The sequence below is a fragment of the Desulfosalsimonas sp. genome, assembly GCF_046483245.1.
Taxonomy (GTDB): domain Bacteria; phylum Desulfobacterota; class Desulfobacteria; order Desulfobacterales; family Desulfosalsimonadaceae; genus Desulfosalsimonas.
The window spans coordinates 1-55,888 of sequence record NZ_JAWODO010000087.1; the positions used below are offsets into that span (position 1 = coordinate 1).

A 55,888-nucleotide genomic window follows, 5' to 3' on the forward strand; every position below is an offset into this window, starting at 1 on the left:
GATGTGTCAGCCGCCCTGATCAGCAAGCTGTTTGCCCTGGGTGCGGACGTGCATGTGGCGCTTCCGGATTACCGGGGCATTTTCCACAAGCACATCGGCCCGCTCTGGGATATTTACCAAAAAGAGCTGGACACCTACCGCAAATACCTGCCCGAAGACCGGCTGCACCTGGCCGAGGACCGGGCCTTTTATTACGTGCACCACGTGTATTCCAATCTTTCCCAGGAAAACATGAAAATCGCTCTGGCATTCCAGCGGGAGGTGATCAACAATATCCTGCCGCGGGTCCGGCCGGATCTGATTCATTGCAATGACTGGATGACCGGGCTGGTGCCGGGATATTCCCGCATGGTCGGGATTCCCTGTCTGTTTACCATCCATAACATTCACACGGTCAAAGCCGCCCTGGCTGAGATCGAGGACCGGGGCATTGATGCGGCCGCCTTCTGGCAGAATCTGTATTACGATCACATGGCGGTCAATTATGAACAGAGCCGGGGTGGGAATCCTGTGGATTTTCTTGTTTCCGGGGTTTTCGGTTCCCATTTCGTCAATACGGTGAGTCCCACGTTTTTAAATGAAATTGTTTCCGGCCGGCACGGGTTTATCTCGGATGCCCTCCGCCGGGAGCTGACCAACAAGGTGGAGGCCGACTGCGGCTACGGGATTTTAAACGCCCCGGATCCGAGCTATGATCCGGCCACGGATCCCGAGTTGTTCCGCAATTATACGCCCTCTGATGCATCCGAGGGCAAGCGGGCCAACAAGCGCTATCTGCAAAAGCACCTGGGCCTGATCCAGAATCCCGAGGCACCGCTTTTTTTCTGGCCGTCCCGGCTGGATCCGGTACAGAAGGGCTGCCAGGTGCTGGCTGATATCCTGTACGAAATGGTGTCCGGGTATCATGATGAGCAGATCCAGGTGGTGTTTGTGGCAAACGGGGTTTTTCAGCCCTATTTTATTGACATTGTGCATTTCCACGGCCTGGAGGAACAAGTGGCGGTCTGCAGCTTCAGTGATCCCCTTTCGCGGCTGGCCTATGCATCTGCGGATTTTCTGTTCATGCCGTCGAGTTTCGAGCCCTGCGGCCTGCCCCAGATGATCGGGCCCAAGTACGGCACCCTGCCTGTTGCCCATGATACGGGCGGAATCCATGACACTGTGAAGCATCTGGATGTGGCAAACAACCGCGGAAACGGGTTTTTGTTCGAGGTCCTGGATTCGCCGGGACTCATGTGGGCCGTGGACCAGGCCATGGCCTTTTACCGCCAGCCCCTTGCGGTAAAGCAGCCGCAGATCCGGCGGATCATGGAACAGAGCGCGGCGCGTTTCAACCACGAGGTCACGGCCCGGCAATACATTGATTTGTATGAAAAAATGCTTCACCGGCCCCTGGTCTCCCATTCCTCTGACATCGCCTGATATAAGGAAACACCATGGAACCCTGGCAGCAGCTTGTCGCACTTGATTCGTATCTGGAGCCCTATGCGGAGACCCTTCGCAGACGGGCTGCATACATCAGTGCCCTGGAGGACCGCCTGACCGGCGGCAATGCGTCTTTGTCGGATTTTGCTTCCGGTCACGAGTATTTCGGCCTGCATTTGCGAAACAATCAATGGGTGTTCCGGGAGTGGGCGCCCAATGCCGAGACGGTTTATCTCATTGGCGACATGACCGGGTGGAAGGAGGACCGGGACTTTGCCCTGACGCCCGCAGACACCCCGGGCGTATGGGAAATCCACATGCCCGCCGACCGGCTGGGGCACAAGGATCTTTACAGGCTGCGGATCCACTGGCCCGGGGGCTCCGGTGACAGGATTCCCGCATGGGCCCGCCGGGTGGTTCAGGATCCGGATACACTGATTTTCAATGCCCAGGTATGGCTGCCGGATTCGCCCTATGTGTGGCGCCATCCCGGATTTGTCTGCCCGGACCGGCCGCCGCTGATCTATGAGGTGCACGTGGGCATGGCTCAGCAGGAAAAGAAGGTGGGCACCTATCGCGAGTTTGTGGACCTGGTGCTGCCGCGTATTGCTGCTGCCGGATACAATACCATCCAGCTCATGGCCGTACAGGAACATCCCTATTACGCCTCTTTTGGCTACCAGGTGTCAAACTTTTTTGCGGCCTCGTCGCGCTTTGGCACCCCGGAGCAGCTCAAGGAGCTGGTGGATGCCGCCCATGAGGCGGGTCTTTGCGTGCTCATGGATCTTGTGCACTCCCATGCCGTGGCAAACGAGGCAGAGGGTTTAAGCCGGTTTGATGGTACGGATTATCAATATTTTCATTCAGGAGACCGGGGCCATCATCCCGCTTGGGATTCCCGGCTGTTTGATTACGGCAAAATAGAGGTCCTGCACTTTCTGCTTTCCAATTGCCGGTTCTGGCTTGATGAATACGGGTTTGACGGATTTCGCTTCGACGGCATCACCAGCATGCTCTATACCCATCACGGGCTGGGAAAAGCCTTTGTCTCCTATGATGATTATTTTGATCACAGCGTGGATGAAGATGCCCTGTCCTATCTGTGCCTGGCCAACAAGCTGATCCATGAGATCCGCGAAGATGCCGTCACCATTGCCGAGGATGTCTCGGGAATGCCCGGGCTTGCCCTGGAAAACAAATCTGGAGGTGTTGGTTTTGATTACCGGTTTGCCATGGGCATTGCTGATTATTGGATCCGGGTGATCAAGGAATATAGCGACGAGCACTGGCCCCTGGGGACGATCTGGCACGAGCTGACCAACCGGCGGGCAGAGGAGCGGACCATCAGCTATGCCGAATCCCACGACCAGGCCCTGGTGGGCGATCAGGCCCTTATTTTCCGGCTGATCGGCAAAGACATCTATGCGCACATGCACAAAGACGATCCCAGGATGACAGTGGACCGGGGCGTGGCCCTGCACAAAATGATCCGGCTGATCACCCTGGCCACGGCCGGCCACGGGTATCTCAATTTCATGGGAAACGAGTTCGGCCATCCGGAGTGGATCGATTTTCCCAGGGCTGAAAACAATTGGTCCTACGCTTATGCCAGAAGACAATGGCACCTGGCCGATGCTCCGGATCTGAAATTCAAGTGTCTGGGCCATTTTGACCTGGACATGATTGAAACCGCCAAAAAATGTGAAATTCTGTCAAAGACAGAGCCCGCCCTGCTGTGCCATCATGAATCCGACAAGGTCCTGGCATTTGAGCGAAACGGGTGCGTGTTTGCATTCAACTTTCATCCCGTGCAGTCCTATACCGATTACCGGATTTCAGCCCCGGCCGGCGCCTACACCACCATCCTGGACTCGGATGCGCAATCATACGGCGGCCACGGCCGCCTTTATTCCGGCCAGCGGCATTTGACCCTTCATGAAGACGCCCATAAGGGACCCCGGGATTTTCTGCAGCTTTATCTGCCCACCCGCACGGCCTTGGTGCTTTTTCCGGAACTCGGCAAGAGCTGATTTCTTTTCTTATTGGTTGACAAAGGAAAAGCGGGGCTGGGCGTTGATCAAAGCGCGGGTGTAGTCGGATCCGGGGTTGTTGATCACCTGCTCGGCCGGGCCGGACTCCACGATCTGTCCCTCGCTTAGCTGGTGGGGGTAGCTGGCAAAAAAATCCGCTGCCGGACTCAGGCCCGCGGCATCAAGAGTCAGGGCCGCTTTTTGCCTGCGGGCTTCGCTCCTTCCCAACAGGGGAGGATCGGGCAAACAGGGACCGGTGCTCGCTGTAGGTTTTTTTGAGTCCCTGGATTTGCACCAAGGGTTCAGCTGCGCTGTTTGGCAAGGACCAGATATTGCCGATTCCCTCCACCATGGAAACCCAGCCGCTAAAGGTTCTGGTGTCCACGGCTTCGGCCTTTTCCACGAACTCCCATTTCGAGTGATATTTTGGCACGTTAAAGGATTTGATGGTATTGACCGTAAACACCACGTCTTCTGCGGTCACAGGGGAGCCGTCCGACCATTTGGCCTCCCTGAGTTCCATGGTGTAGGTGTTTGTTTCTTTGTCCCAGACGGGCATGGCCTTTGCCAGCCACGGGGTGAGTTCCAGGGTTTCCGGGTGTTCGGTGTAAAGGGGCTGATAGATCAGAGATAAAATTTTGTTGGAATTGGCATCGGTTGCCATCCAGACATTGAGGGTTCGCGGCTCTTCGGCAATGCCCACGCGCAGGGTACTTCCTGAGGCCTGAGCAGTAGTGTCGGGCAGGAAAAAAACATGGCTGCTGCCGTCAGGATCAGGGACCAAACAATAAATCTTGAAAAAAGTGCATGTGCGGTTCCTTTTCATAGAAGTGCTGCCTGCCGGGATTGTCTCTTGGCAAGGGCCATTTTTTCCACAAAGTCGATGACTCGGGTTTCAATCCGGATATTTTCCACCCGGTTGATCCGGGGGATGCCCCCGGGGCTGACGCAGTTGACCTCGATTAATTTTTCATCTATCAGATCCAGGCCCACAAAATAAAGGCCGTCGGCAATGAGCCGGGGCCGGATTTCTTCGCATATCTGTCGCTCCCTTGGGGTGACGGCATGGGCAAAGGCCTTGCCCCCGGCGTGAATGTTGGTCCGGAAACTGCCGTCCGGGGGTTTTCTGCACATGGCCCCCAGAATTTCTCCGTTTAACATCAAAATGCGGACATCCCCTTTTTCTTTGACCGCCTTTAAGTATTCCTGGACCATGATTTGCTCGCGGTCTGCATAGGGCTTGTGGGCGCCCACGTAATAGTGGATCAGGGAGTTAAGGTTTTCCGGCTCCCGGGTGCTGACCTTGATAATGCCCTGGCCCCCGAACCGGCCAAGGGGCTTGATAACCATGTCGCCGCCGAAATTGTCGATGATTTTTCTAAGACGGAACGGATCACGGGAAATATGGGTTTCCGGGATCAGGTCCGGAAAATTCAGGGTATAGAGCTTGCTGTTGCCCAGAACCATGCCGCACGGATCATTGATCATAAATACCTGGTTACGGATCGGAGCCAGAAATTCAACAGAATTGTAGTTTAGGGGCGGGTCCTTGCGAAGAAAAACGGCGTCGAGTTCCGTGAGTTCCTCGAAACTCAGCGATTCCTTCTGCTGCTGGGCAATGATCTGGTCCCAGTACTGCTTGATGGAAAGATCGCGGGCCACTGTGATTTCTTTCATCCGGGCCACGATGTGCTGTCTGCGCACATAGATGTCATGGGGTTCGAGAAAAAACACCGAATGTCCCCGCTGATTGCATTCATACATCAGGGCGGTGGTGGTTTCAAACACCGGGTCGATGGTTTCCAGCCGATCCATGACAAAAGCTATTTGCATGGCGCATCCTTTTGTGACCCGGTTCTTGCCTCAGCGTCTGCCACCATTGATTGCAGATGGCGCAGGCGCTGGCTCAATGCCGTGCAGATCTGCAGGGCGATACCCGGATACTCGCGCACCAGTTCGTTGAATTCAGGCTTGTCAAGAAGCAGAAACCGCGCGGGTTTCAGAGTGCGAATGGTGGCGGACCGCTTGGTCTCCTTGAAAAGGGCCATTTCTTTAAAATAATCTCCCGGACCCATGGTGTCGAGGCGGATCTGCTTTATGCCGGCATATCCTTTTTCTCCTGTCCGGCCCGCGGCAATCACGCCTGCCTTTCGTTGATCGATTTCCCTGGAATAAAGCCAGGTGTCGATTTTGGGTTTGAGCTTCCCCGGGGTTTTCATGTACAGGCATCCTGCCGCGTTTCCCCGAACCTCGGGGTGGGGGTGCTGGGTCAGGGTTTTGAGCCGGTCGCGGATGGCCGGATTGCCCGAGCCGGTCCTGTGGATGGTGCGGATGACCGCAACCGTGAGCTCCGGCTCATTGCTGGCAAAAAGAATCCTTTGCAGCATCTCTGCGGTCCCGGGCCCGGGGTTGTCTGAAAGCATTTCCAGCAGCCGGATCCGGGTGGCCGGATTCTGCTGTTCCATGCTTTTTTTATCCAGCATGTTTCTGGAAATCAGGTCCATGAGAATAGCGGCATATTTGCGCTTGAGCACAAACTGGGCCACCAGCCAGACCAGCACAAAGGGCAGGGCCACCAGGGAAAGATAGCGCGGGTGAAACAGGTTGGCTGAGGCCAGAATCAGCCCCGAGCCGACAAACAGGGCGACCCGGACCACAGTGCCGCGCAGAAAGGCGATAAATGCAATGATGTAGTTAAATGTGTGAAACATCAGGGCCACGGGCAGGCTGAAGCGGCCATAGAGCCGGCCCACAAACAGCAGCAGCACCGGGCTGATGATATTGAGCACGCCCCGGAAATAAGAAAAAAAGCCAAGCAGGCCGGATTCGCTGGCAAAATAGGCATCTGCGGCAAAATTGAATTGATAGTTCATGATGGTGATCACCACATTGGGCATGAACGTGAGCACCAGCACGATTTTGACCAGGGTCGACTGCCGTAAGGGCAACACCTGCTGGAACTGCTCGCGCATGGGCGGCTGGTGCTTCACTCTTTTGGCCTTTTTATCCCCTCCCAGACATTGCCGTGCATGTCGTAAAGGCCCCAGTCATTGGGTTCATAGCTTTTTACCGCCGCCGGCCCGGCACGCGTATTCCCACTCGGTTTCTGTGGGCAGGCGGTAGGTTTGACCGGTGCGGCGGTTTAGCTCCTTTATGAATCTTTTGCGTCATGCCATGAAACGCCGGTCACAGGCAGGTTTTTGGGCCCTTTTCTGGGGAAAAGCCATTTTTTGCCCATCACTGCCTGCCATTGGCCGATGGTCACCTCAGTGGTCTGCATAAAAAAAGGCTCTGAAACAGCCGCCTCGTGGGGTTTTTTACTTTCACCCCGAAGGGGCGCATCCGGGAGGCTGCCCATCATGAACAGACCCGGTTCGATTCTGACAAATTCCATGCCCAGGCGGTTTTTATAAACTTTTTCCGCTGCCCGGACCGCCGGGGGCAAAGTCAGCAATGCAAAGACCGCGGCCAGGGAAATGAGAAAATAGAGGTTTCGCATGATACATATCCTTGATATATAGAAGATACATAAAAGCTTTTAGCGACGCCAGAGCAGGAAGGAAGTTCTGCGGTCGGAGTCAGTTTTTTCGCTCCTGAACGTTTTTACGAATTCATCAAATGCCTTCGCTGAAATTTCAAAAACTCGGCCTGTCGGCCTCAAACAGTTTGAAATTTTTTTGCTTCGGCATTTGCCGAATTTTTTCGTAAAAACGTTCAATGTCGCTACAAAAACTGATCCCGACCTTGGACTTCCTTGGATGCCGTTTGGCGTTTCCGGGTCTTGGTTAAACGTATCAAACATATTGTTTTTTAGATATTTTAAGGGGTTTTTGAGAAACTGTCAAATTCAACTGCATTGCCGGAGGGCGAAAAATTGACGGAAACAGAAACCATAGAAGACATTGTTTATTATTTTGCCCCGCCGGATGAATTGGCAGAACAAGATCTGGAGCGCATCATTGCCCTGGTGGAGGCCGGCGGCTCGGTGGACCCGGGCCGGGTGCGGGAAAACTTGTCCCATGCTTTTTTAATCGGGTATGAGAGAGATGACAGCGGCCAAATCGTGGCCTGCTCCAGTCTCAAGAATCCCCGGCCCGAATTTACGCAAATGGTTCGGGAGCAGACCGGCCTGGATTTGTCGGGTTTTCTGGAACGGGGCTATACATCGGTTCTGCCGGAATTCCGGGGCAAAAAAATGGCCAGCAATCTGCTGGCGGGCCTGACGGCCCGGGTGGGCGACCGGAAGCTTTATTCCGTGATCGGCGAGGACAACATCGGGGGGCAGAAGATTGCCATCAACAACAACACCCGGAAAATGGCTGTTTATAAAAGCCCGAAAACCGGGAAAAAAATGGGGATCTGGATCCCGGAATGAATGATTTGAAAAATAAAAACCCAAGTAGGGAGCATCAGATAATGCACCGGGAAGATCAAAACGGGATATGGGACAGCCGGTTCGCCGGCCTTTTGCTGGAAACCATGGGCGAAGGGGTTTTCACCCTGGATTCCGAAGGACGCATTACATCCTGGAATCCGGCCATGGAAAGGCTTTCCGGCTACCGGGCTGAAGAAGCCATTGGCTGTTTCTGTTCATTGCTGGCGTTTAGCCGGTGTTTCGGCCGGGATTGCCCGGCAAATATCCATGAGTGCGAGATTTATAAAAAAGGTCGGGTCCAGCCGTCTGAATGCCAGTTAAAACACAAAGACGGCCACAGGGTCTCGGTAATCAAAAACGCCCGGGTTCTTAAAGACGAGGAAAACCGGATTATCGGGGTGGTTGAGACCCTGACGGATTTAACCGAGCTGACCGCTGCACGGAGAAAAGCCGAGGAAGCCCAGCAAAAGCTGCTCGAGAAACACCAATTCCACAATATTATCGGCAAAAGCCATGCCATGCGGGAGGTTTTCCAGGCCCTTCGCATGGCGGCCAAAAGTGATGCCTCGGTGCTGCTGCAGGGTGAAAGCGGCACAGGCAAGGAACTTGCGGCCGGGGCGATTCATTACAACAGTGACCGGAGCAAGGGGCCCCTGGTGGTGGTCAATTGCAGCGCCCTTTCCGAGTCGCTTCTGGAAAGCGAACTATTCGGCCATGTCCGCGGCGCTTTTACCGGCGCCCACCGGGACCGGGTGGGGCGATTTGAGGAAGCCCACGGGGGAACCATCCTGCTTGATGAAATCGGAGAAGTCAGCCCCTTGATCCAGCTCAAGCTGCTGCGGGTGCTTCAGGAGCGCCAGATCGAACGGGTCGGGGAGACCAGTGCCCGGCATCTGGATATCCGGGTGATTGCCGCCACTCACAAGGACCTCTACAGCCTGGTGCGCGAGGGCAATTTCCGGGAAGATCTGTTTTACCGGCTCAAGGTGTTTCCGGTGTTTCTGCCGCCGCTTCGCAGCCGCAGGGAGGATATTCCGCTGCTGGTGCGCCATTTTATCGATAGTTTCAACACCAAAACCGGCAAGGGCATTTCCGGTCTGAGCCATGATGCCATGCAGTTGATGATGGACTATAACTGGCCCGGCAATGTCCGGGAGCTGGAAAACGCCATTGAGCATGCCTTTGTCCTTTGCGAGAACGAATGGATCGATGTGTTTGACCTGCCGGTGGAAATCCGTCAGATGGAATTGGATTCCCTGTCTGCCGAACTTTTTCATAGCGGCGCTGTCCATAAGCATAAAAAATTGACCCGGGAGACTTTGATGGCACTGCTGCAGGAATGTGGGTGGAATAAGGCAGAGGTGGCCCGGCGGGTGGGAAAGAGCCGGACGTCTATTTGGAAGTACATGAAGAAATTTGATATTCCTCTGGAGCCGCCTGAAGCCGTCTGATCGAAATTTGTTCTAAGTCACATCAAACTTAAACTGAGCGATTTTCAAGTTTTTAAAGCTAAAACGGATCTAAATCATTTAAAATAATAGAGAAATAAAAATTTTAAAAATTTGAAACGATCAGTTTAGAATCAAAAAAGTTGCTGTTAATGTTTAGTTTTATGATTTTCGCATGATTTTTTCCTGGCAAACATCAAGCGATGTGAGAAGTTTTTTACAGGGTGTCAATACGCTATGTCTTTGATCAAACGGATTGTGGCGAAAATAACGTTACTTCAGCGTTACAATAAACAAGGATGTGTTGCCGGACAAACACAGAAAACCTTTACCCCAAGTGGCGCAAATTTTTTGTTGCCGAATAATTATTTGAATTTATAATTTTTTATGAATGCGCCCGGAAGGGTAAAAAAGATGGCACAATTATTGATTGATGAGCTCGTAAAAAGCTTTTTACCGCGTTCGATGTTTTTGTAGGAAGGAAGCCCTGCGGCCGGGGTCAGTTTTTTTGCTCCGGACCGTTTACGGATTCAGCCAATGCCTTTGCTTAAAATTTCAAAAACTCGGCCTGTCGGCCTCAAACAGTTTGAAATTTTTTAGCTTCGGCATTTGCTGAATTTTTCCGTAAACGCTCAATGTCGCTTCAAAAACCGACCCCGCCCTTGGGCTTCCTTGGAAGTCTTTTTTCAGATGGCGTCGTAAAAAGTTCAAGATCAAGGCTTGCGTGATTCCGAGGAATGCAGAGTAGTTAGCCGTACGTGAAATTCTGAGGAATCGCGCATAACGCAGATATTGGACTTTTACGGCGCCATTCATCGATTGGGTTATGAAAAAAACAAAGGGAGGCGCATTCATGGAGCCAGAAAAGCTGGAAAGCAGTGAGGATTTCCGTCAGGCTACGCAAAAGGGAGTCTGCCTGGTGGATTTCAATGCACCGTGGTGCGGGCCGTGCAAGGCCCAGGCACCCATTGTCGATCAGATTGCAGACGATTTTGCCGGCCGTGCCCGGATCCTTGAAGTAAATGTATCTGAAAACCGGGAAGTGGCAAACCAGTTCGGCATCCATAGCATCCCCACTCTGGTTGTGTTTAAAAACGGCCGGGAATTGGAGCGATTTGTGGGGATGCAGCCCAGGGAGATCCTGGTGGGCGCCATTGAAAATGCCGCGGAAAAAGGAGAGTAAAACATGAAAAAATGGGTTTTAGGGGTCCTGGCAGCGGCCATATTATCGGGGCCGGCCATGGCTGTGGATCACAGCAATTATATCCATGACGATTTTGAATCCGGCCCGGAGGTCACTGAAACCTGTCTGCACTGCCATGCCGAGGAGGGCAAGGAAGTGCTGGAATCCGCTCACTGGTTGTGGAAAGGGCCTTCCCCCCATGTGGTGGGGCTTGAAAAAGGCGTGGAACTGGGCAAAAGGGATCTGATGAACAATTACTGAGTCAGCATAGAGTCCAATTGGTGCAGGTGCACCAAATGTCACGCCGGGTACGGAAAAGAAGATGACACTTTTGATTTCATGGATGATGCGGCCGTGGACTGCCTGGTCTGTCACGATCAGACCGGCAAGTATGCCGGCAGCAAGGGGGAATGTGGTTACACGGATGGTTCCGTGAATCTGCTCGAAGTCGCCCAAAGCGTGGGCAAGCCCACCCGTTCCAATTGCGGTTCCTGTCATTGGTACGGCGGCGGGGGAAACAATGTGAAGCACGGGGACATGGATGCGGCCCTGGCCGATCCCTCACGGGAGCATGATGTGCACATGGGCGGCATGGATTTTCAGTGCCAGGACTGTCACACCACAGAGAATCATAAGATTGCCGGCAGAAGCACCACATCATCTGTCAGCGAAGGACCGGTGGCGTGCACGGACTGCCATGACAGCCGGCCCCATGACAAGTCCTCGGCAATGCTTTCCAAGTTAAACGATCACACCCATACCGTGTCCTGCGAGGCCTGCCATATTCCCGAATACGCAAAGGATGCGCCCACCACCACGCTCTGGGACTGGTCCCAGAGCGGCAGGGAGGATAAGGTCCTGGAAAACAAAGGGAAAAAGAAAAGAATTTTGAGCAAGAAAAAAGGGCTGTTGATCCGGGAAAAAAATCTGACCCCCGAATATGAGTGGTACAACGGCACCCACAAGCGGTACCTCAAGGGAGATCCCATCAACCGGGAGGCCGGCACCCAGATCAATCCGCCCCAGGGAGATATCCATGACCCGGAAGCCAAAATTACGCCCTACAAGATCATGAAGGGCGTGGAGCCGGCTGATCCGGTCAACGGGCATTTGATTGTGCCCAAGCTCTTTGGCGATGGCGGCTATTTTGAAACCTATGACTGGATCGATACATCGGAAAAAGGTATGGCTTCGGCGGGCCTGGATTTTTCCGGGGAAGTGATTTTTGTGGAGACCATCATGCACTGGCGGTTGAATCATCAGGTAGCCCCCAAGGAGGAGGCCCTTTCCTGCCTGGACTGCCACGGCTGTGACAAGGTGATGAATTTCCGCGCGCTGGGATATGAAGGCGATCCGGCCAACGTGGGCGGCCGCTCCGCAGGGCGGCAGTGATTTTGGTCCGGCATTGGAGATACAAGCAAAGCAAGTCCAAAGGAGATGGATATGACAAACAATGTGGTGATCAGTCTGTCTTGCGGCACAGACAATCCCAACCGGGCCACCCGGGCCGTGCACCTGGCCACGGTGGCCCACAAGGAAGGCAAGAATGTAACCCTGTTTCTTCTTGATGAAGGGGTCTATATCGCAAAAAAGGGCCTTGCCGACAATCTGCGGGCAGCCACCGGCGATGTGGCAGATGATCTGATCACCTATCTGCAGGCCCATGAAGTACCCATTTTGGCCTGCATCCCGTGTGCAAAGGCCCGGCGGATTGCCGGGGAGGATTTAATCGATGGCGCCCGCATGGGCACGGCTGCGGAATTGATTCAATTGTCCTGCGATGCTGCAGTGATCAGTCTGTGATCCCGGTGCAGGACCCAAACCTCTCTGGGAAGCGCTGCCATGGATATCGGTGTTATCACGGTCCGGGACGGTGATTATCCGCCAAACCGGCAGCTTTTGGAGGCGGCGGAAAAGCGGGGATGCGCCCTGGGCCTTGTGGATGCATACCGGGCCGGCCCCTGGATCTTCCGGGGCCGGCCCGGTATGGGCGGGGCTCTGATTGGCTTCCTGCCACGGGTGATTCTGCCCCGGCAGGACGCACGGATCTTCGGGTGCTGCTCATCGGGGAAAAGATTGCCGGGGCCATGGCCCTGGCGCCGGCGGAAGGGGATTTTCGGTCCAACTTTCACGTATCCGGCCAAAGCTGGCCCTTTGATTTAACCCGGGAAATTGAGCAAATGGCCCTGGCCGTAGGCCGGGCAGATCATAGATTTCTGCCTCAACCGTGCCCGGAAAACGGATAGCGTGTTTTGAAGATTCAAGATCTGATGGCACCGTAAAAAGCTTTTTACCGCGCCATCCAAAAATTTACTTTTTACGAGATTGTCAAAATCTGGGCGGCTGCGAACCTGGCGGTCTATATCGTTGTGCCCGCGGCCCTGATCGTCTATTTCCTGTTTTTCGAACCCGAGGCCATGTACGGCAAAATCGTGGCCCTTTTGTTTTTCCGTTCCGTGATGATCGGCCTGATCACCGCAAGCCTTTCCTTTTTCATTGTGGAGAGCTATACCCGGCATATTTCCATTCCCTTGGTGTTTCCCGACGGCGGGCTCACAGAGGTTCCCGGTACCTCGCCCACAGCAAGGCCATGGAAGGCCGCCGCCAGCTGGGGGCAACCGGTGATCCGCTGGAACTGGCCGTTTTGGAGCAGAAGCAGACACATTCCCACGGCACATGGCTTGGCAGCGGCCGTCCCCCGGAGAGGGTGGCCGGTTTTTGCTGGCTCGGTCAGGCACCCTGGGTCTTGATTATGCAGGCCCCGGGCCGGGGCTTGAAAAAAGCCGGGAGTCCTTGGATAAACATGCACCGGGTGGTTTTGCCGGCGTTGCTGTAAGGGGGGCAATGGGTGCAGAAAAACCGGTGCACTGCAACCAAACAGGCGGCTGCCACCAGTGTATATATCCCCGTCCAGATCATGGAATCCCGGGAAATGCAATGGATGGCCGTTAACACGGGAATCAGGGCCAAGGCTGTCCATGCCAGAAAGTCTGTGAATGTAAATGTCTGCTTGAGATTGGATGCCTGTCGGGTCATGGGTTTCATTCCTTTGCCTGGGCATATTTCTGAAGAATTTCTGCGATCTGCCGGTCCTTTTCATCCCACAGGGCGTTTAGCCAGTCCTGGAAACGCTGCCTGAATTCCGGGTCGGTTTCAGCACCGGGCCGCACAAATTCCCGGGGAATTTCCATGCGTTCGGCCCGCATCACCACCCGGGGTATTTTCCCCTTGAGAAAGTCCCAGAAAGGCAGCGGGGCCTTGTTTTCGGGATACACCAGGGTCACGTCGATAATGGCCTCCAGGTTGTCTCCCATGGCCGAAAGCACCGTTGCCACACCGCCGGCCCGGGGCTTTAGCAGGTGTTGGTAGGGCGAGTTTTGGTATTGACGCTTTTTTTCGTCAAAACGGGTGCCTTCCACGAAATTGATCACTGATATTGGCGATTTCTTGAATTTTTCGCAGTATTTGCGGGTGGTTTCCAGATCCTTTCCCTTTAATTCCGGATGTTTTTCCAGAAACTGTTTTGAATAGCGCTTCATGAAAGGAAAATCCAGGGCCCACCACGCAATCCCCAGAAGCGGAACCCAGATCAGCTGGCGCTTGAGAAAAAACTTGAGAAAGGGAATCCGGCGTTTCCATACGTGCTGCAGCACCAGAATATCAGCCCAGGAGCGGTGATTGGAAAGCACCAGGTAAGAGGCTGTTGAATCAAATCCGTCCACTCCCTCCACGTCCCAGGCGATATCCTGGGTTATGCGCAGGATAAGGCTGTTGATGTAAATCCAGATCCAGGCAATGGCTGTCAGGATTCGGGTGAGAAAGTGGCGGATGCCTTCATGGGGTATCAGGGTTTTGAGAATAACAAAAGGCAGGAGGGTCAAAAAGCCGCCCACGGTGTTGCCGGTATATAAAAGCAGGGCAATGACGCCGCGGAGCGGGCCGGGCAGAAATCCCAACATAGGCGCTCCTCTGTGGCAGTTTCGATTGATATCAGTTGATATCAGAGGTTGCTGAAATATTTTCCGATATCACAGACACGGAATAAAAATCAAGCCCGCGGGCCGCAGGTCAGGTCACTTCGAACTTTTTCCCCGGGCGGATTTTCAAAGGAGCGCATGGCCGAAAGCATGTCCGGCAGATGTCTGGCCATGCGCCACAGGCTGTGGCGGTGCTGCCACAGCCGGCGGGTAAATTTTTTCCGCCAGCAGGGATCTGAGTAAAACCGTTTGACATGTTCGTTGTAGAGCCGGTCAAGCACTTGTCTGGAGCCGATTTCCGACGGGATAAAAACAAAATTCAGGCAGTTCATTTTTCGCCAGTCCTCTTCCAGAGCGCCGTGGTCGGCAATGGTCTTCCAGACCGGGGCCCCGTGAAACGGGGTAAACTTGGCCATGTTCATGTCATCTAAGCCCAAAGACATGACAAAATCACTGGTTTTGCGGATCGATTCAACGCTTTCCCCGGGCAGTCCCATCATGAACAGGCCCTTGGCCCGCAGCCTTGCGGCCTGAATCCGCAGGACCGTATCTTTGACCGCATCAAGGTAGACCCCGGGTTTATGGACTTCCAGCAGATCCGGATCACCGGTTTCAATGCCCAGAGACACCATGAGGCATCCGGCCGCCTTGAGCATCTCAAGCAGCTCGTCGTCTGTGTGGCCCACGCGTACGGCGCAGTTAAACTGCATGTCCAGGGGTTTGGCAGCCAGCAGATCGCACAAATGGGCAATGCGGTCGCGCCGGAGGGTAAACAGGTCGTCGTAGATGTTTAAATGGCGAATCCCAAAGCGGGTGCGCATATAGCGCATATGCTCATAGATGTATTCTGCGGAATTGTACCGGAACCGGTTTTTGAAAACTGATCGGTCGCAGTAGGAGCACTGATATGGACAGCCCCGGCTGGTGACCATGGTGGCGCCCGGGGCTTTGATGTAGCTGAAAAGCGGCAGATTGTAGCCTTTGGGAAATCCGGCCAGTTTTTCATAAGTCGGAAAGGGCAGTGCGTCAAGATCCGGCAGAAAGGCCTGCCCCGGGTTTTCAACGACCCGGTTGTTTTCCCGCCGGATCAGGCCGGGAATTTGCGCCGGGTTTGTCCCGGATGCCAGTTTTGCCAGGGTTTGTTCGCCTTCGTTCATGCACAGATAATCGATTTGGTCGAAATCCTCCAGCAGCCTTGCACCCAGGGCCGATACATGAACACCGCCGAAAATGATCTCAACGCCAGGGGCCTGCTTTTTGATCCGGCAGGCCATTTCATAGCCGTCGGGAAACCCGGAGGTGGTGGCTGAAAATCCCACCAGATCGGGCTTCCGGCTTAGAATTGCATCGACGTTGACCCCGGGTTCCGGTGATGCCTTTGGCCCCAGGCAATCATGGACAAACACCGTGTGCCCATCACGTTCCAGGTAGGCCGCTATGGAAAGCAGACCCAACGGGGCCATGCGGTTGGCCGTGGCGCTGACGTCTTTTTTGCCGGGCATCCAGTTGGATCCGGCCGGATGAACCAGTACAATGCGCATTTATTTTCCCTGTCCGGCAGCTGTGTCATTTATGGATGTGGATATCATTGATCCATTCTCGTAGTTTATCCATATCAGACACAGGGGGATCAGGAAAGGGGTAGAAGGGGGGGCAAGGTTTGCCCCCCTTCATCCTCCTTAGAATCAGGCTGTGTCGTGAGCCGGGCCGCCGGAGGATTTGCGTTTGGCCGGATCCCGCATGGTCCGAAGCAGGTCAATGCTTTGCTTCATGCCCTTGTAGTGGCGGGCCATATCAAGGGCCATGCCCGTGATGCTGCCCACGGCCTGGACAAAATTGACATCCTCCAGGGTAAATTCCCAAGGCTCGGCGGTGTATACCCGAAGCACCCCGATGGAGCGGCCGCCGATCATCACCGGAACCGAGAGGATGGATGAAATGCCTTCCTGCCTGGCTTCATCCGGATACTGAATCCGGGGGTCGTCAGATACGTCAAAGATGGCCACGGGCCCGTGCTCCAGGGATTCGGAGATGGATTTCAAGGCGCTTAAGGGCCCCTTGTTGACATAGTTGTCACTCAATCCAAAGGATGCGGCCAGCTCCAGTTCCCGGGTTTCCCGGTTGACCAGAAAAAGTGCGCATCCCTTGACTTCCAGCGCCCTGGCAATGTTTTCCACGGCCATGAGCACAACCTCCTCCGGGTCCTTGGAATGGGAAATGGCGTTGGTGACTTTCAGCAGGGTTTCGTAATTCATGAGTTGTTTTTTCATTTTCCCCCCTTTGTGGTTTCAAAGATTGTATATAATACCGGTGTTGGTTTACACCGGAGATGAAAGCCCGGGGATAGAACACAAAACCAAAAAAGCAGCAACGCATCTGTCAGCTGAGCGGGAGCCGGAGAAGAGTGTTTGAAAAAAGAAATCTGTTTATATATAAAATAATAGCCCCCGGGCCGCAGGTCAAACAGAGGCTGGTGGAAATTTTGCGGTTTGCCGCTGCCGGCTTTACAAAACCGGCTTTATGATTATTCTAAAATAGCACGGATAACCATACACTACGGAGGAAAAGCATATGTATAACCAAGTCGTCATGGATCATTTTAAAAATCCGAGAAATGTGGGGGTCATTGAAAATCCCGACGGGGTGGGCGAAGTTGGCAATCCCCTGTGCGGGGACATGATGACCATTTATTTGAAAATCGATGAGAAAGATCAGCGGATTTCAGATATAAAGTTTCAGACCTTCGGCTGCGGTTCGGCCATTGCGGTATCGAGCATGCTCACGGAAATGGCCAGGGGAAAAACCCTGGATGAGGCGCGTAAGATCAGCAACAAGGATGTGGCCGAAGCCTTGGAGGGGCTGCCCAAAAACAAGCTGCACTGCTCCAACCTGGGGGCGGACGCCCTGCATATGGCCATTCAGGATTACGATGACAAAAAGGCCGGCATTGTGCGCCCCAAGGCGGAAAGAGAGGAAAAACACGAGCACGGAGACGGCCAGTCCTGCTATTGCCCCTACTGCGACGTGGAACTCGATGAGAAAGCCACTTTCTGCGAGGCCTGCCAGCGGGATCTGACCGAGGAGCATTAAAAATTTAGGACATTCGGAAAAGGTTCAATGCAGGGGAATCAACAGCGCAAAGGGAGTTTTTTGATGAATGTGATCAATCTGGACCATATTTCGTTTAATCCGCTTCTGCCGGAAGTCAAGGAGGCGATGATTGAGGCGATCAACAGTGATCTGCACAATCCTTCAAGCCAGCACAAAGCCGGGGAAAAATCTGCGGAAATGCTGGCCCAGGCCAGGCAGAATGTGGCTGACCTGATCAATGCCGCCGATCCCAAAGAAGTCGTGTTTACCTCCGGGGGCACCGAATCGGTCAACCACGCTGTCAAGGGTGCGGCCATGGCCAACCGGGAGAAGGGCAATCATATCATTACAACCAATATTGAGCACAACTCGGTGATCCGCAGCTTAAAGCGGCTTTCCGCCCAGGGATTCAAGGTGACTTCCCTGTCGGTTGACGAATCGGGCCGGGTGGATCCGGCTGCCGTGGCAGACGCCATAACAGACCAGACCGTCCTGATATCAGTAATGCACAGCAACAATGAAACCGGCACCATCCAGCCCATAGCGGAGATCGGCGCCATTGCCCGGGAAAACAAGGTGCTGTTTCACTGTGATGCCGTGGATTCCGTTGGGGTTGTGCCAGTGGATGTGCAGGCGTTAAACGCAGACCTGCTAAGCTTTGCCTCCAATCCTATTTACGGGCCCACGGGTGCGGGCGGCCTGTATATTCGCCGGGGCACCCGGATTTTTCCTCTGCTCGACGGAGGGGTTCAGGAGCATAACAAGCGGGCCGGCACCGAGAACCTCATCGGCATTATCGGAATGGGAAAGGCCGCCCAACTGGCTGCCGCCCAAATGGAACAGCGCCGGACGCATCTGGCGGATCTGAAAAAATATCTGGTGGAGCAGCTGCCCCAATACGTGGATGAATATATTATCAACACCAACCTGGATCACAGCCTGCCCAATCTGCTCAATGTGTCACTCAAGTATATCGAGGGCGAAAGCGTGATGCTGATGCTCGATGAGGAAAACCTGGCCGTGTCCACCAAGTCGGCCTGTGCCACGGGTTCGCTGCGGGCCTCTCACGTACTGCTGTCTTTGGGGCTGAGTCATTCAGATGCCCAGGGTACCCTGGTGATTGCATGGGGCATTGACAATACCAAAGATGATCTGCAAAAGCTGCTCTCCACGCTTTCCGGGGTGGTCAAAACCCTTCGTTCCATGTCGCCCCTGTATCAGAAATGATTGTTTAGATGGCGCCGTAAAAAGTTCAATATCTGCGTTACGCGCGATTCCTCAGAATTTCACGTACGGGTAAGTACGCTGCATTCTTCGGCAATCGCGCAAGCCTTGATCTTGAACTTTTTACGGCGCCATCTGGAAACTTACTTTTTACGAAACCATCAAGGCTTTAAGTTCAATGTTTTTGGCTTGCCGCTCTGATGCCCTGAACCTTGAACGTTGAACTTTGAACGTTGAACATTGAAAAAAGCCCTTTCCCGAGCAGGAAAGGGCTTTTTCGTCTTAGCTGGGCTGGTCGGTTTTGCCCGAGGCTTCAATGCTGCACTGGGTAAAGTCGATTGTTGTGTTGCATTTGTGGCACTTGTGGGGCCGGTCAAATTCATCGGAAAAAATTTCCACATCCGCCCCGCATTCCGGGCATTTGCAGGTAAATGCACTTAAATTTTTAAACTGCTGGAATCCTGGACAATGCTGGGGAGTGGTCTGTTCTGCCATTTTCAAGCCTCCTTGTGATGCATGTTAAATTTTTCAGTTGCTGGTTTCTGTTTTCAAAAACAAAGATAAGCATCCATGTCCAAAGAGACAAAAAATTCCGGCAATTCATGTCTGTCCGTGACAAATCCGTGTAAAGGATTATGTTTTGACATAAACCGGCAATGGAACATTTGCGAGCACAAGGAGGCATGGGTATGGAAATACGGAAAGTGTTGTGGCCCACGGATTTTTCGGGCAGTGCGGAGGCGGCTTTGCCGCATGTGCAGTCCCTGAGTCAGAATTATGGAGCAGAGGTGCATGTGCTGCACGTGCTCGAAGATATCATTCATCATCAGGGATGGTACGGGGATTTTGAATCCCAGCACGTGGAAAAACTCATGGAAAAGACACGGCAGAAGGCCAAACAGAATCTTGACCAGATTTGTGCCAATCACCTGGAAGGCTGCCCTTTGTATATCAAGCATGTGGCTGTAGGTGATCCGGCGGCAGAAATTTTAAAGCTCATTGACCAGGAAAAGGTGGACCTGGTGGTCATGGCCACCCGGGGCAAAAGCGGTGCCTTTGATTACGGCAGTGTTGCCGAGCGGGTGACAAAGCATTCGCCCGTCCCGGTGACCACCATCCCGGTGGAAAATCCTGAAAAGGGGTGATGCCCTGGCGGAAAAAGGGTGTTGACATATCTGTTTTATATCAACATATTGGGTTTAACCGGTCAAATCCTTTTAATCTTTCACTCAAGGGGAGGTCAGTATGGCAAAGGTGGAAATCAACACGGACGAGTGTGAGGGCTGTGAGAGCTGTGTGGAACTGTGTCCCGAGGTGTTCGGCTTTGACGAGGACACGGAGAAGGCCTATGTGATCAAACCCGAAGGCGGCCCTGAAGACGAAATCCAGGAGGCCATTGATTCCTGTCCCACAGAATGCATTTACTGGGAGGAATAAGCACCATTTGAACCCTAAAATTGAACCATAAAAAAAGGCCGGCTTCTGCAAAGCGCCGGCCTTTTTTATGGGTTCCGGTAGTTTTGCGCGGTCAGGACGGCCGTTTTTCCATGGGAACAAATTCGCATTCCTCCGGGCCGCAGTATTCGCCCACATACTCGGATGCCGGCCGGTACAGGGCCGGCTTGGGCGCTGCGCCGGCAAACTGCTCTTCTATGATATGGGCGCACCAGCCCGATATTCTGGATATGGCAAAAACGGGGGTAAACAGGTCGATGGGAAGGCCCATGGCGTAATAGGTGGTGGCGGAGTAGAAATCCACGTTGGGATAGATCTCCGCGCCCTTGAGTTCCCGGAAGACTTCCGCGGCTTTTTTGCGCACAGCCTCGCCGAGTTCATACCATTTCAGATTTCCGGTTTTTTCGCCCATCTGCCTGGACATGGGCGCCAGGATCGCGGCACGGGGATCCCCGTTTTTGTAAACCGCATGGCCCATGCCCATGACCTTTTGTCCGGCCTTTAGCCTGGATTCCACGTACTCGTCCACCCGATCCGGCGAGCCGATATCGAGCAGCATCTGCATGACCCGGGCATTGGCTCCGCCGTGCAGTTCCCCGGAAAGCGAGCCCACGCCGGCGGCAGCGGCCGCATACATGTGTGCGCGGCTGGAAGCCACCTGCCGGGCGGAAAACGTGGATGCGTTAAAAGAGTGCTCTGCGTGGAGCACCAGGCAGGTATCCATGAATCTTGCGGTTTCCGGGTCAGGTGTTTCACCTGTGAGCATGAAAAGGAAATTGGCGGCATGACTCAGTTCCGGTTTCGGGACCAGGGGCTCCAGGCCGTTTCTGATCCGGTGCCAGGCCGCCATGATGGCCGGAAATTTTGCAATCAGGCCGATGGCCGTATGCATGGCTTTCTCCCGGCTCAGGTCCCCGGCCTCGGGGTCATGGTTGGCCAGCATGGGCACGCAGGCCTGGAGAATATCCATTGGCGCCGAAGTTGCCGGCCTGGTTTTCATGGCGGTCAGAAGCTGTTCCGGAATCCGGGTTTGCGCGGCGATCAGGTCTTTGAAGTCCGCCAGCTCTTGCTGCGGGGGAAGGTGTTCAAAAAGCAGGAGGTAAATCACTTCCTCAAATGAGGCATACTGTGCCAGCTCTTTTATATTGTAGCCGCGGTAGACAAGTTTTCCGGATTTGCCGTCGACAAGGCAGATCCGGGTGCTGGCCACAGGCACCCCCCGCAGGCCGGTATTGATGATATCGCCGGGTTCTGTCATTTATTCCTCCCTGATTGCTTCGATGTTCAAGGTTTGCTATTGTCGTAAAGGGCCTTTTGCAGTTGGTCTTCAGGCAGCACGTTTTCTTCTGCTGCAATTTCCTCTATTGTTTTTCCGGTTCCGTATGCCCAGGCGGCAATTTGAGCGGCCCGGTCATAGCCGATATGCGGCACCAGTCCGGTTACCACGGCCAGGCTCTGCCGGATGTTTTGTTCGCACTTGCTTTCATTGGCTTCAATGCCGGATATGCATTTTTCAGCCAGCCCCCGGGCGGCGTTGGCCAGGATGTTGATGGATTCAACGAGGTTGAAGGCGGCAAGGGGTAGCATGAGATTGAGCTGAAAATAGCCTCCCTGGCCGGCCTGGGTCAGTGCGGTATCGTTTCCGATCACGTGGGCCGAGGCTTGCACGGCCGCTTCACACATAACAGGATTGACCTTGCCGGGCATTATCGAGGATCCCGGCAGCAGGGCCGGCAGCCGGATTTCGCCGAGCCCGCACCTGGGACCGGATGCAAGCAGCCGGATGTCGTTTGCAATTTTGGAAATACTGACTGCAACGGTTTTTAACACCCCGCTGGTCTCCACAACCGTATCGCAGGCGGACTGGGCCTCGAAATGATTGTCGGCCTCGGCAAACTCAATTCCGGTTTCCCGGGAAACCGCTGCGATCACGCGCTTTGCCAATTCCGGGTGCGCATTTAACCCGGTGCCCACGGCCGTGCCCCCCAGGGCGAGCCGGGAAAGCCGCGGGCCGATACCTTCGAGGCGCTGGCGCGCCAGTGCCATTTGAGCCGCGTACCCGGAAAATTCCTGGCCCAGTGTCATGACCACCGCATCCTGCAAATGGGTCCGTCCGATTTTCCGGATACCTGAAAATTGCTGCGCCTTTTCTGTCAGGGCCTGTTCCATGGCGTCGACTGCCGGCAAAAGCCGGTCGCGGATCAGCATCCGTGCACAAATATGGATGGCTGAGGGCATCAAATCGTTTGTGGACTGCCCGCGGTTTACGTGATCATTGGGATGCACCGGTGATTTTGTGTTTTTTTTGCCGGTCAGGATCTGGTTTGAACGGGTGGCGATCACCTCGTTGACGTTCATGTTCGCAGACGTGCCTGAGCCGGTTTGAAACACATCCACCACAAACTGGTCATCAAGGCTGCCGCCGATGATTTCGTCTGCAGCCCTGGCGATCGTCTCGCCGTAGCCGGCCGGAATTTCGCCCAGCTGCGCATTGACCCCGGCTGCCGCCTTTTTGATCCTTGCCAGCACATAAATGATCTCCATGGGCAGAATCCGGCCGCTGATGGTAAAATGGTCCATGGCCCGCCGGGTCTGGGCTCCGTAATAGGCTTCGGCCGGCACTGCGACGGTGCCGAGACTGTCTGTCTCCTGTCTGAAATCAAGGTCCATGGTGTTTCATCCAATTCAGGGCCAAATCCTTGTGCCGGCCCCGGTTTTCATGTTCAAGTGTCGGTGATTTATTCTGAACACTTCCAAATATGGTCTTTGACATCGGTTTTGTCCAATATAAATCAGATTTTTATAAATTTTTGCCGGATCTGTGATCATGCTAATATTTATTTAAAGGAAGGATCCGGGTGCGGGGCGGCAGCGCATTGCCCCGCCAACTGAGATAAACCTTGTATCCTGCAGCATCCAACCTGCAACCTTTAATCTGAAATTCAAACCGTCAAGGGGGAGGCCATGACCACCGGCAATTCATTTGATATCCTAGATACCCTGTCTTTCCGGGACCAGACCTATGATTTCTGGAGCCTTCCGGCCCTGGCTGAAAAGCTGTCCATCGACCTGGCAGCCATGCCGTTTTCCATAAGGATTCTGCTGGAAAACCTGCTTCGCAATGAAGACGGCAGCCAGGTGACAGAAAGTCATATCCGGTCCCTGGCCCAATGGTCAGCCCGGAACATACCCAAAGACGATATTCCCTATAAGCCCGCCCGGGTGCTGATGCAGGATTTCACGGGCGTGCCCTCGGTGGTGGATCTGGCGGCCATGCGCGATGCCATTTCCGGTTTGGGCGGCAGGCCGGGTCAGATCAATCCGCAGATCCCGGTTGAACTGGTGATCGATCATTCCGTGCAGGTGGACCGGTTCGGTGCCAGTTCCGCCTTTGGCGTCAATGCGGAAAAGGAATTCGAGCGCAATCAGGAACGCTATACCTTTTTAAAATGGGGGCAGAACTCATTTGAAAATTTCAATGTGGTGCCTCCTGCCACCGGCATCTGCCATCAGGTGAACCTGGAATACCTGGGCCGGGTGGTGATGAGCCGGCAAACAGCGGACAGATCCATCATCTATCCCGATACCCTGGTGGGCCTGGATTCGCACACCACCATGATCAATGCAATCGGCGTGCTCGGCTGGGGTGTGGGGGGAATCGAGGCTGAAGCCGTGATGCTGGGCCAGCCCTATTACATGCTCGCCCCCCCGGTACTGGGCTTTGAGCTCACCGGCCGGCTCCGGCCCGGTGTGACAGCCACGGACCTTGTGCTGACCATCACCCAAATGCTGCGGAAAAAGGGCGTGGTGGGCCAATTTATCGAATTTTTCGGACAAGGGTTGTCGCGGTTGACGGTTCCCGACCGGGCCACAATCGCCAACATGACCCCCGAGTTCGGGGCCACCACCACGTTTTTCCCGGTGGATGAGCAAACCCTCAAGTACCTGGCCTTTACCGGCCGATCCCGGGATCAGGTGGATCTGGCCCGGCAATATCTCAGGGCCCAGGGCCTTTTTCTGGAAGATCAAAGCCCGACACCCGGGTTTTCAGATATCATGCAGCTGGATTTGGACACCGTGGAGCCCTGTCTGGCCGGGCCCAGGCGCCCCCAGGACAGAATTGCCCTGTCTGAAATGAAACAGCAGTTTCAGCATGATTTTGATGAGATTTTTTCCAAAAACACCCGGGCGGAAAAAGACCCCAGGTGGGAGGCAGAGGGCGGAGCCGTGGCCGGTGAGGAACAATTCCAGGGCAGGATGGTTCACAGAAAACCCCTGGACAGCCAGGGGGTTTTTGTCAAACGGCCGTTTCAGAGTTTTTTCCTGGATCACGGATCCGTGGTGATTGCCGCCATTACCAGCTGCACCAACACCTCCAATCCGGAGGTGCTTCTGGGAGCCGGCCTGATGGCCAAAAAGGCTGTGGAACAAGGGCTCCAGGTGCGTCCATGGGTGAAAACCAGTCTGGCCCCGGGTTCCCGGGTGGTGACCGATTATTTGGAGGTATCGGGTCTGATGCCGTACCTTGAGGCTCTGCGCTTTCACGTGGCTGCCTATGGGTGCACCACCTGCATCGGCAACTCCGGGCCGCTGCAGGAGGATGTGGCCGGGGTGATCCGGGATCAAAGCCTTGTGGCTTCCTCGGTTTTAAGCGGCAACCGCAATTACGAGGGGCGCATCAATCCGCTGACCCGGGCCAATTATCTGGCCTCTCCCATGCTGGTGGTGGCTTACGCACTGGCCGGCACGGTCAACATTGATTTGCAAAACGATCCCATCGGCCATGACGGCAACAACGAGCCGGTTTATCTCAAAGACATCTGGCCCGACGATGCGGAAATCGACTCGGTTATGCAGCATCTGGCCCCTTCCATGTTTTCGCAGCGCTATGCCGATGTTTATTCCGGCGACGAGAACTGGAAAAAGGTGGAAATCACCGACAGTGAAATCTATGCCTGGGATTCGGACTCCACCTATCTGCGCAAGCCGCCGTTTTTTGACAACATGACACCAGAGCCCCCGGATATGACAGATATTGAATCCGCCCGGGTGCTGGCCGTGCTGGGCGATACCATCACCACCGATCACATCTCGCCGGCCGGGGCCATTGCCGAAGATTCCCCGGCAGGGAAATATTTAAAGGAAAACGGGGTGGAGAAAAAGGATTTTAATTCCTACGGCTCCAGGCGCGGCAACCATGAGGTGATGATGCGCGGCACCTTTGCCAATGCGCGGCTGCAAAACCGGCTGGTGCCGGATACCGAAGGCGGCTGGACCCGGCATCTGCCAACGGGTGAGACCCTTTCCATCTATGATGCGGCCATGAAATACCAGCAGGAAAACACGCCGCTGATCATTCTGGCCGGCAAGGAATACGGATCCGGCAGCTCCCGGGACTGGGCCGCCAAGGGAACATTGCTGCTGGGGGTGCGCGCGGTGATTGCCCAAAGTTTTGAGCGAATCCATCGAAGCAACCTGGTTGCCATGGGGGTGCTGCCCTTGCAGTTTATAGAAAACCAAAACGCTGAAACCCTGGAGCTGACCGGCGAAGAAGTGTTATGCCTCCGCGGGCTCAAAGACATTTCCGCACCAAACCCGGTCCTTACCGTGGAGGCGGAATCAGACGGCAGCCGGGTAAAAAATTTTGAAGTCCGGGCCCGGCTGGATTCCTCCATGGAAATCGAATATTTCCGCCACGGCGGCATTTTGCCCTATGTGCTCCGGCAAATGTAGCCGTTTTTCGGTCAGTTGTTGCAAGCCTGCGGCAATTGGGCTATAATAATTTTTATATGTACGGAAAAAAAAGCTTTTTTGAAAAAGATTGATGGCAGCAGGATTTGGGTCTGCTCAAAGGCAGGGTCCGGCGGGGTGTTTGTGAGCGTTTTGTTTCAACCGGGGAAAATCGGAAAACTTGAAGTGCCAAACAGGTTCGTCCGGTCTGCCACATATGACGGTTGCGCGGATAAACAGGGCCGGGTCACATCGGCCCAGGTGTCTTTGTTTGAAGATCTGGCCGCCGGCGGCACAGGCCTGATTGTCACCGGAATTGCCTATGCGCACGAATCAGGCCGGATCTCGGCATATCAGAATTCCATTGCAGAGGATTCCTGCATTGACGGATTGCAGCAACTGACTGCGGCGGTGCATGCAAAAGGCGCAAAAATTGCGGTTCAGTTGTTTCATGCCGGACGCGAGGCAGCCGGATTCTTAAAAACCCGCAATCAGATTGCAGCCGGTCCTTCGGCAGCCGAAGATGACCCGTATTTCAAAAAAAAGTACAGAAGCCTGCCACAAAATGAGATCCAAGAGATTGCCGGGGCCTTTGGCGCTGCCACGGCAAGGGCAAAGACGGCAGGGTTTGACGCAGTCCAGCTCCATGCTGCCCATGCATATTTTATCGCCATTTCCCGCCCCCTGATCCGGGAACCGGATTTGATCCGCCGCTGGAAATCCGGCGATTTTCAAACCCCTGCCTGTATTTCCTGCAACAAGTGTCTTGAAGCCCTTTATCAGGGCCGGGCCCTGCATTGCGCTGCGCAAAAACGTCAATCCCGTGTCTGAACTGCTTTTTTTGTGCTTTTTCCTTGACGGGGCATGCGGCCTTTTATAGAAATGGGCAAACGTTTTTAAACCTTTTGAAATCATCACAGGAGTTTCATTCATGAACTGGGACTGGGAAAAGCTCCAGCAGCGACAGAAGGAGCGCAGCCGGACAAACGGCTCCGGCACCGGCGGGTCAGGCCCCCGGCCGCCGCAGGTAGACGATATTATTAACAAATTTAAAAACTTCAAATTTTCCGGGGTATGGATTCTGATTATTGTGGCCCTGCTGGTTCTCCTGGCGGGCTCCACCATGGTTTACACTGTGCAGACCAACGAAGTAGGGGTGATACAGCGGTTCGGCGAATTTTCCAAAACCACCCAGTCCGGACTTCACTTCAAGCTGCCCGCGGGTATTGAAAAAGTGACAAAGGTTAAAACCAAGCGGGTTTATACCGAAGAATTCGGTCTTAAGGCGGATGAACTGTCAGATTCCCGGAGTTTCGGCGTCAGCAATGACGAAATCGAAGTGGCCATGATGCTCACAGGCGATCTCAACGTCGGCCTGGTTCCCTGGATTGTGCAGTACAGGATCAACGATCCGTACAACTACCTGTTTAAGGTGGCGGATGTGCGCCAGTTGATCCGGGACATGGCAGAGGCCTCCATGCGTCTGGTGGTCGGCGACCGCAGCATCAACGAGGTGATCAGCAAGCGCGAGGAAATCGCCGTGGCGGCCAGTGTGCGGCTGCAGAAGGATTTAAACGAGGCGGAGACGGGCATTGAGATCGTTACCGTGGAACTGGGCAACACCAACGTTCCCGAACCGGTGCAGGATTCCTTCAACGAGGTCAACCGTGCGGTCCAGGAAAAAGAAGAGGTGATTTACAACGCCCGCAAGGACTATAACCAGGTGATTCCCAGTGCACGGGGACAGGCGGAAAAAACCATTGAAACCGCAAAGGGTTATGCCATCAACCGCATCAATCAGGCCGAGGGTGATGCCGGTCGGTTCCTGTCGCGCTACGAGGCTTATATGGAGGCCAAGGATGTTACCCGCCGCCGGCTTTACCTGGAAATGATGGAAAATGTGCTGCCGAAGCTGGGCAACAAGTATGTAGTGGATTCACAGCAGGACAATCTTCTGCCCCTGCTTAATCTCGGACTGAAAAAAGGTGTCCCCAATGCAGGCCAATAAATATATCGCAATTGTTGTTGTTTTGATTATCGCCGGATTCGTGTTTCTGTCTTCAGCCTATACCGTGGATGAAACCGAGCAGGTGGTGGTGACCCAGTTCGGGCGGGTCATCGGTGATCCCGTGGTCGAGCCGGGTTTGAAATTTCTGATCCCCTTCATCCAGCAGGCCAATTATTTTCCCAGAAACATCCAGGCCTGGGACGGCCAGCCCGGCCAGATCCCGACCCTGGACAAGACTTACATATGGGTTGATACTTTTTCCAGGTGGCGGATTGTGGATCCGGTGGCATTTTTCAGAACCGTCACAGATACCCAAAGTGCCCTTGCCCGGTTGGATGATATCATCAATCCCGCGGTCAGAAACGTGGTCACCTCCCATGAGCTCATTGAGACGGTGAGAAACAGCAACCGGGAAATGACCACCCTTGACCAGGAGGAACTCGATGATGTCAAAAGCGAGGCCATCAAGGAAGTGGTGGAGGAAACCGAGGAAGAAGACCGGCGCCAGTATAACATCAAGGTGGGCCGGGCCACGCTGACAAAGATGATGCTTGACGAAGCCCAGCCCAAGCTTGAAAAATTCGGCATTGAAATCATTGATGTGAAAATCAAGCGGGTCAACTATGTCAAGGGCGTGCGCAATTCGGTCTATAACCGGATGATTGCCGAGCGAAAGCAGATGGCGGAAAAAATCCGCTCCATCGGCCAGGGTGAGGCAAGAAAGATCGAGGGTGACAAGGAGCGCGATCTTCTGGAGATCCAGTCCGGGGCATACCGGAAGGCAGAGCAGATCAAGGGCGAGGCTGATGCAAAGGCCACAAAGATCTATGCCCGGGCCTTTGAAAAGGACGCGGAATTCTACACTTTTCTCCAGTCCCTTGAGGTGTACCAGAACTCCCTGGAGGGCGCAGACTTGGTGTTGTCCACGGATTCGGAATTTCTGCGATATTTAAATGATTTTAAATCCGATTCCGAGTAGCCGGATTTCTTCGGCCGGATGCACATCCGGATAAAAACAAAAAAAGCCGGGAAGCGCGAAATCTGTTCAATGACTGGCGTTTCCCGGCTTTTTATACATGAACACGAACGCAGGTGAAATCATTGTTCTACTTCCCTTTGCGTCTCTGATGCCTTGTCCGTGCGAGTAGCTTGCGATGCTTGTGCTTTCGCATCTTTTTTCTGCGTTTTTTGATCACACTGCCCAATATCCCACCTCCTTTCTGCTTAAAAGTCTTATCCAGCGGGCCCTTTTCAATTTTCAACGGGCCGGATGGCGAAATCGTACGGTTCAATTCAAAAGGATGATTAAAATATACATCCTACTTGCGAATCATCAAAAAATAACATATATTTCATACGATGTCCATATGTTTTCCAAATATCGTGCCCTGTCTGCACAAAACCCTGTGGCGCAGGAGCGTCCATGGATGCCCTGAATAAATCCGAGCCTATTATGACGACTTTTGATCCTGAGCAAATGGCAGTGGTCAGCCATGCTGTGGCCATGGCTGAAGATCTGGTCAGCGATTATTATAAGCTATCGGCCAGCGAGCTTCGTCAGCTCAATTATGATGTGAAAACCGCGGCCGATCTCGGGGCCCGGGAGACCGTGGCCGATCATTTCGCACAGATCATTCGTTACCGCGCGGAAAAGCAGAATGCCGTGCTCATCACCAGCGCACAGGATTTTTACAAAATCTGTGTCCAGGATCATTCCATCCTCGCTTGTTTGGAAAAGCATTCGGCAATGGCGCTTTATCCGTTCCTTGTCTATGTGATCTGCCATGAACTGGTGCATGTTGTCCGGTTTAAGCGTTTTCAGCAGCGGTTTGATGTGCCGGATGACCAAAAACAGACCGAGGAAGCCCGGGTGCACCGGATTACCCATGAAATCCTTGCCCCCAGGAAGATAAAAGGCATGGCTCCGGTTTTTGCGTTTTACGAGAACTGGCTCACAGCCGCCGAAAAGAGCTGATGGTGATTTTTCGGTTTGCCGGCAAAGGGCTTGTACAGGATCGTCGGCAGCAAAAAATTTTTCCCGCTTGTCTTGACAAGCAGGAATTATGAACTATATTGATATCGATCATCAATCAAGCCTTGTTATCGAGGTATCATTCTGAAAACAGGAGAAATTTCAGCGATGCCAATCTATGAATACGAATGCGAAGCCTGTGGCAGGGTACATGAAATTCTGCAGAAGGTCTCAGAAAAGCCCCTGACCCAATGCCCTGATTGTTCCGGTATATTACATAAGCGGATTTCCCAGTGTACATTTCATTTGAAGGGAACCGGCTGGTATGCCACCGATTATGCCAACGGCGCCAGTGCCTCTTCATCATCTTCCGGCAAAAAAGACGATTCTTCAACAAAAGAAGCGTCGGCCGATGCACAACCGAAAAACAGCAGCAGCGCAAGCGACGATTAAACCTGCTTGCGTATCCTTCAATTAAGTAAGAAAAAGAGCCGGAAGGGTTTGAAACCGATTCGAATCCTGTGAAAATGGACCGCATTGAAAAAGTGGATATGATAACTGTATCCGGCGGCGGCATTCGGATTTATTATATTGAATTTATTGGGTTTTACGTCTTTTCATCAACCAACAAATTGAAACTGGCAGAAGCAAAAAGGAGAAGTGGGCAATGAAGATCAAACCGTTAAATGATCGCATTTTGGTAAAACGGCTGGAAGAAGAATCCAAAACCAAGGGCGGCATTATCATCCCTGACAGCGCCAAGGAAAAACCGGCCCAGGGCGAGGTCGTGGCCGTGGGCGACGGAAAGATCGGCGATGACGGCAAGCGCATCGCCCTTCAGGTAAAGCAGGGCGATCGCGTACTGTTTGCCAAGTATGCTGGTACGGAAGTAAAAATTGACGAAGAAGAGCACTTGGTCATGCGTGAAGACGACATTCTGGGGATTATTGAAAAGTAAGCTTTGCGTCTTTGAAGTGATTGTGGAAAAGAGGAATACAACAGAAACTGGAGGAGTAGAATATGACGGCAAAAGATATAAAGTACGGGTATAAGGCCCGTGAAAAGATGTTAAACGGTGTATGCAAACTCGCAGACGCGGTGGTTGTAACCCTGGGACCCCGTGGCCGAAACGTGGTGATTGAAAAGTCCTGGGGATCGCCCACAGTGACCAAAGACGGTGTGACCGTGGCCAAGGAGATCGAACTCGAAGACAAGTTCGAAAACATGGGCGCCCAGATGGTCAAGGAAGTGGCTTCCAAAACCAGTGACATGGCCGGTGACGGAACCACAACGGCAACTGTGCTCGCCCGCTCCATTTATTCCGAGGGCCAGAAGCTCGTGGCTGCCGGCAACAATCCAATGTCGATAAAGCGAGGCATTGAAAAAGCCGTGGAAGCCGCCACAAAGGAATTGGCCAGCCTGAGCCATCCGGCCAACGATCAGCGCGAAATCGCCCAGATCGGAACCATTTCTGCAAATAATGACGAAACCATCGGCAACATCATCGCCGAGGCCATGGAAAAGGTCGGCAAGGAAGGCGTGATCACCGTCGAAGAGGCCAAGTCCATGGAGACCACCCTGGAAGTGGTCGAGGGCATGCAGTTTGACCGGGGTTACACCTCCCCTTATTTTGTCACGGACACGGAAAAAATGACCGTGGATCTCGATGACGCCTATATCCTGATCAGCGAAAAGAAAATCGGCAACATGAAGGACCTGCTGCCGATTCTCGAACAGGTTTCCAGGATGAGCAAACCGCTTCTGATCATTGCAGAAGACGTTGAAGGCGAAGCCCTGGCCACCCTGGTGGTCAACAAGCTGCGCGGCACCCTGAATGTGGCTGCAGTAAAGGCGCCCGGTTTCGGCGACCGCAGAAAGGCCATGCTCCAGGACATTGCCATTCTCACCGGCGGCCAGGTGGTTTCCGAGGATGTGGGCATAAAGCTTGAAAGCATTACCGTGGATGATCTTGGCCGGGCCAAGCATGTCTCCATTGATAAGGACAATACCACCATTGTCGACGGCGCCGGTGCCAAAAAAGACATTGAAAAGCGCGTCAAGCAGCTGCGGACCCAGATCGATGATACCACCTCGGATTATGACCGCGAAAAACTCCAGGAGCGCCTGGCCAAACTCGTTGGCGGTGTTGCGGTGATCAACGTTGGAGCCGCCACTGAAACCGAGATGAAGGAAAAGAAGGCCCGGGTTGAGGACGCATTGAACGCAACGCGGGCAGCCGTGGAAGAAGGCATTGTTCCCGGCGGCGGCGTGGCGCTGGTTCGCTGTGTTGCAGCCCTGGAGAAGATTAAGCTGGATGTGGAAAAACAGCTTGGCGTGCAGGTGGTGACCCGGGCTCTGGAAGAGCCCCTGCGCCAGATTTCCAACAACGCGGGCCACGAAGGCTCTGTTGTCATCGACCGGGTCAAGAAGGAAAAAGGCTCCTTTGGCTACAATGCCGAAACTGGAGATTTCGAAGACCTGATCAAGGCCGGTGTCATTGACCCGACCAAGGTGGTGCGCTTTGCCCTGCAGAATGCCGCAAGCGTTGCCTCCCTCATGCTGACCACCGAGGCCATGATCGCCGAGATCCCCGATGAAAAGGGTGACGGCGGCGGCGGCATGGGCGGCGCCGGCATGGGCGGCATGGGCGGTATGGGCGGTATGGGCGGCATGATGTAGCCCTGATACCCCATGTAGCTTTGATACCCCAACGGATACCAAACAAAAACGCCTTCATGCATCAAGTGCATGGAGGCGTTTTTATGTTCAAGGTTTAAGGTTGATAGCGCCGTAAAAGTCCAGTATCTGCGTTACACGCAATTTCTCAGAATTTCACGTACCGATAAGTACGCTGCATTCTTCGAAATTGCGCAAGCCTTGATCTTGAACTTTTTACGGCGCCATCTGAAATCAGCTTCCTTTTACGGTGCCATCAATGTTCAAGGTTGTGTCCCTGACGTTAAACCTTAAACCTTAAACCTTGAACCGTCATTATCCTTGACACCCAGGCAGAAACTCGGATAATGACGGGAGGAAAACGAATTGATACAATTTATTCCAATGAATGAAAGAGGTTTAAATGAGTCCTGATAAACTCAATATTGTCGCCATGATGCTCAATGCCGGGTTGATGGTGCAGTTTGTGATCCTGCTACTGCTGGCGTTTTCCGTGGCCACCTGGGCCATTATTTTTGTCAAGTACGTACAGGTGCGCAAGGCGTATCAACAGTCTGCTGCATTTATTGATTATTTCTGGAAAACACGGGATTTTTCCAATGCTTTTGCCCAGGCCAAAAACATGCCGGCCAGTCCGGTTGCCCGGATGTTTCGAACCGCCTACATGGAACTGAAAAAGCTCAACCGGATCGCCAAGACATCGGGTGGAGCCGAAGACCGCAGCGAGTCTCCGGGTGCCAGAAAAACAATGGGCGTGGAAACCGTTCGCCGGAGCCTGAATCGTTCGGTAACCATGGAAAGCCTCCGGCTGATTCAGCTTGTCCCGTTTCTGGCCACCGCCGGCAATATCTCCCCGTTTATCGGCCTTTTCGGCACGGTCTGGGGGATTATGAACTCCTTTCACGGCATTGCCTACCAGCAGGGGGCCACCAGCCTGGCCGCGGTGGCACCCGGCATCTCCGAGGCCCTGGTGGCTACGGCCGCCGGTCTGGCTGTGGCCATTCCCGCAGTGATCGGGTATAATTACTTTACCCAGAAAATCCGAATCCTGGAATCGGAAATGGAAAGCTTTGCCTCAGATTTTGTCAATATCGTGGAAAGTGATTATCTGGCATACCGGGAGGCAGCCCGATGATGCAGGAGAAAAACCGCGATTCGCTTCTTTCAGACATCAATGTCACCCCCTTTGTGGATGTGATGCTGGTGCTGCTGATTATTTTCATGGTGGCGGCGCCAATGATGGTGCAGGGGGTGGATGTTTCCCTGCCTGAGACCCGAACGGTCCAGCAGCTGGATACCGAGCAGGAACCTTTGGTGGTGGTCATTGATAAAAACGGGGCCGTGCATATCAATGATATGGAAGTGGGTGCGGAAAATCTGGGCGAAAAACTGGAGAAAATTTTTGAAAACCGCAGCTCCCCGGAAGTGTTTCTGCGGGCGGACCAAAATGTTTCCTACGGCCGGGTGGTCATGGTGATGAGTGAAATCAAAAGCGCAGGCGTACAGCGGCTGGGAGTGGTTGCCCAACAGTCAGACGCTGCGCAAGAAATCGACCAGGATTGATGCAAGTCTACCATGTCCGGTAAAATTTCCCAATCCCAAAGCATGTCCGGATACAGACAGGATCTGCCGCCTTTTTTCTGGGCGACCTGTTTTGGCGTGTCCCTGCTGATTCACTTGGCTTTGCTGGGAGCCCTTGTGTTTTCCCCTTTTGGAGAAAACTCGCCGCGGATCAATCCATCAGAGACGATTAACGTCGACCTGGTGGGGTTTAATCCCGAGATTCCGGCGCCCCCGGGGGAGGCTTCTTCAGAAGACGCATCTTCGAGTCAGGAGGCGGAGCCTTTGGATGATGCCGAACTTTCGGAGCAAGACCAGGCCTCAGCGGACTCCGGGGAGGAAGAAATGCCGAAAGCCAGGCCGATTCCTGTAAAAACCGGGTCAAAGAAAAAAGTGGCAGCCGATTATGACCTGGTCGAACCCGAGTCCGAGCCCTCTGTGAAAACCTCCCTGAAGAAAAAAACCCTGGATTCCCGTAAAGTGATCGAAGATGCGGTTCGGCGGCTTTCGGAAAAGTCCAGGGACCAGCGGCCCAAATCCCTGCAGGACAGGATCGCGGAAATGGAAAATCAGGTCGGGGATCTTGCCGGCGGCGGCCGGGTTTCGGGCGGGGACTCAGACCGGGCCGGCACAGGAACGGCCAGCAACAAAGATTACAGCTCTATGGAGATCTATCAGGCGGAGGTGGCAGTGAAAATGAAACGCAACTGGGCGTTTTCTTCGGAACTTGCCGGAGGCGGCAGGGGGCTGGAAACCCGCCTGGTCATCAAGATTTTGCCTGATGGCACCATCGCTGACGTCTGGTATGAAAAACGATCCGGCAATGCTTATCTTGATGAGTCAGCATATAAAACCGTGATGAAGGCCAATCCGCTGCCGCCCCTGCCCAAAGATTATCCGCATTATCATCTGATGCTGGGCTTCACCCCCAGCGGCCTGGCGCAATAGCCCTTGGGCCGACTGCGGCAGTCAGGTTTAAAGAATGAACAAAAAAGGGGTTTCATGAAAAAATCGTTCCGGTTTTTTTTCAAGACTATCGTATGCGCATGGATACTGGTGTTGGCTGCAATTTGTCAAACCAGTGCCGCAGATTATGATTATATTAACATCAGCGAGCCGTTTTCCCAAAAGGTTCCCATTGCCGTACCGGTTTTCAAGTCCATGTCGGTGGCCCCGGAAGAAGAGGAGATTGCCCGGGACGCTGCTGGGCAACTCGCCGAAGCCCTGGCCTATACCGGTTATTTTAAACTCATCGACCATGGTGCGTTTTTGGAACAGCCGGCCGAAAAAGGCGTTACCATGGAAGCCCTGAATTTTAAAAATTGGCGTGATATCGGCGCTGAACTGTTGATTACCGGCGGCGTCCGGTATGAAGCCGGGGTGCTGCAAATGGAATTTCGGCTTTTTGACCCTTTTCGCTCGGAACTGCTTGTGGGCAAGCGCTACACCAGCCCTGCGGATGACACCCGGCAGATGGTGCTGCGGTTTGCGGACCAGGTTATCGCCCGGTTAACCGGCCGGCAGGGGTTGTTTGACAGCCGGATTGCTTTTGTCGGGGGCGATTCGGATGGAAAGGCGGTTTACACCTGTGATTTTGACGGCAGAAATCTCCGGCGGCTCACCAAGCCACAGCCCATAGTGGTAGGTCCCGCGTGGCATCCGGATCTTGGCTCCATTGCATACACTGCTTACACCGATGACCGGCCTGAGATTTACACGGTGGATACTTCATCACAGGAGGTCACCAAGCTGGCCGCTTTTGAAGGGATCAACATCACCCCGGTCTGGCTTCCGGATGGCTCCGGCCTGGCTGCCACCCTGGCATTTGAGGGCGATGAAGAGATTTATCTTTTGACCCGTGAAGGAAAAGTTGATAAAAGACTTACCAAAAGCTGGGGCGTGGATGTTTCCCCGTCGTTTTCGCCTGACGGTAAAAAGATGGTTTTTGTATCCAGCCGCTCCGGCTCTCCCCAGCTTTATGTAAAGGAGATATCGTCAGGCCGCATTCGGCGTCTTACCTATGAGGGGCGCTACAATACCCAGCCGGACTGGTCCCCGGACGGTGATCGGATCGTTTATTCCGGGATGAAGGACGGCAGCATCGATATTTACGTGGTTGATGTCAATACCGGGGAAGCCTCCCGGTTAACCCGGCAGGCCGGTGATAACGAAGCCCCAAGCTGGTCGCCGGACGGCAGCATGATTGTATTTTCTTCAACCCGGACCGGATCGTCTGTGCTTTTTGTCATGACCGCCTCGGGCACGGATCAGCGGATGCTGCTGGATATGGACGCCAAACAGCAGCTGCCGGACTGGTCGCCGGCCAAAGGCAACTGATGGGCGTCCAGTTTGCGGCGTTGGGCGGTATTTTCCGGATTGGACCTTTGATTACACCCAAACAAGGAGGGCAAAATGCTTAAAAAAAATCATATCCAATCATTGTTATTGTGCATTCTCGTATTGAGCCTGGTCATGGTTGTCTCTTGCGGCAGGCAGGCGCCCGGCCCCGGTGAGGCCGCGGATCAGCCCGGCATGTCTGAAAGCGAACTGACCGATGAGAAAAGGGCCGCCAGGGAAGCAGAGCGGCAGGCCGCCATGGAGGAGCAGGAAATTGAAGCCAGGAGAAAGGCGGAACAGGAAGCCAGTCAAACCGAGGCTGAAGCCCGGCAACAGTTTGTTAATGAAAAGGTCTATTTCGGATTTGACGATTCCGCCCTGAGTCCGGAAGCCCGGGATGCATTGCGCGACAAGATCGAGTGGCTCCGGGCCAATCCGGACCAGTGCGTGATTATCGAAGGCCACTGTGACGAGCGCGGCACTGACGAATACAACCTCGCCCTGGGATCCCGCCGGGCCGAGAGTGTTAAGAATTTCATTGTTAAGTCCGGCATTGATGCCTCCCGGCTGTCCACCATCAGCTACGGAGAGGAACGGCCGGCGGTTGAAGGCAGCAATGAGGAGGCCTGGGCCAAAAACCGGCGTGCGGAATTTCAGTTTACCCGCTGCCGGTAGCGTCCGAAAACGACTTCGGGTTGCTCCGGGGACACGAGCCAAGGGAGAGATCACTACATGAACCAGACCTTTATCCGTTTGACGGGTGCCCTGCTGTTTGCCGCGGTTGTGGCTGCAGCAGGATGCGCCACTGTTTCAGATGTCCAACGGCTTCAGTCGCAGATATCCGCCCTGGAAAAGAAGAACCGCCAACTGAATGCCTCTGTTGCGCAATTGATGGAAGACCGGCAGAAACAGTCTGATTTGAATGAAATGCGGGAGCTTTTTGCCGGCCAGGATGCGGAGTTCTATGAGCTTCGTTCCGAACTCCAGGATCTAAAGGGCAGCTATGAGGAAACCGGCTATCAGTTCCAGCGGCAGTTTGATGCCCTTGAAGATGACATGGGCATGCTTGACAAAAAATTGCAAAAGCATGCCGAATCCCTTGACGTGCATGACAAGCGGATCTCGCGCCTTGAAGAGTTTATGGGCATGGAGCCTACGGCCCGGTTTGAAGCGCTGGCTCAATCCAAGTTTCCGGAAAAAACCGAGTTGGGCAAGCTCAGCAAGGACGAGCTCTATGCATCAGCCAAACAGGCATATGACAACGGGGATTTCCAGTCCGCCCTCCAGGGGTTTGAGTTGTTTCTGGAAAAGTTCTCTGGTTCCGATCATGCGGATAACGCCAGATTTTGGATCGGCGAGATTTATTTTGCCGAGCAGTGGTATGAACGCGCCATCCTGGAATATGAAAAAGTGATCAAGAATTATCCGGACGGCAACAAGGTGGCCGGTGCATATCTCAAACAGGGCTTTTCCTTTGAAAAAATCGGAGAAAATGCCAATGCGCGGCTGATTTTAAATGAGTTGCTCGACAAATTCCCGGACAGTAACGAAGCAAAAATTGCCAAAAAGAAGCTTGCAAATCTTTAATACAAGCTGGAAGCCGGAAATCGGTCTATTATGGCGACTTTTTTGGGAATAGACCCCGGCCTGGCGGCCACGGGCATTGCCGTGGTGGAAGGAGCGGGCATGACGGTTGCCCGTTATTCCTACGGTACGATCCGCACGGAAGCAAAGGCGCCGCTTTCCGAACGGCTCAACGCGATATTTGAAGAGATCTCCACGATCCTGGCCCGGGTCAGCCCCGATGCCATGCTCCTTGAAGACGTGTTTTCCCTGCCCAGATATCCCAAATCGGGTATTACCCTTGGGCAGGTAACAGGGGTGCTCATGCTGGCCGGGCACCGGGCCATGATTCCTGTGCATGCCATTGCGGTGCGGGAGGTAAAACAGATCCTGACCGGCAACGGCAATGCCGGCAAACGCCAGCTTGAGGCCACGGTCAGACGACGGCTTGACCATCCTGAACCCATTTCTCCGTCCCATGCTTCCGATGCCCTGGCCCTGGCCCTGGTGGGCCTCTACCGGGCGGGTTCGGCACCGGTTCAGGCGGGCTGTCGGACCCGGAAAAAATGCTGAAAAATTCTATATTCCGGATTTGTCCATGATTGCATACCTGGAAGGAACACTGTTAAAAAAGGAAGCCGACCGAATTCTGCTGCTGGTCCACCAGGTGGGCTATGAAATCCTGGTGCCTGGCTTTGTCATGGACACCATTGCGCCCATGGCCCTGGGTGAGCACTTGTCCCTCTATATCTACTACTACCAGACAGAGCATCAGCCCAGGCCCGTGCTCATCGGTTTCCAACTGGAAGCTGAGCGTGAATTTTTTCAGGCCTTTATCAGCGTGGAGGCCATCGGACCCATGAAGGCGGTCAAGGCCCTGACCATACCGGTCAAGGAGATCGCCCGGGCCATTGAAAACCGGGATACCGGGCCCCTTAAGCGCCTAAACGGCATTGGCGAGCGAACAGCCCACAAAATCATTGCCACGTTGCAGGGCAAGATGGGCAAATTCTCCCTGATCCGGGATTTGCCAGAGGCCCCGGCGGCGTCTGAAATCGAATCGGATGCCGCCGCCCAGGTCACGGAAGTGCTGGTGGAACAGCTCGGGCACCGGCCGGGCGAGGCAAAGGAGATGGTGGATGCGGCCATGCAGCGCAAACCCGGGATCTCGACTCCTGAGGAGCTGTTTGAAGAGGTTTACAGGGGACAGGTAGGCAATGGACAGTAACAGTTTTTCATTTTCCTCGGACCGGCAGGGAATCGTCACCAGCCAGTGCGTACCCGCAGACCAGGAACCCGACATTGTCTCTTTGCGCCCGGAGCGGCTGGCCGAATACATCGGTCAGCGCGAGACCATCGAAACCTTAAAGATCGCTATCGAGGCGGCAAAGCTGCGGGGTGAAGCACTGGAGCATGTTTTGTTCCATGGCCCGCCCGGGCTTGGCAAAACCACCCTCGCCCATATCATTGCCAATGAAATGGGCGGCCGCTTGGTGGTCACATCCGGGCCGGCCCTGGAAAAGGGCGGGGATCTGATCGGCATGCTCACCCAGCTGGAAACCGGGGATGTGTTTTTTGTCGACGAAATCCACCGTTTGTCCAATGCAGTGGAGGAATTGCTCTATCCGGCAATGGAGGATTACTGCATTGATTTTATTTTTGACAAGGGGATTCACGCCCGCAGCCACCGTTTTCGCTTAAAACAGTTCGTCCTGGTGGGCGCCACCACGCGAGTGGGGCTTTTGTCTTCACCCCTGCGCCACCGTTTCGGCATTTTCCGGAGCCTGGACTTTTATGACAAGGCCGATCTGGTAAAGATCGCGGGCCGGTCTGCCAGCCTGCTGAACCTGGAAATCAATGACCAGGGGGCAGGGGAGCTGGCCAGCCGTTCCAGGGGCACGCCCAGGATTGTCAATCGACTGCTCAAGCGGGTCCGGGATTACGCCCAGGTGCGCTGCGACGGAAAGATCACCCGCACGGCCGTATCAGAGGCCCTGCAGCTCGAAGGCGTGGACAACCTCGGCCTGACCCCCCTGGACCGCCGGTATCTGCAGACCATCATCGAGTATTACAAGGGCGGGCCCGTGGGGATTGAGGCCATTGCCGCCACTCTCCAGGAGGAAACCGACACCCTGGTGGACGTGGTTGAGCCGTATCTGCTCAAAATCGGGCTGCTCATGCGCACTTCCTCGGGCAGGAAGGCGGCTTCTGCAGCCTTTTCTCATCTGGGATACCCGGTTGACTGATGTCTGGATCAAAAGCCCCTGTCATGCCTGTGATTTCCCTGCTCACGGATTTCGGCCGAACCGACCCGTATGTGGGCATCATGAAGGCGGTCATTGCTTCGGTCTGCCCGGAAGCCCGGGTCATTGATATCTCCCATGATGTGGCGCCCCAGGATGTCTATCAGGCCGCTTTTATGCTGTCCGCAGCCCATGGGTTCTTTCCGCACAACAGCGTGCACGCGGTGATTGTGGATCCGGGCGTGGGCAGCAGCCGGCGCATTGTGGCGGTGCGCACATCAAAGGCTGTGTTTGTGGTCCCGGATAACGGGGTGTTGAGCCTGGTGCTGGACAAAGCCCATGATGTTGACGCATTCCTTGTGGAAAATCCGGAGGTTTTCCTGCACCCGGTGAGCCGGACTTTCCACGGAAGGGATGTGTTTGCCCCTGTGGCAGCAAGGCTGGCATGCGGGATGAAACCAAAGGACCTCGGCCCTGAAATTGCGCTACAAAGCTTGGTGCGCCTGGATTTGGGGCCGGCCCCACACATGGATGCCAGCGGCCGGCTGACCGGCACTGTTGTGTACGCAGACCGGTTCGGCAATCTGGTTTCCAATGTCGGCCGCAGTCATCTGGAAAAACATTTTTCGGATCCGGATGGCGTTTGCGTTCAGGCGGGAAACCAGGTCATCTCCGGTCTGAGCCACTGCTATGCAGACGCGGCCAAAGGCGGCCTGCTGGCCATTGAGGGCTCCTTTGACATGCTTGAGATCTCGGTGAATCAGGACAGCGCGGCCCGGGTCCTGCAAATGGCCATTGGTGATCCGGTTTATGTGTTTGTCCGGTAGGATCGATGATATCAGCTTTGTGGGCCGGCTTCAAATTCACGGATCAACGGGGCAAAGTCCGCGTTTGTATTGCCAAACCAGGCAAAGGTCACGTCATTGAAATCAAGGCCGCATGCGGCCCGGATGCGATCAAAAATGGCCAGGTAATTGGAAAGAATGCGCTTTTCCCACTGCAGGCCCAGGTCGGCTGCAGCCTTTTTGATATTTTCGGCCCGGCCCTCGATTTCCAGAAAACAGCCAAAGGGCATGCAATCGATGCACAGCAGGGTGCCGTTGTCCAGGGTCCAGGTCTGCCGGTATTTTTCATAGATTTGTTCGGCGTGAAAGCCAAGGGCTTGTAGAATGGCGGCAGTGGTGTCAAAATCGCTGACCGTAACTTCCAGTTCAGTAAAGATTTTGAATTCCTTGCTGTTGCTGTCTTTCGGGGGCGGGCCCTTGTAGGTCAGCTCTGTGCTGCCGCCGGCTTTCCTGAGCCGGAGCAGAGCCTCCCGGTTGAGAAGGCCGGATTGGCGATCTTCAAACCGGATGTTGTATTCGTGATATCGGCCGCTGGTTCCGGCGGCTGCGGCCGTGATACGGGAACGGATTTTTTCCGGATCTGCCAGATAAAACTTGACCTCGATTTCCAGGGAAGTCATATTACACCGTTTCAGGACACAGGTGACGGCTTCGTAAACAGTCCAATATCTGCGTTACGCGCGATTACTCAGAATTTCACGTACGGATAAGTACGCTGCATTCTTCGGCAATCGCGCAAGCCTTGATCTTGAACTTTTACAAAGCCGTCTAAAAGCGACTTTTTACGAGTTTGTCACCGATGAAAGGACTTGTTGTTTTTTCCTTGACAGTCTTTGCGAATTTGGTTAATTATGTCAAATTAATTTTTGCGCGAAGGAGTGGAACCGTTGAAAAAATATACAAAGAGCGCCAAACCGGGCGAAGTGGAAAGAAAATGGTACGTGGTGGATGCGGAAAACATGGTCCTGGGGCGCCTTGCCACCGAGGTGGCCGCCCGTTTGCGCGGAAAGCGCAATCCCATGTATACCCCGCATGTGGACTGCGGTGATTTTGTTATCGTGATCAATGCCGACAAGGTCCGGCTCACCGGCAGGAAATGGCAGCAGAAGACCTATTACCGCCACAGCGGCTATATCGGCGGCATCAAGTCCATTACAGCGGAAAAGCTGCGGGAAAAACGACCCGAGGATCTGGTTCGCAATGCCGTGCGCGGCATGCTGCCCAAAAATCCGCTGGGCCGGGACATCAACAGCAAGCTCAAGGTTTATGCCGGAAGCGAACATCCGCATCACGCCCAGCAGCCCGAGCTGCTGGAAATCTAAAACATTGTCGTACAGAATTTGATATAAAAACCATTCGGGGGATTGATGGAACAGCAGAACGTTTTTTATGCCACAGGCAAACGGAAAATGGCCGTTGCCCGCACCTGGCTGAAGCCCGGAAAGGGCGAGATCATCATTAACAACAAGCCGGTTGAAGAGTTTTTTGCACAGGATGCTGCCCGCCAGATGCTCATGCAGCCCTTTGAACTTACCAATACCACCGGTGAATACGATATCAAGGTCAACGTTCGCGGCGGCGGCGCCATGGGCCAGGCCGGTGCCATCCGGCACGGAATCACCAAGGCGCTTTTCCAGTCCAACCCGGATTTCCGGCAGATGCTGAAAAAAGCCGGTCTTGTCAAGCGCGACCCCAGAACCAAGGAACGGAAAAAATACGGTCAGCGCGGCGCCCGGGCCCGGTTCCAGTTCTCCAAGCGGTAAAATTTTTACCCTTTCAGAAGCTGTTTTAAAAAATATTGTCTTTCCCAACAGGGAACAGGATATCATATGTCCTGTTCCCTGTTTTTGTTTTTTGGCATTTGATAGAATCATAAAAGCTTTTATGTCCCTTGATGGTTTTCAGGAAGGAAGCCCTTCGGTCGGGAGCGAAAAAAACTGAACCCGGCCGCAGGGCTTCCTTACTGCAAAAACAGCGGACGCGGTAAAAAGCTTTTTACGAAACCATCAAGATTGGGATGTGTTGTTTCGGGTTCCCGTGGAGTGAAACTTTGTACATAGCTGGCCATGATGCCGGCCCGGGGGTTGTTTGCGAGTCGCATTGAGCGCGCAAGCGGTCAGCAGGGAGCAAACCGCCACCGGGTCGGCATCATGCGAAAGTCACGGAAAATTATAGAAACAAGCATTTTTGAATTTCTTAACAGTGTAGAGCAAGACCCGAGTGTGTTTTGACAACAAGCGGATAAATTGGGCGGCGTAAGCATTTTCTATAGCCTTGAAAAACAGATTGGGATGCGGTATTGAATAGCCTGGATGCATTACCGTGTCTTGGGCGGCGGCATGCCGCCTGTTTGCAAAACCCTTCTGAAACCGGCAATTCATGGAACGGCTGGATTATTTTGTCAAACGTCTGCTGCTGATCATCCCGACCTTTTTCGGTATTACCGTGCTTTGCTTCGCCCTTATCCAGTTCGTTCCCGGCGGGCCGGTGGAGCAGGCCATCATGCAGATGCGGGGCATGGGCACCGGCGAGACCACTTCCGGAGAAGGCGCTTCAGCCAGCATTTCCGAAAAGCAGCGCAGACAGATCGAGTCCTATTACGGCTTTGACAAGCCCGTGTATGCACGCTACTGGAACTGGCTGATCCATGACAAAGTGGGCATGCGGATGCATTCCTACCGTTTCCCGGAAAAAACCGCCTGGGAGCTGATCCAACAGCGGTTCCAGGTGTCGCTGATTTTCGGGATCACCGGATTTGTGCTGTCCTATGTGGTTTGTATTCCTTTGGGCATTGCCAAGGCCCTGCGGCATAACGGCGCATTTGATCTGGCCTCCAGTGTGGCGGTGTTTGTGGGCTATGCCATCCCCCCGTTTGCATTGGGCATGGTGCTGAAAATGCTGTTTTGCGGCACTGTGGATGCCTTCTGGGATGTTTTTCCCATCGCCGGGTTTCACTCGGAAAATTACGCCCGGTTAAGTTTTTTCGGCAAAATCCATGATATTTTCATGCACATGTTTCTGCCCGTGCTGTGCTATGTGATCGGCAATTTCGCCATTTTGACCCTGCTGATGAAAAACTCGCTTATTGAGCAGATCAGCCGGGATTACGTACGCACCGTGCTGGCCAAGGGCGGCAGCTTTGGCCGGGCCGTTTGGGGCCATGCGGTGAGAAATTCCCTGATTCCCATTGCCACCGGCATCAGCGGGATTTTAACCGTTATGTTTGCCGGTTCGGTGATCATCGAGCAGGTCTTTGAAATCCCGGGCATGGGCCGCCTGAGTCTGGAGTCCATCGTGGGCCGGGATTATCCGGTATTCATGGGCATTTTGGCCTTGACCTCGATTCTGGGGCTTTTGGGAAACGTGCTGGCGGATTTTCTCTACGTGATCATTGACCCGCGGATCAATTTCCGGAAGCAGTGATTTTATGATTCTCCGAAACCCGGTTGCGCGAAAACGCCTGGCACGCTTTCGCTCCATGAAACGGGCCTGGATTTCCCTGTGGCTGCTGGTGATTCTCTACGGTGCAAGCCTTGCAGCCGAGCTTTTATGCAATGCCACGCCCCTGTATGTTCGCTTTGAGGGCCGATCTTTTTTTCCGATATTTTCCTATTACGCCGAGGATGTGTTTACCGGAAGCGGCCGCCAGACCCGGCCGGATTACAAGGCCCTGGCGCAATCGCCGGCATTTGCCGAAAATGAGGGCAATTTCATGATTTTTGCCCCGCACCCCCACGGGCCCTACCAGAGCGTTCAACCCGAAAGCATTGATGTGACCGATCAGGTCACCATCCGGTTTACCCCTGAATCCCGGGTGGCCAGCGTGGATATCGGCCCGGATCTTGGAATTGCCGACAGCCGCCTGCTTTCATTTTTCACCCGCACAAAGCCGGACAAAACACCCCCCGGCCGCCTGAGCGATTATTTTGATCTGTCGGAAAAACTGACCCGGGCCCTGGCCGAGCGGTTTGCCAATCAGGCCGCACCCTTTGTCTCCTTTGCCCTGGAAAACAAGCACGGCCAAACCTATACCGGAGTTCTGGCCGAATACGAGCCCCGGGAAAGGACGCCGGAAATCGTCCGCATGCTGATCTACGAGCCGGCCATGAAAGCCTCCCGGGATATAACCGTTTCTTTGACGCCGGACTTGCAGCCCGCCGGTCAATGGCCAGGGCTGTGGGAAAAAATCAGCCAGGCCGAGCAGGAAGTGATCAAAAGCCTGGCTGTAGAGCGCTTTGATGCGCCCGTGGCTGATTACCGGGTGGTGGCAGACGGCCGGCAGTACATTGCCGGGTTTGAAAAAGAGGATGTTCGTTTTCCCTTCCCGCCGGTGACCGGCCATCCCCTGGGCCTGGATGCCGCGGGCCGGGACGTGCTGGCACGGATTGTCTACGGCATGCGCATTGCCATGAGCTTCGGGCTTCTTCTGGTGGGGGCCTCCATGTCCCTGGGAGTGGCCGCCGGTGCGGTCCAGGGCTATTACGGCGGAAAACTCGATATCACGGCCCAACGGTTTGTGGAGATCTGGAATGCGCTGCCGTTTTTATATGTTATGATTCTCATGGGATCGATTTACGGCAGAAGCTTTGAACTCCTGCTGATCTGCTACGGCCTGTTTAACTGGATCGGGATATCCTACTATATCCGGGCCGAGTTTCTGAGTCTGAGAAAACGCCCGTTTGTGGAGGCGGCCCGGTGCATGGGTGTTTCGTCGCGGAAAATCATTTTCAGACACATCCTGCCCAATGCCCTGGTGCCGGTGATTACCTTTTTCCCGTTTTCCCTGGTGGGGGCTATTGGTGCGCTTGCGGCCCTGGATTACCTGGGCTTTGGCATGCCCCCGCCCACGGCCTCCTGGGGGGAGATGCTGTTTGAGGCCCAGCAGTACAGATGGGCCTGGTGGCTGATTGTCTATCCTTCCATTGCCCTGTTCACAGTGATGCTGCTGGGGGTGTTTGTTGGCGAGGGTGTTCGCAATGCCTATGATCCAAAGCAATATACCAGGATGGAGTGAAAAGCGGTGACAGGTGACGGGTGACGGGTCATCCGGGAGGAATGAAAATGAAGGCGTTGCTTTCCGTAGACAATCTGGCGATCGAATTTGCCACAGACGAAGGGGTGATCCGGGCCGTGGACGGGGTGTCATTTGCCATCCGCGCAGGGGAAAGCCTCGGGCTGGTGGGGGAATCCGGGTGCGGCAAATCCGTGACCGCCCTGGGATTGACCCGGCTGATTGCCTCCCCGCCGGGCCGGATTGTGTCCGGGTCTGTTGATTTTGACGGCAGGGATTTGCTGCAGCTCCATACCCGGGACCTGCGCGCGGTGCGGGGAAATGAAATCAGCATGATTTTCCAGGAACCGCTTTCCGCGCTTTCCCCCCTCCACCGCATCGGCCGGCAGTTGACAGAGGCCATCGGGTTCCACCACCGGATGTCGAAAAAAGCCGCCCGGGAATATGCCGTATCCTGGCTGCAAAAGGTGGGGATCCCGGATGCGCAATCCCGGATGGACGCCTATCCCTTTCAGCTTTCCGGGGGCATGCAGCAGCGTGTGATGATCGCCATGGCCCTGATGCTGTCGCCCAAGCTCGTGATCGCAGACGAACCCACCACCGCCCTGGATGTGACCACCCAGGCCCAGATTTTTGCCATGATCCGGGAGATGATGCAGAACCAGACATCGCTTTTGCTCATCACCCATGACATGGGGGTTGTATGGGAGATGTGCGACCGGGTCATTGTGATGTATGCCTCGCGCATCGTGGAAACCGCAGATATTGAAACCCTTTTTGCCGCACCCGCCCATCCCTATACCCGGGGGCTGATGGCCGCCATTCCGAAACTGGCCGGCGGCCGAAATCATTTGACCGACATACCCGGCCAGGTTCCCTCACCGCTGGATTACCCGGCCGGATGCCGGTTCCAGGACCGCTGCCCGGATGTGTTTGACCGGTGCCGCACCCAGGATCCCGCCCTGGTAGCGTGCGGTAAAGGCCATCTGGCTGCATGTTTTCTGTTGTATCCGGACAAGGGGGCCTGATGAGAAAAAAAAACGCCGCAAACCCGGTCGGCGCATGGGATCCGGCCAATGATTTTCTGCTGGAGGTCTCGGATCTGAAAACTTGGTTTGAGACGAAAAAGGGTTTGTTTTCCGGCAAATCACAGCGCATCCGGGCTGTGGACGGGGTGAGTTTTTGCCTGAAGCAGAATCAGACCATGGGCCTGGTGGGCGAGTCCGGCTGCGGCAAGACCACCCTGGGCCGGACCCTGCTGGGGCTGGAAACCGCCTCGGCCGGTGATGTGCGTTTCCGGGGCCGGCCCCTGCTTGATCTGTCCCGAAAGCAAATGGATCAAATGCGGCGGCATCTGCAGGTAGTGTTTCAGGATCCGCTTTCCTCGCTGAACCCGCGCATGAACGTCATGGATATTGTCACCGAAGGGCTGGAGAGATTCGGCATGCTCGAAGGCACCAAACAGGAGCACGCCAGCAGGCTGCTGGCGGAAGTGGGACTTGACAAGGCCATGATTTATCGTTTTCCCCACGAGTTTTCCGGGGGCCAGCGCCAGCGGATCAATATCGCCCGGGCGGTTTCCCTGCGGCCGGATCTGGTGATCTGCGACGAGGCGGTCAGCGCCCTGGACGTTTCCATCCAGGCCCAGGTGATCAACCTGCTGCTGACCCTGCAGGAAACCCATCATCTTTCCTATTTGTTTATTTCCCATGATCTGGGCGTGGTCAGCAATATTGCCGACCAGGTGGCGGTGATGTATCTGGGCCGGATCGTGGAGACCGGCGCCACGGCGCAGATTATCGGAGATCCCTGCCATCCCTACACGCAAATGCTTATTGCCGCACTCCCGGTGGCCGGGCAAAAGCGGGCAGAATCCGCACAGGTCAAAGGCGAGACACCGTCGCCGGCTGATCCCCCGCCGGGGTGCCATTTTCATCCCCGCTGCCCGAAGGCAATGGAGGTCTGCCGGGACACCACGCCCGATCAGATCCGGTTGCGGGATCGCACCGTGTGCTGCCATTTGTATGCATGACCTTTGATGGTGCCGTAAAAGTCCAATATCTGCGTTACGCGCAATTTCTCAGAATTTCACGTACGGCTAAGTACGCTGCATTCTTCGAAATTGCGCAGGCCTTGATCTTGAACTTTTTACGGCGCCATCTAAAATCTGACTTTTTACGGGTGTATTAACTTTGGATACAAAAAAAGCGGGCGCTCTGGGCGCCCGCTTTTTTTGCGGTTGTGGCTGTGATCAGTATGGCTACTGCGGCTCGGATTCGGACTGGGCTTCGGGGTCATCGGAGTCCTGGGAAGAGTCTTTGGAGTCTTGTACGGATTGTTTGTCCGAATCTTTATCCGCTTCCTTGTCCGTTGTTTCAGACGCATCCCCGTTTGCTTCCGGGGCGGGTTGCCCATCTTGCTGCTGATCTTCTCCGGCTTGTTTTGCCTCTGATGTTGTTTCTGCTTCCGCTGCTTTTTCTGCTTTGGCGGCTTGTTCGGCTTCGGCCGCTTTTTTTGCTGCCGCCTCTTCTTCCAGGGCGCTGGCGGACTCCTGGATTGCCGCCATTCGATCTTCCAGGGCCCGGCGGGCCTGCTCGCTGATGTCAAGGGCAGCCGCCCGATCCAAAAACTCCATGGCGTTTTCAAGGCTTTGCAGGGTCTGTTTTTCGGCCGCCACATTCGCCTTGTAGAGCAGCATTAGAAAATCCATGGTTTCCAGCCGCTGGTTGACCCGCTGTTTTTGTTGATCGGTGGTGGCGTATTTTTTGGCTTTCTCCAGGTTTTCCCGGATGGTTTGAAAGTCGATGAGATCTTCAGACTCGCTCAAGGCGTCTGCCCGGTCCATGTAATGGTCAAATGCCAGGCTCAGGGCTTCTTCTTTGGAATAAATTTCCTTTTCTTTCTTTGGTGCCTGCTGGCCGGGCAGGGTCACGATTTTTTCCTGGCCCCGGGGCGAAAACTTGCCTTTCCAAATCTCCAGAGCCCTATCGGTCTGCCGGAGATAGTATTTGTCCGCGTTGTTAAAGCTCGCCCCGATGATCAGCAGAAAAAGCAGTCCCACAATTGCGATAAGCCCTATGAGTTTCGGATCCAGGGGTGGCTCTTTTTTCTCAGCAACAGGGGGTTTGGGCGGCTCCGGCGGCCCGCCCGGAGGACCGGCTGCTCCGCCGCCGTCGCCGCTGCCTGCGTCTTTTTTGGAAGCCGGTTTATCAGGCGCTTTATCCTTTTTGGATTTTTCCGGCTTGGCTGCGGCTTCGGTCTTTTGCATTTTTTCGGCCTTTTCAGGCTTTTTCTCGGGAGCCGGCTGGGCTTCTGGCGCTTGTTTTTTCTCCGGCTCGGGCTCGGGTTGTTTTTCCTTTGGCGGTTCCGGCTTTTGGGCGGCAGGCTCCTGCGGTTTTTCAGCCTCGGGCTCCGGGGGCTTGGTTTTGGCCACGGGTGAAGGCTCGTTTACGTCCCACAGCAGCAGGGCCCGGATGGTTTCTGCCTGATCCTTTTCGTAATCACCGGTTACCGGCGGGGCGGTAAAATTTTTCTCACCCTGGTCTGCCGGCGGCACATACAGGGTTTTCGGCTGCCACAGGTCAAATTTCTTTGCCAGCAGTTGTTCCACAGGCACCTGTTTTTTGGGTGGTTCGGGCTCGGGTTGTTTTTCCTTTGGCGGTTCCGGCTTTTGGGCGGCAGGCTCCTGCGGTTTTTCAGCCTCGGGCTCCGGGGGCTTGGTTTTGGCCACGGGTGAAGGCTCGTTTACGTCCCACAGCAGCAGGGCCCGGATGGTTTCTGCCTGATCCTTTTCGTAATCGCCGGTTACCGGCGGGGCGGTAAAAGCGTTTTCCGCTGCCGGATCCGGCTCGGGCTCAAACAGCTTTTCCGGGCTCCAGGCGTCAAACTGCTTTTTGCGCAGGGATTTTAATGTGGGTTTTTTGGTCTTGGTTGTATTTTTCTGGGTTTTGCCTTTTTTGGCAGAAGCGGCTGCGGTTTTTTTCTCAGGGCTTTTTTTCTTGGCGGAAGTGGTTGTTTTTTTCTTGGCAGTGGATTTGGTTAAGCTTTTTTTGCCCATATCAGCTCCTCTGTGGATCGGGTAAAAGAATTGGCATATATGCTAAAAAACCCTTATAATCCTGTAAAAATCCATCATTTTTATACCGGAACCTTTGATTTTTGTAAACATTTTTTTATGATACATAAGAAAGCCCCTGGTCTTTCCTGGAAGCGTTCCCCCAGGGCCGAAGCCGGGGGCGAGCATGGACAGCAGTTTTTTTGAAGTTGCTTAGAAAATAATGACAAATTACAAGGAATGCAAAAACAGTGGTTGATCATAACCGGTTAAACGAAAAGAAAAAACGGGTTCAGCATCAGATCCAGGATTTTGACAGCCTTGCCGTGGCGTTTTCAGGCGGGGTGGACAGCAGCCTTTTGCTCGCCCTGGCCAGGGAAGTGCTCGGTGAGCGGGTGGTGGCCATGACTGCGGTATCGCCCCTGATGCCCCGGCGGGAACTGGATGAAGCGGTCAAACTCGCCGGCATGCTCGGGGTTTCCCACCGCCTGGTGCGCGTGGAGGGCCTGTTTGTGGACGAATTTATCCAAAATTCGGCAACCCGCTGTTACATATGCAAAAAAATCCTGTTTTCCCAAATGTTTGAATCCATGCGCGAAGAAAGTGTGACTTTCATGGCACACGGGGCCAATACCGACGACATGGCCGATTTTCGGCCGGGCATGCAGGCCGCCGAGGAAATGGGGGTTTGTGCGCCCCTGCGGGATGCAGGCCTGAACAAGGCGGAAATCCGGGAATTGGCCCGGCAGGCCGGGCTATCCAACTGGGATCGGCCGGCGGCTGCCTGTCTGGCATCCCGGATTCCTTACGGCATGGGAATCACCCACAAGCGTCTGGAAATGATCGAGACCGCGGAAAACGCACTGACCGCCCTGGGGTTTTCCGGTTTCCGGGTCCGGCATCTGGGGGATACGGCAAAGCTTGAACTGCGCCCGGCACAATTCGATCGCCTGCTCAACCCGGAGCGGCGCTTAAAGATTGTCAGCGCCCTTCGCAGGGCCGGGTTTGATTATGTGACAATGGACCTGGAAGGCTATGGCAGCGGCCGCATGAACCGAAGTCTGTCCTGAGTGCGGTGCCATTGTGTTTTACAGGGCTTTCTTCTTCCAAATCGCCTCCCTCACTGCAGAAGGCGTGACAACGACAGTATCGGCATAACCAGGGCATAAGCAGCTTGTTCCGGTTTTCGCATGTGTCGGGACGGGTGTGGTTTGTTTGTCTGCGGCTCGTTTTCGGCGATCATCCCGGGACTTTGGCTGGAATTTTAAAAACTCGGGCTGATCGCCCTCAGACAGTTTAAAATTCCGGGCGCCAAAGCCCCGGTCCGATCTTATGCCGAAACCGCGCCAATGCAGCCAAACAAACCACCCCCGCCCCGCCACATGGTCAACGCACTGGAAATATGAGCCAACAACAATTGCTTTTTACCGGGAGATCCTTTGCATTTGGATACCTAAAGAGTTGATGAGCCCGGAGGGGTGCTTTCAATAGGTTTTATAGAGTTATCGAATTTGAGCATGGTTCCCAAGAAAGCCCGAAGGGCGGGGGCGGGTTTTTGAAGCGACATTGAGAATTTTTGCGGAAAAAGTGCAAATTGTTTGATGACGACAGGCCGGGTTTGTAAATTTCGGCAAAGGCATTGGGGCAATGGCGCAAAAAGGCTCAGGAGCGAAAAAACCCGGCTCCGGCCGAAGGGCTTTCTTCCTCCAAGTCCACCGCCCTGAGAACATCCGATGATGAAAATCGACTTTTTGCGAAACCATCAAAGTTGACAAACACGTTAAATCCTTTTATAAATAACACGAAATAAAAACCAAAACCGCAAAGGTGCTTTTGGCAGGTGCCTAGCGGCATTCGGCTCTGATATGAACCTTGACAATAAATGTTACTGCCTGCAGCGGCTGGAAAATTTGTCCGGGCAACGGATTTCTGCAACTGTCCGGGCACCGGCATCGTCGGTGTGGTTTTCCGGCCATTTTCCGCAGGATCCGGTGCTTCCGGGCATTGCCCAGCTTTTTATCGTGCTGCAGGTTATTGAAAAGGCAACAAAACGGGCCGTTGTGCTGCAAAAAGTCCACCGAACCAAGTACCGGCGGGTGATCCGCCCTGAAGAGGAAATCGAGATCAGTGTCCTGCCGGCTGACAATGCCGCCGGTCAATGGCGCTTTGAGTTAATCGTTGAAAAACAGCTTGCCTGCAGGGGACGCCTACAGGCGCAGTTTGTGGAATAAAGACAAGCAAGAGGAAGCACAGGCATATGAATCACGAAGAAAATTTTGAACAGACCGTCTGCGAGGTAGCCGGCATCGTCATTGAGGAACTCAAACTCGAGGACGTGACCCCTGAGACATTTGATCCGGACCTGGATCTGGTCGACGAGGTGGGTGTGGACAGCATGGATCTGGCCACAGTGGCGCTAGTGCTCCAGGATGAATACGGGGTCCGCATTGACGAGGAAGATTACCCGAAATTAAAAACCATCCGCATGATCACCGAATACATCCTTGAAAATACGCCGGTGCAGACGTAGCGGACATGATACCCGGACAGCAACATTTTATGAAGGCAGCAGGCAATCCAACCCAGGCACCGGCCGGCGCAGGCAGGCCGGCAGGAGAGTGGAAATTTTCCGATATCCTGGCCTCTGATCCCCGGATCCGGCATAAATGGGAAAAGGTCAGGCAATATTTTTTTCTCCGGGAATCCACCTATGACATGACCCGCAAGTGCAATATCCAGTGCGAGGGCTGTTATTATTACCGGGGCGAAAAGGCCGGAGCCGCCGGCATAGAAGATCCGGAGCAGTGGCGCCGGCTCATGGCGGAAGAAAAACAGCGGGGTATTACCTATGTGGTGCTCGCAGGTGCCGAGCCCTCGCTGGTGCCGGAGCTGCTGGGCGTCTGTTACAATCAGATCCCCCTGGGCTGCATTGCCACAAACGGCCTGATCCCCATTGACAAAGACGTGGATTACCGGATCCATGTATCGGTCTGGGGAAACGATGCGACCAGTCAGCAGGTCAGAAACGCTAAAAACATGCTTTCCCGGCAGATTCAAAATTACGGAAACGATCCCAGGGCCGTGTTTGTCTATACCTTTACCCGGCACAACATCGACGAAGTCCACGAGGTCATGGATCAGCTGGCGCAAAACAACTGCCGGGCGACATTTAACATGTTTTCCGCCCCTGCGGGCTATGCCGGCGGGCTGTCCCATGATGCGCGGTCTTTGGAACAGACCCGCCATGCCATGGAAGAAATCGGCCGGCAGTATCCGGATCATGTGATTTTCTCGCCTTATCATCGGGTGGTCCACACCCACCGGCTGGGCTTGCATGACCTGTTTTCCTGTCCCTATCCCCGGGCCAACCCGTCAACGGATATCGGCCTGGGGCGCAGTTTCCGTCAGTACCGGGCGGATCTGACCTGGAAGCGCGATACCGCCTGCTGCGTGCCGGACACCGACTGCGCCGACTGCCGCCATTATGCCGCAGGCAGCGCGGTTGTGACCGCCAGAATGTTCCGGCACGCCGCATGTCCGGAAACGTTTGCGGCCTGGCTGGATTACGTGGATGTTTATCTGGCAGTATGGGTGAGGGGATATGAAAAAAGTCCGGATCTGTGTGACCGGCACACGGCCCCGCCCGCACAACATCTATTTTGAGCGGCAAGCCGCATTTGAGGTTGATTTTATGAAAACCGTGAGTTCTCTTCTTGATTCCCACTGGTATCAGCGATACCAGAACATTTCCAAACTCAATATCCGCAGTTCCATCTATGATGTGACCAACCAGTGCAACCTACGGTGCAAGGGGTGCTTTTTTTTCTCCTCCGGAGAGGACAAGGCCGCCCGGGAGGAAACCGACCCGGAGAAATGGGCGGCTTTTGTGGATTCGGAAAAGCAGCGGGGGGTGAACCTGGCCATTTTGATCGGCGGCGAGCCCACCCTCTGCCTGGACCGGGTGGCAGCGTTTTATTCCCGCATGCCCACATACTGCGCCACCAACGGGCTGATCAAGGTGCCCCGGGACCGGTTTGCCGACATGATGGTGGGCATTTCCCTATGGGGCGATGAAGACGATGAAAAGCGCCTGCGCGGAAAAGACACCTTCCGCATTTCCAGCAAGAATTATGAAGGCGATCCCTACACCTATTACCTCTATACCATTACCCCCAACCAGGTGGGGCGCACTGAGCGGATTATAAAAAAAATTCGAGGCGTGGGCCTCAAAGTCCACATGCAGCTGCTCTCCAACGACGAAGGAGTGGACGGGTTTTACTGGCGCGATGGGGAACTGGCCGACCTTCGGGCGGAAATGGATGAAATGCTCGATGCCTATCCGGATACGGTGATTTCATCAAAATATTATCACCAGGTCATCACCACCGGAAAAATGCTGGACCGGACGTTCGGGTGGGCCGAGTGCCCGTCGGTAACCGAGCCCATGGACACCCGAAACCCGCGGCCCCGCCGCCTGATCCGGTTTATCCGATGGGCCTCGGACCTTGAAACCATGCACCGGTGCTGCACCTCGGCCACCCGGGATTGTTCCACCTGCAAGGACGGGGCCGCGCACATGAGCTGGATCATGGTCAACAAGCGCGCGCACATGCGTTCCTCTGAGGATCTGCAGAACTGGATCGAGGTGTATGAAATGTTTGCCAAACTTTATCAGTTCATCCCCTGGTAAAAACGGGCCGATTCATGCATCCTCGCAGCAGTGTCATTGTCGGCTATGATATGGTCTCGCCCCTGGGCACGGACCCGGACGCCCAGTGGCAGGCGGCCTGTGCCGGCCAAAGCGGTATCAGCCCGCTGACCCGCTTTGATCTCAACGGGGATTTTCCGGTGCGCATCGCCGGGCAGGTGCCGGAATTTGACCCCGGGCCATATCCCTTTTTAAGCTCCAGGCAAATGGCCAACTGGCGCTCGCCCGTTTTCCGGCATGCCCTGCTGGTGGTTAGCCGGGCCCTTGAAAAAAGCGGCCTGGAAATAACCCCTGAACTTGCCCCGCGAACGGCCGTGACGTTTAGTTCAGCCGTGGGGGGGCAGGACGCGGTGCTTGCGGCGGACCGGCGCATGCGCGAAGCCGGCAAACTGCCGCACCCCTACACCAATCCCAATTCGTGCATCAACATGGTCACCGGCAAGGTGGCCATTCTCACAGGAGCCACCGGCCCGATCATGTCCACGATTACGGCCTGTGCCACAGGGGCGGCCTCTGTGATCACCGGGGCCATGCTCATTGAATCCGGGCGCGCGGATCTGGCCATTTGCGGGGCTGTGGATTTTGCCCTTGTCGAACCCATTGTGGCAGGGTTTGCCACCATGAACGGGGCTTTCAGACACAAGCCCCAAAGCCCTGTGGCCCCGAAGGCCGCCAGTCGGCCGTTTTCAAAAGACCGGCGCGGTTTTGTGATCTCAGAGGGTTCGGGCGCGCTGATCCTGGCCTCCAGGCAGTTTGCCGAAGCCCACGGACTGGGCTTTGACGTTGGCCTTGCGGGCTGGTCCATGACCGCAGACGCCCATCATTTTGTGGCCCCGTATGAGCCCACAGTGCGGCGCTGCATCAAAGAAAGCATTGACAATGCCGGGATTTTTCCGGCCGACATTGATTCAGTAAACACCCATGCCGCCTCCACCCGCACGGGCGATGCAGTGGAGCATGACGCGCTGCGGGCG

59 protein-coding genes and 1 pseudogene (1 of these 60 cut by a window edge) are annotated in these 55,888 nt (G+C 54.5%); 44 read left to right on the forward strand and 16 right to left on the reverse strand.

Annotated elements, in window-relative coordinates:
• The coding region (locus tag R6U41_RS07880) for a glycogen synthase (RefSeq protein WP_410269290.1) at positions 1 to 1,422 on the forward strand (1,422 nt) is incomplete at its 5' end.
• Positions 1,423 to 1,436: 14 nt separating this feature from the next.
• Positions 1,437 to 3,455, forward strand: coding sequence for an alpha amylase C-terminal domain-containing protein (locus R6U41_RS07885; protein ID WP_410269291.1), 2,019 nt, complete (start codon positions 1,437 to 1,439; stop codon positions 3,453 to 3,455).
• 9 nt (positions 3,456 to 3,464) lie between these two features.
• Here the strand turns inward: R6U41_RS07885 and R6U41_RS07890 are convergent, their stop codons facing one another.
• From R6U41_RS07890 to R6U41_RS07915, 6 genes and pseudogenes are all read right to left on the reverse strand, one after another.
• Positions 3,465 to 3,683, reverse strand: a complete 219-nt coding sequence (locus tag R6U41_RS07890) for a hypothetical protein (RefSeq protein ID WP_410269292.1) — start codon at positions 3,681 to 3,683, stop codon at positions 3,465 to 3,467.
• Positions 3,637 to 4,239 carry an ABC transporter substrate-binding protein gene (locus tag R6U41_RS07895; RefSeq protein WP_410269293.1) on the reverse strand — a complete coding sequence of 201 codons (603 nt, stop codon included), beginning with the start codon at positions 4,237 to 4,239 and terminating at the stop codon, positions 3,637 to 3,639. The genes R6U41_RS07890 and R6U41_RS07895 overlap by 47 nt, the downstream gene beginning before the upstream one ends.
• A 38-nt stretch (positions 4,240 to 4,277) precedes the next feature.
• Entirely contained in the window at positions 4,278 to 5,288 is a 1,011-nt protein-coding gene (gene gshB, locus R6U41_RS07900; protein ID WP_410269294.1) for a glutathione synthase, read from the reverse strand.
• Positions 5,279 to 6,445, reverse strand: coding sequence for a cyclic nucleotide-binding domain-containing protein (locus R6U41_RS07905; protein WP_410269295.1), 1,167 nt, complete (start codon positions 6,443 to 6,445; stop codon positions 5,279 to 5,281). The genes gshB and R6U41_RS07905 overlap by 10 nt, the downstream gene beginning before the upstream one ends.
• Positions 6,442 to 6,610 (reverse strand): annotated as a pseudogene (locus tag R6U41_RS07910) (formylglycine-generating enzyme family protein). The gene R6U41_RS07905 and the pseudogene R6U41_RS07910 overlap by 4 nt, the downstream one beginning before the upstream one ends.
• Positions 6,607 to 6,954, reverse strand: coding sequence for a formylglycine-generating enzyme family protein (locus R6U41_RS07915; protein ID WP_410269296.1), 348 nt, complete (start codon positions 6,952 to 6,954; stop codon positions 6,607 to 6,609). The pseudogene R6U41_RS07910 and the gene R6U41_RS07915 overlap by 4 nt, the downstream one beginning before the upstream one ends.
• A 375-nt stretch (positions 6,955 to 7,329) precedes the next feature.
• On the opposite strand from R6U41_RS07915, the gene R6U41_RS07920 reads away from it, so the two are divergent.
• The 8 genes from R6U41_RS07920 to R6U41_RS07955 all read left to right on the forward strand — a co-directional run bounded on the left by R6U41_RS07920 (position 7,330) and on the right by R6U41_RS07955 (position 13,211).
• Positions 7,330 to 7,830 (forward strand): hypothetical protein, encoded by a 501-nt coding sequence (locus R6U41_RS07920; RefSeq protein ID WP_410269297.1) that lies wholly within the window; start codon positions 7,330 to 7,332, stop codon positions 7,828 to 7,830.
• 41 nt (positions 7,831 to 7,871) lie between these two features.
• Complete coding sequence (locus tag R6U41_RS07925; protein WP_410269298.1) at positions 7,872 to 9,281, forward strand: sigma-54 interaction domain-containing protein; 1,410 nt, start codon at positions 7,872 to 7,874, stop codon at positions 9,279 to 9,281.
• A gap of 850 nt (positions 9,282 to 10,131) precedes the next feature.
• Complete coding sequence (gene trxA, locus R6U41_RS07930; RefSeq protein ID WP_410269299.1) at positions 10,132 to 10,461, forward strand: thioredoxin; 330 nt, start codon at positions 10,132 to 10,134, stop codon at positions 10,459 to 10,461.
• 3 nt (positions 10,462 to 10,464) lie between these two features.
• A complete protein-coding gene (locus tag R6U41_RS07935) occupies positions 10,465 to 10,722 on the forward strand; it encodes a hypothetical protein (RefSeq protein ID WP_410269300.1) in 258 nt (85 codons plus the stop codon).
• 6 nt (positions 10,723 to 10,728) lie between these two features.
• Entirely contained in the window at positions 10,729 to 11,853 is a 1,125-nt protein-coding gene (locus R6U41_RS07940; protein ID WP_410269366.1) for a tetrathionate reductase family octaheme c-type cytochrome, read from the forward strand.
• Between the two features lie 51 nt (positions 11,854 to 11,904).
• Positions 11,905 to 12,264, forward strand: coding sequence for a DsrE family protein (locus tag R6U41_RS07945; protein ID WP_410269301.1), 360 nt, complete (start codon positions 11,905 to 11,907; stop codon positions 12,262 to 12,264).
• 119 nt (positions 12,265 to 12,383) lie between these two features.
• A complete protein-coding gene (locus R6U41_RS07950) occupies positions 12,384 to 12,707 on the forward strand; it encodes a hypothetical protein (protein WP_410269302.1) in 324 nt (107 codons plus the stop codon).
• A 123-nt stretch (positions 12,708 to 12,830) separates the two neighbouring features.
• Positions 12,831 to 13,211: a hypothetical protein gene (locus tag R6U41_RS07955; protein WP_410269303.1), complete on the forward strand. Its 381-nt coding sequence runs from the start codon at positions 12,831 to 12,833 to the stop codon at positions 13,209 to 13,211.
• On the opposite strand, the gene R6U41_RS07960 is transcribed toward R6U41_RS07955, so the two are convergent.
• The 4 genes from R6U41_RS07960 to R6U41_RS07975 form a co-directional block, all read right to left on the reverse strand.
• Positions 13,192 to 13,497 carry a hypothetical protein gene (locus R6U41_RS07960; RefSeq protein WP_410269304.1) on the reverse strand — a complete coding sequence of 102 codons (306 nt, stop codon included), beginning with the start codon at positions 13,495 to 13,497 and terminating at the stop codon, positions 13,192 to 13,194. The two genes, R6U41_RS07955 and R6U41_RS07960, sit on opposite strands and share 20 nt — an antisense overlap.
• 5 nt (positions 13,498 to 13,502) lie before the next feature.
• A complete protein-coding gene (locus R6U41_RS07965; protein WP_410269305.1) occupies positions 13,503 to 14,420 on the reverse strand; it encodes an acyltransferase in 918 nt (305 codons plus the stop codon).
• Positions 14,421 to 14,509: 89 nt separating this feature from the next.
• Positions 14,510 to 15,979, reverse strand: coding sequence for a B12-binding domain-containing radical SAM protein (locus R6U41_RS07970; protein ID WP_410269306.1), 1,470 nt, complete (start codon positions 15,977 to 15,979; stop codon positions 14,510 to 14,512).
• A 144-nt stretch (positions 15,980 to 16,123) separates the two neighbouring features.
• Positions 16,124 to 16,708 carry a GAF domain-containing protein gene (locus R6U41_RS07975; protein ID WP_410269307.1) on the reverse strand — a complete coding sequence of 195 codons (585 nt, stop codon included), beginning with the start codon at positions 16,706 to 16,708 and terminating at the stop codon, positions 16,124 to 16,126.
• Positions 16,709 to 17,009: 301 nt separating this feature from the next.
• Here R6U41_RS07975 and nifU point away from each other — a divergent pair, with 301 nt between their 5' ends.
• Together nifU and R6U41_RS07985 are read left to right on the forward strand one after the other, a co-directional pair.
• Entirely contained in the window at positions 17,010 to 17,528 is a 519-nt protein-coding gene (nifU, locus tag R6U41_RS07980) for a Fe-S cluster assembly scaffold protein NifU (RefSeq protein ID WP_410269308.1), read from the forward strand.
• Between the two features lie 63 nt (positions 17,529 to 17,591).
• Complete coding sequence (locus tag R6U41_RS07985; RefSeq protein WP_410269309.1) at positions 17,592 to 18,755, forward strand: cysteine desulfurase family protein; 1,164 nt, start codon at positions 17,592 to 17,594, stop codon at positions 18,753 to 18,755.
• Positions 18,756 to 19,034: 279 nt separating this feature from the next.
• Here R6U41_RS07985 and R6U41_RS07990 read toward each other — a convergent pair whose 3' ends face one another.
• The gene (locus R6U41_RS07990; protein ID WP_410269310.1) at positions 19,035 to 19,247 is read right to left on the reverse strand and encodes a hypothetical protein; all 213 of its coding nucleotides are present in this window, start codon (positions 19,245 to 19,247) and stop codon (positions 19,035 to 19,037) included.
• A 194-nt stretch (positions 19,248 to 19,441) separates the two neighbouring features.
• Between R6U41_RS07990 and R6U41_RS07995 the strand changes: the two genes are divergently transcribed.
• Entirely contained in the window at positions 19,442 to 19,897 is a 456-nt protein-coding gene (locus R6U41_RS07995) for a universal stress protein (protein ID WP_410269311.1), read from the forward strand.
• A 100-nt stretch (positions 19,898 to 19,997) separates the two neighbouring features.
• Positions 19,998 to 20,189 carry a ferredoxin gene (locus tag R6U41_RS08000; protein WP_410269312.1) on the forward strand — a complete coding sequence of 64 codons (192 nt, stop codon included), beginning with the start codon at positions 19,998 to 20,000 and terminating at the stop codon, positions 20,187 to 20,189.
• 91 nt (positions 20,190 to 20,280) lie between these two features.
• Here R6U41_RS08000 and R6U41_RS08005 read toward each other — a convergent pair whose 3' ends face one another.
• Complete coding sequence (locus R6U41_RS08005) at positions 20,281 to 21,465, reverse strand: citrate/2-methylcitrate synthase (protein WP_410269313.1); 1,185 nt, start codon at positions 21,463 to 21,465, stop codon at positions 20,281 to 20,283.
• A 26-nt stretch (positions 21,466 to 21,491) separates the two neighbouring features.
• Positions 21,492 to 22,877: a class II fumarate hydratase gene (locus R6U41_RS08010; RefSeq protein WP_410269314.1), complete on the reverse strand. Its 1,386-nt coding sequence runs from the start codon at positions 22,875 to 22,877 to the stop codon at positions 21,492 to 21,494.
• Between the two features lie 294 nt (positions 22,878 to 23,171).
• Between R6U41_RS08010 and acnA the strand changes: the two genes are divergently transcribed.
• The 4 genes from acnA (at position 23,172) to hflC (ending at position 28,924) form a co-directional block, all read left to right on the forward strand.
• Positions 23,172 to 25,940 (forward strand): aconitate hydratase AcnA, encoded by a 2,769-nt coding sequence (gene acnA, locus R6U41_RS08015; protein WP_410269315.1) that lies wholly within the window; start codon positions 23,172 to 23,174, stop codon positions 25,938 to 25,940.
• Positions 25,941 to 26,081: 141 nt separating this feature from the next.
• Positions 26,082 to 26,768 carry a hypothetical protein gene (locus R6U41_RS08020; protein ID WP_410269316.1) on the forward strand — a complete coding sequence of 229 codons (687 nt, stop codon included), beginning with the start codon at positions 26,082 to 26,084 and terminating at the stop codon, positions 26,766 to 26,768.
• A 100-nt stretch (positions 26,769 to 26,868) separates the two neighbouring features.
• Positions 26,869 to 27,945 carry an FtsH protease activity modulator HflK gene (gene hflK / locus R6U41_RS08025; protein WP_410269317.1) on the forward strand — a complete coding sequence of 359 codons (1,077 nt, stop codon included), beginning with the start codon at positions 26,869 to 26,871 and terminating at the stop codon, positions 27,943 to 27,945.
• On the forward strand, positions 27,932 to 28,924 hold the full coding sequence (hflC, locus tag R6U41_RS08030) for a protease modulator HflC (RefSeq protein ID WP_410269318.1): 993 nt from the start codon (positions 27,932 to 27,934) through the stop codon (positions 28,922 to 28,924). The genes hflK and hflC overlap by 14 nt, the downstream gene beginning before the upstream one ends.
• Positions 28,925 to 29,051: 127 nt before the next feature.
• Here the strand turns inward: hflC and R6U41_RS08035 are convergent, their stop codons facing one another.
• A complete protein-coding gene (locus R6U41_RS08035) occupies positions 29,052 to 29,150 on the reverse strand; it encodes a 30S ribosomal protein bS22 (RefSeq protein WP_073474648.1) in 99 nt (32 codons plus the stop codon).
• Positions 29,151 to 29,368: 218 nt separating this feature from the next.
• Here R6U41_RS08035 and R6U41_RS08040 point away from each other — a divergent pair, with 218 nt between their 5' ends.
• The 14 genes from R6U41_RS08040 to R6U41_RS08105 all read left to right on the forward strand — a co-directional run bounded on the left by R6U41_RS08040 (position 29,369) and on the right by R6U41_RS08105 (position 41,123).
• Positions 29,369 to 29,920, forward strand: a complete 552-nt coding sequence (locus tag R6U41_RS08040; protein ID WP_410269319.1) for a hypothetical protein — start codon at positions 29,369 to 29,371, stop codon at positions 29,918 to 29,920.
• Between the two features lie 165 nt (positions 29,921 to 30,085).
• Positions 30,086 to 30,370 (forward strand): FmdB family zinc ribbon protein, encoded by a 285-nt coding sequence (locus R6U41_RS08045; protein WP_410269320.1) that lies wholly within the window; start codon positions 30,086 to 30,088, stop codon positions 30,368 to 30,370.
• 214 nt (positions 30,371 to 30,584) lie between these two features.
• A complete protein-coding gene (groES, locus tag R6U41_RS08050) occupies positions 30,585 to 30,875 on the forward strand; it encodes a co-chaperone GroES (protein WP_181550878.1) in 291 nt (96 codons plus the stop codon).
• A 62-nt stretch (positions 30,876 to 30,937) separates the two neighbouring features.
• The gene (groL, locus tag R6U41_RS08055; protein ID WP_410269321.1) at positions 30,938 to 32,596 is read left to right on the forward strand and encodes a chaperonin GroEL; all 1,659 of its coding nucleotides are present in this window, start codon (positions 30,938 to 30,940) and stop codon (positions 32,594 to 32,596) included.
• Between the two features lie 400 nt (positions 32,597 to 32,996).
• A complete protein-coding gene (tolQ, locus tag R6U41_RS08060; protein WP_410269322.1) occupies positions 32,997 to 33,728 on the forward strand; it encodes a protein TolQ in 732 nt (243 codons plus the stop codon).
• On the forward strand, positions 33,725 to 34,156 hold the full coding sequence (gene tolR / locus R6U41_RS08065) for a protein TolR (RefSeq protein WP_410269323.1): 432 nt from the start codon (positions 33,725 to 33,727) through the stop codon (positions 34,154 to 34,156). The genes tolQ and tolR overlap by 4 nt, the downstream gene beginning before the upstream one ends.
• Before the next feature lie 12 nt (positions 34,157 to 34,168).
• Complete coding sequence (locus R6U41_RS08070; protein ID WP_410269324.1) at positions 34,169 to 35,101, forward strand: energy transducer TonB; 933 nt, start codon at positions 34,169 to 34,171, stop codon at positions 35,099 to 35,101.
• 54 nt (positions 35,102 to 35,155) lie between these two features.
• Complete coding sequence (tolB, locus tag R6U41_RS08075; RefSeq protein WP_410269325.1) at positions 35,156 to 36,490, forward strand: Tol-Pal system beta propeller repeat protein TolB; 1,335 nt, start codon at positions 35,156 to 35,158, stop codon at positions 36,488 to 36,490.
• 75 nt (positions 36,491 to 36,565) lie between these two features.
• Positions 36,566 to 37,165 (forward strand): peptidoglycan-associated lipoprotein Pal, encoded by a 600-nt coding sequence (gene pal / locus R6U41_RS08080; protein ID WP_410269326.1) that lies wholly within the window; start codon positions 36,566 to 36,568, stop codon positions 37,163 to 37,165.
• A gap of 57 nt (positions 37,166 to 37,222) precedes the next feature.
• Entirely contained in the window at positions 37,223 to 38,077 is an 855-nt protein-coding gene (gene ybgF / locus R6U41_RS08085) for a tol-pal system protein YbgF (RefSeq protein ID WP_410269327.1), read from the forward strand.
• Between the two features lie 30 nt (positions 38,078 to 38,107).
• The gene (locus tag R6U41_RS08090) at positions 38,108 to 38,626 is read left to right on the forward strand and encodes a crossover junction endodeoxyribonuclease RuvC (protein ID WP_410269328.1); all 519 of its coding nucleotides are present in this window, start codon (positions 38,108 to 38,110) and stop codon (positions 38,624 to 38,626) included.
• 25 nt (positions 38,627 to 38,651) lie between these two features.
• On the forward strand, positions 38,652 to 39,281 hold the full coding sequence (ruvA, locus tag R6U41_RS08095; RefSeq protein WP_410269329.1) for a Holliday junction branch migration protein RuvA: 630 nt from the start codon (positions 38,652 to 38,654) through the stop codon (positions 39,279 to 39,281).
• A complete protein-coding gene (gene ruvB / locus R6U41_RS08100) occupies positions 39,271 to 40,299 on the forward strand; it encodes a Holliday junction branch migration DNA helicase RuvB (protein WP_410269330.1) in 1,029 nt (342 codons plus the stop codon). The genes ruvA and ruvB overlap by 11 nt, the downstream gene beginning before the upstream one ends.
• On the forward strand, positions 40,299 to 41,123 hold the full coding sequence (locus R6U41_RS08105) for an S-adenosyl-l-methionine hydroxide adenosyltransferase family protein (protein WP_410269331.1): 825 nt from the start codon (positions 40,299 to 40,301) through the stop codon (positions 41,121 to 41,123). The genes ruvB and R6U41_RS08105 overlap by 1 nt, the downstream gene beginning before the upstream one ends.
• A gap of 11 nt (positions 41,124 to 41,134) precedes the next feature.
• Here the strand turns inward: R6U41_RS08105 and R6U41_RS08110 are convergent, their stop codons facing one another.
• A complete protein-coding gene (locus tag R6U41_RS08110) occupies positions 41,135 to 41,761 on the reverse strand; it encodes a class IV adenylate cyclase (protein ID WP_410269332.1) in 627 nt (208 codons plus the stop codon).
• Positions 41,762 to 42,028: 267 nt separating this feature from the next.
• Here R6U41_RS08110 and rplM point away from each other — a divergent pair, with 267 nt between their 5' ends.
• The 6 genes from rplM to R6U41_RS08140 all read left to right on the forward strand — a co-directional run bounded on the left by rplM (position 42,029) and on the right by R6U41_RS08140 (position 48,184).
• Positions 42,029 to 42,463, forward strand: coding sequence for a 50S ribosomal protein L13 (gene rplM / locus R6U41_RS08115; RefSeq protein ID WP_410269333.1), 435 nt, complete (start codon positions 42,029 to 42,031; stop codon positions 42,461 to 42,463).
• Between the two features lie 45 nt (positions 42,464 to 42,508).
• Complete coding sequence (gene rpsI / locus R6U41_RS08120; RefSeq protein WP_181550891.1) at positions 42,509 to 42,904, forward strand: 30S ribosomal protein S9; 396 nt, start codon at positions 42,509 to 42,511, stop codon at positions 42,902 to 42,904.
• 616 nt (positions 42,905 to 43,520) lie between these two features.
• On the forward strand, positions 43,521 to 44,564 hold the full coding sequence (locus R6U41_RS08125) for an ABC transporter permease subunit (RefSeq protein WP_410269334.1): 1,044 nt from the start codon (positions 43,521 to 43,523) through the stop codon (positions 44,562 to 44,564).
• Positions 44,565 to 44,568: 4 nt separating this feature from the next.
• Positions 44,569 to 46,155 (forward strand): ABC transporter permease subunit, encoded by a 1,587-nt coding sequence (locus tag R6U41_RS08130; protein ID WP_410269335.1) that lies wholly within the window; start codon positions 44,569 to 44,571, stop codon positions 46,153 to 46,155.
• A gap of 47 nt (positions 46,156 to 46,202) precedes the next feature.
• A complete protein-coding gene (locus R6U41_RS08135) occupies positions 46,203 to 47,180 on the forward strand; it encodes an ABC transporter ATP-binding protein (protein WP_410269336.1) in 978 nt (325 codons plus the stop codon).
• The gene (locus R6U41_RS08140; RefSeq protein WP_410269337.1) at positions 47,180 to 48,184 is read left to right on the forward strand and encodes an ABC transporter ATP-binding protein; all 1,005 of its coding nucleotides are present in this window, start codon (positions 47,180 to 47,182) and stop codon (positions 48,182 to 48,184) included. The genes R6U41_RS08135 and R6U41_RS08140 overlap by 1 nt, the downstream gene beginning before the upstream one ends.
• 228 nt (positions 48,185 to 48,412) lie before the next feature.
• Here the strand turns inward: R6U41_RS08140 and R6U41_RS08145 are convergent, their stop codons facing one another.
• Entirely contained in the window at positions 48,413 to 50,209 is a 1,797-nt protein-coding gene (locus R6U41_RS08145) for a hypothetical protein (protein WP_410269338.1), read from the reverse strand.
• Positions 50,210 to 50,457: 248 nt separating this feature from the next.
• Between R6U41_RS08145 and larE the strand changes: the two genes are divergently transcribed.
• The 6 genes from larE to R6U41_RS08175 all read left to right on the forward strand — a co-directional run.
• Positions 50,458 to 51,276: an ATP-dependent sacrificial sulfur transferase LarE gene (gene larE, locus R6U41_RS08150; protein ID WP_410269339.1), complete on the forward strand. Its 819-nt coding sequence runs from the start codon at positions 50,458 to 50,460 to the stop codon at positions 51,274 to 51,276.
• A gap of 795 nt (positions 51,277 to 52,071) precedes the next feature.
• Positions 52,072 to 52,437 (forward strand): hypothetical protein, encoded by a 366-nt coding sequence (locus R6U41_RS08155; RefSeq protein ID WP_410269340.1) that lies wholly within the window; start codon positions 52,072 to 52,074, stop codon positions 52,435 to 52,437.
• Between the two features lie 26 nt (positions 52,438 to 52,463).
• Entirely contained in the window at positions 52,464 to 52,736 is a 273-nt protein-coding gene (locus R6U41_RS08160) for a phosphopantetheine-binding protein (protein ID WP_410269341.1), read from the forward strand.
• A 29-nt stretch (positions 52,737 to 52,765) separates the two neighbouring features.
• Positions 52,766 to 53,869, forward strand: coding sequence for a radical SAM protein (locus tag R6U41_RS08165; protein ID WP_410269342.1), 1,104 nt, complete (start codon positions 52,766 to 52,768; stop codon positions 53,867 to 53,869).
• A 28-nt stretch (positions 53,870 to 53,897) separates the two neighbouring features.
• The gene (locus tag R6U41_RS08170; RefSeq protein WP_410269343.1) at positions 53,898 to 54,896 is read left to right on the forward strand and encodes a radical SAM protein; all 999 of its coding nucleotides are present in this window, start codon (positions 53,898 to 53,900) and stop codon (positions 54,894 to 54,896) included.
• 14 nt (positions 54,897 to 54,910) lie between these two features.
• Positions 54,911 to 55,888 carry the 5' portion of a beta-ketoacyl-[acyl-carrier-protein] synthase family protein gene (locus R6U41_RS08175; RefSeq protein ID WP_410269344.1) on the forward strand. 270 nt of this gene lie beyond the right edge of the window, so only the first 978 of its 1,248 coding nucleotides appear in the window; the start codon lies at positions 54,911 to 54,913; the stop codon falls past the right edge of the window.

Excerpts from the sequence above, each read along its gene's own strand:
- R6U41_RS07885 (WP_410269291.1), top strand. The coding sequence starts at position 1,437 with ATGGAACCCTGGCAGCAGCTTGTCGCACTTGATTCGTATCTGGAGCCC.
- gshB (WP_410269294.1), bottom strand. The coding sequence starts at position 5,288 with ATGCAAATAGCTTTTGTCATGGATCGGCTGGAAACCATCGACCCGGTG.
- R6U41_RS07915 (WP_410269296.1), bottom strand. The coding sequence starts at position 6,954 with ATGCGAAACCTCTATTTTCTCATTTCCCTGGCCGCGGTCTTTGCATTG.
- R6U41_RS07925 (WP_410269298.1), top strand. The coding sequence starts at position 7,872 with ATGCACCGGGAAGATCAAAACGGGATATGGGACAGCCGGTTCGCCGGC.
- trxA (WP_410269299.1), top strand. The coding sequence starts at position 10,132 with ATGGAGCCAGAAAAGCTGGAAAGCAGTGAGGATTTCCGTCAGGCTACG.
- R6U41_RS07935 (WP_410269300.1), top strand. The coding sequence starts at position 10,465 with ATGAAAAAATGGGTTTTAGGGGTCCTGGCAGCGGCCATATTATCGGGG.
- R6U41_RS07945 (WP_410269301.1), top strand. The coding sequence starts at position 11,905 with ATGACAAACAATGTGGTGATCAGTCTGTCTTGCGGCACAGACAATCCC.
- R6U41_RS07950 (WP_410269302.1), top strand. The coding sequence starts at position 12,384 with ATGCGCCCTGGGCCTTGTGGATGCATACCGGGCCGGCCCCTGGATCTT.
- R6U41_RS07960 (WP_410269304.1), bottom strand. The coding sequence starts at position 13,497 with ATGACCCGACAGGCATCCAATCTCAAGCAGACATTTACATTCACAGAC.
- R6U41_RS07965 (WP_410269305.1), bottom strand. The coding sequence starts at position 14,420 with ATGTTGGGATTTCTGCCCGGCCCGCTCCGCGGCGTCATTGCCCTGCTT.
- R6U41_RS07970 (WP_410269306.1), bottom strand. The coding sequence starts at position 15,979 with ATGCGCATTGTACTGGTTCATCCGGCCGGATCCAACTGGATGCCCGGC.
- R6U41_RS07975 (WP_410269307.1), bottom strand. The coding sequence starts at position 16,708 with ATGAAAAAACAACTCATGAATTACGAAACCCTGCTGAAAGTCACCAAC.
- nifU (WP_410269308.1), top strand. The coding sequence starts at position 17,010 with ATGTATAACCAAGTCGTCATGGATCATTTTAAAAATCCGAGAAATGTG.
- R6U41_RS07985 (WP_410269309.1), top strand. The coding sequence starts at position 17,592 with ATGAATGTGATCAATCTGGACCATATTTCGTTTAATCCGCTTCTGCCG.
- R6U41_RS07990 (WP_410269310.1), bottom strand. The coding sequence starts at position 19,247 with ATGGCAGAACAGACCACTCCCCAGCATTGTCCAGGATTCCAGCAGTTT.
- R6U41_RS07995 (WP_410269311.1), top strand. The coding sequence starts at position 19,442 with ATGGAAATACGGAAAGTGTTGTGGCCCACGGATTTTTCGGGCAGTGCG.
- R6U41_RS08000 (WP_410269312.1), top strand. The coding sequence starts at position 19,998 with ATGGCAAAGGTGGAAATCAACACGGACGAGTGTGAGGGCTGTGAGAGC.
- R6U41_RS08005 (WP_410269313.1), bottom strand. The coding sequence starts at position 21,465 with ATGACAGAACCCGGCGATATCATCAATACCGGCCTGCGGGGGGTGCCT.
- R6U41_RS08010 (WP_410269314.1), bottom strand. The coding sequence starts at position 22,877 with ATGGACCTTGATTTCAGACAGGAGACAGACAGTCTCGGCACCGTCGCA.
- acnA (WP_410269315.1), top strand. The coding sequence starts at position 23,172 with ATGACCACCGGCAATTCATTTGATATCCTAGATACCCTGTCTTTCCGG.
- hflK (WP_410269317.1), top strand. The coding sequence starts at position 26,869 with ATGAACTGGGACTGGGAAAAGCTCCAGCAGCGACAGAAGGAGCGCAGC.
- hflC (WP_410269318.1), top strand. The coding sequence starts at position 27,932 with ATGCAGGCCAATAAATATATCGCAATTGTTGTTGTTTTGATTATCGCC.
- R6U41_RS08040 (WP_410269319.1), top strand. The coding sequence starts at position 29,369 with ATGGATGCCCTGAATAAATCCGAGCCTATTATGACGACTTTTGATCCT.
- R6U41_RS08045 (WP_410269320.1), top strand. The coding sequence starts at position 30,086 with ATGCCAATCTATGAATACGAATGCGAAGCCTGTGGCAGGGTACATGAA.
- groES (WP_181550878.1), top strand. The coding sequence starts at position 30,585 with ATGAAGATCAAACCGTTAAATGATCGCATTTTGGTAAAACGGCTGGAA.
- groL (WP_410269321.1), top strand. The coding sequence starts at position 30,938 with ATGACGGCAAAAGATATAAAGTACGGGTATAAGGCCCGTGAAAAGATG.
- tolQ (WP_410269322.1), top strand. The coding sequence starts at position 32,997 with ATGAGTCCTGATAAACTCAATATTGTCGCCATGATGCTCAATGCCGGG.
- tolR (WP_410269323.1), top strand. The coding sequence starts at position 33,725 with ATGATGCAGGAGAAAAACCGCGATTCGCTTCTTTCAGACATCAATGTC.
- R6U41_RS08070 (WP_410269324.1), top strand. The coding sequence starts at position 34,169 with ATGTCCGGTAAAATTTCCCAATCCCAAAGCATGTCCGGATACAGACAG.
- tolB (WP_410269325.1), top strand. The coding sequence starts at position 35,156 with ATGAAAAAATCGTTCCGGTTTTTTTTCAAGACTATCGTATGCGCATGG.
- pal (WP_410269326.1), top strand. The coding sequence starts at position 36,566 with ATGCTTAAAAAAAATCATATCCAATCATTGTTATTGTGCATTCTCGTA.
- ybgF (WP_410269327.1), top strand. The coding sequence starts at position 37,223 with ATGAACCAGACCTTTATCCGTTTGACGGGTGCCCTGCTGTTTGCCGCG.
- R6U41_RS08090 (WP_410269328.1), top strand. The coding sequence starts at position 38,108 with ATGGCGACTTTTTTGGGAATAGACCCCGGCCTGGCGGCCACGGGCATT.
- ruvA (WP_410269329.1), top strand. The coding sequence starts at position 38,652 with ATGATTGCATACCTGGAAGGAACACTGTTAAAAAAGGAAGCCGACCGA.
- ruvB (WP_410269330.1), top strand. The coding sequence starts at position 39,271 with ATGGACAGTAACAGTTTTTCATTTTCCTCGGACCGGCAGGGAATCGTC.
- R6U41_RS08105 (WP_410269331.1), top strand. The coding sequence starts at position 40,299 with ATGTCTGGATCAAAAGCCCCTGTCATGCCTGTGATTTCCCTGCTCACG.
- R6U41_RS08110 (WP_410269332.1), bottom strand. The coding sequence starts at position 41,761 with ATGACTTCCCTGGAAATCGAGGTCAAGTTTTATCTGGCAGATCCGGAA.
- rpsI (WP_181550891.1), top strand. The coding sequence starts at position 42,509 with ATGGAACAGCAGAACGTTTTTTATGCCACAGGCAAACGGAAAATGGCC.
- R6U41_RS08125 (WP_410269334.1), top strand. The coding sequence starts at position 43,521 with ATGGAACGGCTGGATTATTTTGTCAAACGTCTGCTGCTGATCATCCCG.
- R6U41_RS08130 (WP_410269335.1), top strand. The coding sequence starts at position 44,569 with ATGATTCTCCGAAACCCGGTTGCGCGAAAACGCCTGGCACGCTTTCGC.
- R6U41_RS08135 (WP_410269336.1), top strand. The coding sequence starts at position 46,203 with ATGAAGGCGTTGCTTTCCGTAGACAATCTGGCGATCGAATTTGCCACA.
- R6U41_RS08140 (WP_410269337.1), top strand. The coding sequence starts at position 47,180 with ATGAGAAAAAAAAACGCCGCAAACCCGGTCGGCGCATGGGATCCGGCC.
- R6U41_RS08145 (WP_410269338.1), bottom strand. The coding sequence starts at position 50,209 with ATGGGCAAAAAAAGCTTAACCAAATCCACTGCCAAGAAAAAAACAACC.
- R6U41_RS08155 (WP_410269340.1), top strand. The coding sequence starts at position 52,072 with ATGAACCTTGACAATAAATGTTACTGCCTGCAGCGGCTGGAAAATTTG.
- R6U41_RS08160 (WP_410269341.1), top strand. The coding sequence starts at position 52,464 with ATGAATCACGAAGAAAATTTTGAACAGACCGTCTGCGAGGTAGCCGGC.
- R6U41_RS08165 (WP_410269342.1), top strand. The coding sequence starts at position 52,766 with ATGAAGGCAGCAGGCAATCCAACCCAGGCACCGGCCGGCGCAGGCAGG.
- R6U41_RS08170 (WP_410269343.1), top strand. The coding sequence starts at position 53,898 with ATGAAAACCGTGAGTTCTCTTCTTGATTCCCACTGGTATCAGCGATAC.